This window comes from Kitasatospora sp. NPDC088861 (assembly GCF_044750105.1).
GTDB lineage: Bacteria > Actinomycetota > Actinomycetes > Streptomycetales > Streptomycetaceae > Kitasatospora.
Genome location: NZ_JBIVJF010000034.1, coordinates 1 through 56053 on the forward strand (window position 1 = coordinate 1; position 56053 = coordinate 56053).

The window sequence follows — 56053 nt, forward strand, 5'->3', positions numbered from 1 at the left end:
CTGGTCGGGGGGCGGGGCCGGCGCCGGGGGGGGCGGGGGGGGGGGGGGGCCGGGGGGGGGGGGGGGGGGGGGGGGGGGCGGGGGGGGCGGCGGGGGGGGGGGGGGGGGGGGGGGGGGGGGGGGGGGGGGGGGGGGGGCGGGTGGGGGGCCCCCCCCCCCCCCGCCGTCCGCGGCGTCGCCGAACGGCCCGACCGGCGGAGCGGACGGCCCGTCAGGATCCCCGGCGCACGCGGCTGTCGATCCCCGCGGCCGGGGCGCATACTGTCCTGCGCGGCTCGCACCCGCGCGACAGGGCCCGTTCCGGACCCGGCCCGGGCTGCGCCGCTACGGGGAAGGTCGGACGAACGTGGCAATTGTCGTTCTCGTCGTCGTGCTGGCGCTGTTCTGGCTGATCACCGGCGTGCGGGTGGTGCAGCAGTACGAGCGCGGCGTGGTGTTCCGGCTCGGCCGGGTGCGCGAGCAGGTCCGCCAGCCGGGCCTCACCCTGCTGGTGCCGGTGGTCGACCGGATGCGCAAGGTCAACGTCCAGGTCGTCACCATGCCGGTGCCCGCCCAGGAGGGCATCACCAAGGACAACGTCTCCGTCAGCGTCGACGCCGTGCTGTACTTCCGCGTCGTCGAGCCGGTCAAGGCCACGGTGGACGTCCAGAACTACTCCTTCGCGATGCTTCAGGTCGCCCAGACCTCGCTGCGCTCGATCATCGGCAAGAGCGAGCTGGACGATCTGCTCTCCGGCCGGGAGAACCTGCACCAGGGGCTGGAGGTCATGCTGGAGAGCCCGGCCACCGGGTGGGGCGTGCACATCGACCGGGTGGAGATCAAGGACGTCAGCCTGCCCGACTCGATGAAGCGCTCGATGGCCCGCCAGGCGGAGGCCGACCGCGAGCGCCGGGCCCGGATCATCACCGCGGACGGCGAGTTCCAGGCCGCCGCCAAGCTCGCCGAGGCCGCCGTCACGATGTCCGAGACCCCGGCGGCGATGCAACTGCGGCTGCTGCAGACGGTGGTCGAGGTCGCGGCGGAGAAGAACTCGACGCTGGTGCTTCCGTTCCCGGTGGAGCTGCTGCGCTTCTTCGAGGCCTCCGCCGCCCGGGCCGCCGAGGCGGGCTCCGCGCCGGCGCCCGCCGTCCCGGCCCAGGCGCCGTCCGACGCCGGCTGACGGCCCGCCCGCACGGCCACGGCCGGTCCGGGGCCCACCCCGGACCGGCCGTCGGCCATCAGCCATCGGCCTGACCGTCCGTCACGGACGGACGATCGGCAGCAGCACCTCGTCGACGATCTCCGCCGGGTCGAGCTGCGCCGGCGCGCCGCCGCACATCTTGATCCGGTACAGCATCAGCGCCGGGACGACGTCGGTGACCAGGGGGGTGACGGACCCGGGGCGGACCTCGCCCCGGGTGGCACCGCGGGCGAGCACCTCGGCGATCAGCGCGGCGGTGGGCTCCACCACCCGCTCCAGCACGATCGCCAGGAAGGTGTGGGCCCGGTGCCGGTCCAGCTCGCCCATGATGGCCCGCACGGCGGCCCCGGGTTCGCTCAGCATCGCCGCGCGCAGCCTGGTCACCACCTCCAGCAGGTCCCCTCGCAGGCCGCCGGTGTCGGGCGGCGGGCCGGCCGGGGGCAGGCAGGCGCGCAGCGCGTCCTTGACCAGTTCCTCCTTGGAGGGCCAGCGCCGGTAGAGCGCGGCCTTGCCGGTCTGCGCGGCGGCGGCGACGCCCTCCATGGTGAGCCGGGCGTAGCCGTCGGCGGTGAGCTGCTGGAGGGCGGCCTCGAAGATGGCGTTCTCCAGCGCCTCGCCGCGCCTGCGGAGCGGGGCGCCCGTCGCCGGTCCGCGCGCGACTGCGGGTTCAGCGGGCATGGCTGCGCACCTTCTTCGGTTCCACCTCTCGACACGCCCGTTCACCGGCTGTCCGCAATGAACGGATGTGTTCCCTATATCCAGGGCCACTGTCGATGTTAGTGAACGAACCCGTCCCGTCCCAATCGTTCGCCCCCCGGCCGTCGCGGACCGCGCCGGCGCCGTCTGACCGGCCTGCCATGGCTCCCCCTCCCCTCGCCCGCGTATCGACGGCCGTCCGCCCGACGCGCCGCCCCGCCGGAGCGCGATCGCGTCCGGGCCGGAGGCCCTCGATACGCGGGGCCGCCGTCAGGACACCGTCAGTGACGACGCCCGCGCAGTCAAGGGGGCGTCAGGATCGCCCGCCCCCCGAGGGTCCGCGGCCTAGGCTCGGACTCGTCCCCGCCCGGCTGACGCGGGCCCGGCGCCCCGTCACCGCCCTCCGGAGCATCCACAAGACACGCCCTCAGCCGCCCACACCCGATCGATCCGCCGCGTCGGACGATACGTCAACGAAGGTGAGGTCCCCGTGGCCGTTCTCGGCGCCTTCCACCGCCGCCAGCCCCTCCCCGCCAGCTGGCCCGCATCCGCACCGGCGCGCGGCTCGGTCGCCGCGACCCTGTCCGCGATCGTGCGCAGGCTCGCCGACAGCCCCCTGGACAATTCCGTGCTCCAGGCCGTGGGCGCCCCGACCGCCTCCAGGGGCGCCGGCGCCGCTCGCCGCACGGTGCGGATGCGGGCCAGCTGGCGGGCCGTCACCACCCCCGACGGCACCCGCCGGCTCGAAGCCCGCTGGGGCCCCGGTCGCTGAACACCCCGAGAGCCGGGCCCGCCCGGCGGCCCCGACAGCGCGGAGCCATCACGTGCGCACGCGTGCACGCATCGGGCGCGCGCCGATCTACGATGAGCACATGAGCACAAGCACCGACCTGGCAGCTGCACACGGCTCGCAGGAGCAGGGGCAGGGCAGCGGCGAGCGGCTGGACGTCGCCGCGTCCGTCCTCGCCCTGCTCGCGGACCGCACCCGGCTCGCACTGCTGCACCGGCTCGGCGCGGGCGAGGCCGACGTCACCTCCCTCATCGAGGCGTGCGGGGCCCCGCGCACCTCCGTCAGCCAGCACCTCGCGAAGCTCCGCCTCGCGGGCCTGGTCACCACGCGCAGGGACGGGCGCCGCGTCGTCTACTCGCTGCGCCACGGGCACCTCCGGCGGCTGGTCGACGAGGCGCTGAACGTCGCCGACCACCAGATCGGCTCCCTGCCGCCGCACGACTGACCCGCCGCACGGCCGACCCACCCCCGCAGCCCGGAACGGCAGCGAGAGCCGCACCACCGTAGCCAACACGTGCACACGTATGCACGTGTTGGCTACGATGATGCCGCCTCACCACGCCGCCGACCGGGACGGGGCCGATGCTGTCCACACTGCGCAACCGCACCTACCGCCACCTGTTCGCAGCCCAGGTCATCGCCCTGGTGGGCACGGGCCTGGCCACCGTGGCGCTGAGCCTGCTCGCCTACGACATCGCCGGCGCCGACGCCTCAGCGGTCCTCGGCACCGCGCTGGCCGTCAAGATGGTCGCCTACGTGGCCGTCGCACCGGTGGTCGGAGCCCTCGCCGACCGCGTTCCGCGCCGAACGCTGCTGGTGGTGATGGACCTCACCCGCGCCGCCGTCGCGCTCGCCCTGCCGTTCGTCAGCCAGGCCTGGCAGATCTACGTCCTGATCTTCCTGCTCCAGGCCGCCTCGGCCGCCTTCACACCGGCCTTCCAGGCCACCATCCCCGAGGTGCTGCCGGCCGAACGGGACTACACCCAGGCGCTGTCGATGTCCCGCCTCGCCTACGACCTGGAGTCCCTGTTCAGTCCCGCGCTCGCCGCGGGCCTGCTCGCCCTGGTCCCGTACACCTGGCTGTTCACCGGCACCACCGCGGGCTTCCTCGCGTCCGCCACCCTGGTCGTCTCCGTCGCCCTGCCCAAGCCCGCCCCCGTCGAGCGGACCGGCGGCGTCCACGCCAAGGCCGCCTTCGGCGCCCGCCTGTTCTGGGCCACCCCGCGCCTGCGGGCCCTGCTCGCCCTCGACCTCGCGGTCGCCGCCGCCGGGGCGATCGTCTTCGTCGACACCGTCGTCGCGGTCCGCGAGCACTTCCACCGCCCGGCGGGCGCGGTCTCGCTCGCCCTGGGCACCTACGGTGCCGGCTCCATGCTGACCGCCCTGCTCCTGCCCCGACTCCTGCGACGGCTCTCCGACCGCGCCGTCATGCTCCCGGCCGCCTTCGCGCTCCCCGCCGTCCTGGCCGCCGTCGCCGCCGTCACCGCCGCGGCCCCGGGCGGCTGGTCCTGGGCCGCACTGCTGGCGTCCTGGGCCGCGATCGGCGCCGCCTGTTCCGCCGTCCTCACGCCGGGCGGGCGCCTGATCCGCCGCTCCGCCGCCGACGCGGACCTGCCCGCCGCCTTCGCCGCGCAGTTCTCCCTCTCGCACAGCTGCTGGCTGCTCACCTACCCCCTCGCCGGCTGGCTCGCCGCCGGCGCCGGCCTCCCGGTGACGGCCGTCGTCCTCGGCGCCATCGCCCTGCTCGCCGCCACCGCCGCCACCGCGATCTGGCCCGCCCGCGACCCCGCCAGGCTCGACCACGTCCACGCCGACCTGCCCCCGGGCCACCCCCACCTCACCGACGCCCACCCGGCCACGGACGGCTGGCTCCACGGCCACGACTACGTCATCGACCAGTACCACCGCCACTGGCCGCAGGGCCTCGCCGCGCGGGCCAACTAGGGCGTGCCCGGCGGGGGCGACAACCGCATCACCCGGGAGGGTCAATCCAGCGGGAATAAATGAAGAGCTGTTCATGTATTCCTGTATGGTCGACGCGTCGCCCCGTCCTGCCCGCGTGGAGGAACACCACAGCCATGTCCGCAACCCTCACCGAGCGCCCAGCCGCCGCAGCCCCGCGCGGCGGCGCCGCTCCCAAGCGCCGTACGCGCGTCTTCGCGCTGGCCGAGGCCCGCTGGGCCGCCGCCGCGACCGTCGCCTTCCTGACCGCCCTGCCGCTCCAGCTGACCGGCGCCCCGGCCTGGGCCTGGGGGCCGCTGTACGCGATCGCCTACGTCACCGGCGGCTGGGAGCCCGGCTGGGCCGGCCTCCGGGCGCTGCGCGAGAAGACGCTCGACGTCGACCTGCTGATGATCGTCGCCGCGATCGGCGCGGCCTCGATCGGGCAGGTGATGGACGGCGCGCTGCTGATCGTCATCTTCGCCACCTCGGGCGCGCTGGAGGCGCTGGCCACCGCCCGCACCCAGGACTCGGTACGCGGCCTGCTCGACCTCGCCCCCACCACCGCCACCCGCCTGCTGGACGACGGCGGCGAGGAGACCGTCGCCACCGAGGACCTGGTGGTCGGCGACACCATCCTGATCCGCCCCGGCGAGCGCGTCGGCGCCGACGGCCGCGTCCTGGACGGCGCGAGCGAGATCGACCAGGCCACCATCACCGGCGAGCCGCTGCCGGCCGCCAAGCAGCAGGGCGACGAGGTCTTCGCCGGCACCCTGAACGGCACCGGCGCCCTGCGCGTGAAGGTCGAGCGCGACGCCTCCGACTCGGTGATCGCCCGGATCGTCGCCATGGTCGAGGAGGCCTCGGAGACCAAGGCCCCCACCCAGCTGTTCATCGAGAGGGTCGAGCAGCGCTACTCCCTGGGCATGGTCTTCGCGACCCTCGCCGTCTTCCTGGTCCCGCTGGCCTTCGGGGCCGCCGTGACCGGCTCGCTGCTGCGGGCGATGACCTTCATGATCGTCGCCTCGCCCTGCGCGGTGGTGCTGGCCACCATGCCGCCGCTGCTGTCCGCGATCGCCAACGCCGGCCGCCACGGCGTCCTGGTGAAGTCCGCCGTCGTGATGGAGCGGCTCGGGCAGGTCGACGCGGTGGCGCTGGACAAGACCGGCACCCTCACCGAGGGCACCCCCCGGATCACCGACCTGCTCCCCCTCACCGGCAGCGGCCTGGACGAGGACGAACTGCTGGCCCTGGCGGGCGCCGCCGAGCACCCCAGCGAGCACCCGCTGGCCCGCGCGGTGGTCGACGCCGCCCGCCGACGCGGCCTCGACCTGCCGGTCGCCGAGGGCTTCGCCTCCACCCCCGGCATCGGGGTGACCGCCACCGTCTCCGGTGCCGTCATCGCGGTCGGCGCCCCCGCCCGGCTCCTCGACGGCGCCGCCGACGCGCCCTCCACCGAGACGGAGGCCACCGCCGCAGCCGTCGCCGTCGCCGAGGAGCTGGAGCGCGACGGGCGCACCGCCGTCCTGGTCCAGCGCGACGGCGTCCCGGTCGGCGTGCTCGGCATCGCCGACCGCCTGCGTCCCGACGCCGCCGCCACCGTCACCGCCCTGGCGGCCCTGACCGGCGCCTCGCCGGTGCTGGTGACCGGCGACAACCCGCGCGCCGCCGCCCGCCTCGCCGCCGAGGTCGGCATCACCGACGTCCGCGCCGGGCTGCTCCCCCAGGACAAGGTCGCCGCCGTCCAGGAGCAGGAGCGGGCCGGGCGCAAGGTCCTGGTGATCGGCGACGGCGTCAACGACGCCCCCGCCCTAGCCGCCGCCCACACCGGCATCGCGATGGGCCGGGCGGGCTCCGACCTGGCGCTGGAGACCGCCGACGCGGTCGTCGTCCGCGACGAACTCGCGACCGTCCCCACGGTGATCGCGCTGTCCCGGGCGGCCCGGCGGCTGGTCGTCCAGAACCTGGTGATCGCCTCGGTGTTCATCTCCGGCCTGGTCGTGTGGGACCTGGTCGCCACCCTGCCCCTGCCGCTCGGCGTCCTCGGCCACGAGGGCTCGACCGTCATCGTCGGCCTCAACGGCCTGCGGCTGCTGCGCGAGAGCGCGTGGAAGCGGGCGGGCGCCACCGGGCCGCGGCCGGTTCAGGAGCCGGCGCGGGCCCGGCGCAGCAGGTAGGCGCCGGAGGCGGCGGCGAGCAGGGCCATGCAGGCGGTGAAGACCAGGCCGGCGCGGGCCAGGCCGATCGGCGCGGTGAGCAGGCCGATACCGATCACCGGGATCGAGATGCCGAAGTAGGCGACCACGAAGAGCGCCGACAGGGCGCCGCCGCGGTGCTCGGCGGGAGCCGCGGCGGCGATCTCGCCGACGGCTCCGCGCAGGCCCATGCCCTGGCCGGCGCCGCCCACCAGGGCGCTGAGCACCAGCAGGGGCAGGGCCGTCCAGGCGAGGGAGCCCGCCATCAGGGCCAGCCCGGCGATGAGCACCAGGCAGCCGACCGGGATCGCCCGGGCGGTGCCCAGCCGGGGCACCAGGAGCTGGCCGAGGGTGGAGGCGAAGAAGGCCGTGCAGACGATCAGGCCGACGACGGCCGGGCTGTGGACGTCCAGCCGCTGGGCGAGGAAGGCCGGGCTGACGGAGGTGAAGACGCCCAGCAGGGAGAAGCCCGCGAACGCGGCGAGGCCGGCCGGGACGAACACCCCGCGGACCTCCGGCGGCAGGGACGGCCGGCGCGGCCGGGCGGTGCGCAGCGGGCGGGCGCCGGTGACGGTCTCCGGCAGGAGCCAGGTGACGGTGAAGGAGGCGGCGAGCAGCACCAGGTGCACGGCGAACGGCAGGGTCAGGGGGTGGGGCGTGTACTCGGCGAGCAGTCCCGACAGCACCGGTCCGCAGCCCAGGCCGCCGATGTTGGCGGCGGTCGCGACGAAGCCCGCGCGGGCCTGGTGTCCGGGTGGGGCGAGCTCCAGGACGTACGCGGTGGCGGTGCCGGTGAACAGGCCCGCGGACAGGCCGGACAGCAGGCGGCCCAGGGCCAGCAGCGGGAGGCCGCCTTCGGCCAGGAAGGCGACGGCGCTGCACGCCGCGAGCGCCAGTCCGCAGAGCAGGACGGGCCGGCGTCCGACGGAGTCGGAGACGTTGCCGACGAGCAGCAGGACGCCGATGACGCCGAAGGCGTAGATGGCGAAGACGACCGTCACCATCAGTTCGGAGAAGCCGATCTGCTCCTGGTACAGCCCGTACAGCGGGGTGGGCAGGGTGGTGCCCGCCATGCAGACGGCGAAGCCGGCGGCCGCCCCGAGGTAACCCGCCCGGCCCATCGCGGGTCGCGCGGTCTGATGATCGGTCATTCGCCCACGGTAGGACGGCCGTCGCCGTCGCAGCCACGGCTCGCGGGGCCGACTAGGCCGATCCGCCCAAGAACCGACGCCCGGCCCCGGCCCCGCCCATCCCCGGCGTGGTCGGCCACCGGCTACCGGATCGCGCCGCGGTCCGCGGACAGGCCGTGGGTGGTGCCGCCCCCGGCCCGCACCTGCGTCGGGAGCGCTCCCCAGTAGCGCCGGAACGCGGTGCTGAAGTGCCGGGTGTCCGCATAGCCGCAGGAGCGGGCGACGGCCGCGACGGACAGCGGGCGCAGCGCGGGATCGGCCAGGCGCTGCGCGGCGACGTCCAGCCGTCGGCGGGTCAGGTAGGCGATGATCGTGCACCCCGTCTCCTGCTGGAAGAGCCGTGCTGCGTGGCGCTCGCTCAGGTGGACCTGGGTGGCGACGTCCCGTACCCGTACCGGGCGGTCGAAGTTGTCGTCCAGGTAGCGGGTCATCCGCGCGGCGACCGCCGCCGCGCGCCCACCCGGCACGGGCGTCGGGCGCGGGGCGTCGGGCAGGCCGGCGACGACGCGGGCGCAGGTGAGGACCAGTGCGGGGCCGAGGGCGGCCAGCAGGTCGGGGCTGGCCGGCCCCGGAGCCGCGGCCTCTTCGGCGAGTGTCGCCAACAGCCGGGGAAGCGGGGTTCCGGCGGCCGGGACGACCTGGCGCGGGCCGGCCGCGACGGCGTCGAGCAGGGCGGCGGTCTCCGGGGAGCCGGGCCCGGCGGCCCCGCGCGGACCGCGTTCGGGGACCATCGTCCAGGACCAGAAGACGATGCCGAGCGGGTCCCGGGCATCGGTGGTGATCTCGTGGACCTCGCCGGGGCGGGCCAGGAACAGCTCGCCGGCTCCGACCGGGTGCTCCAGCGCGCCGAGCCGGAACGTCCCGCGCCCGGCGTAGGCGTAGCAGAACTCGAAGTAGGAGTGGCTGTGCCAGTAGTTGCGCCATGGCTCGGGCGGGTAGAACCCCCAGTCCACGAACTCGACCCGTCGTCCGGCGAGGGTGGTGCCCAGCCGCACGGAGTTGAGCAGGGGCAGGGCGGCGCCCGCCCGGGCCAGTTCGGTCATCTCGGCTCGCCCGCCCCGTCCGTCCTGCGCGCGGTGGGGTCGACGCCCCGCAGCATCATGCCCTGACCAAGGGACCAGGTGTGATCGTCCGTGGTGGGCCGGTCCGCAGGGTCCCGGAACTGTACCAGCCAGGTGGTGCGGGCCTGGTCGGAGGTGTTCAGCCCCGAACCGTGCACGGTGAGGTAGCCGAAGAACAGGACGTCGCCGGCCTCCGCCGGGCACGGCCGGGCGTCCTGGAGCGGCCAGGTGTCGGGCGGCAGGTGCCAGCTGCCGTCCTCGACGTGCGGCAGCGGGCCCTTCCGGTGGCTGCCGGGGACGGCCCTGATGCAGCCCTTCTCCTCCGGGGCGTCGTCGAAGTGGAAGACCGCGGCCGCGACGGTGTGCCGGGCGTGCGGGAAGAACGGGTGGTCCTGGTGCAGGGGGAAGGGGGAGCCGGTCTCCGGAGGCTTGATGAACATCTTCGTGTGGTGCAACTGGAGGTTGGGCCCACCGAGCAGTGCGGCCGCGACGTCCGTGAACCTGGGGTCGACCAGCAGCCGGGCGAAGGCCGCCGAGTGGAACTGCGCGTCGTGGGCGTGCTTGAGGGCCGTGCGTCCGGCGGACGCACCCGCGACGGTGCGCGCGCTGGCCCAGGTCGGGTCGGCGTCGGAGTCGAGGCGGGCGGCCAGGGCGTGGCACTCCTCCCGCATCGCCGCCGCCTCCTGTCGGCTGATCAGGTTCTTGACGAGGAGGAAGCCGTTCTCGTGGTAGGCGGCGAGGTCGTCGGGGCTGAGGGGTTCGTTCATGGCCTCGACCGTAGGCGTGGGGGCCGGGCCGGACCGAGGGGCGATACGGACGGCCCGGTGGGTTATCCGGACATCGGCCCGCGCGTTCACGTCCCTCCCGCCGGGCCGCAACCGAGCAGGTGGCGGCGCTCCCGAGGCGGGGAGCGCCCCCGCCCCGATGTCCGGGCACCGTCGCCTCGATGCCCGAGCACCCCCAACTGGCGTGCGGTGCGGCCGAATCCGCACGTGTCCGCCCTCTTGTCAAAGGTTAGGGATGTTTCCTAACTTAATGTCATGTCCGAGACCACACGGCACTCCCGGCGCGACCTCCTGCGAGTGAGCGCGGCGGGCGGTGCCGCCTTCGCCGCGGGCAGCCTCCTGCTGCCCGGCGCCGCCCAGGCCGCCCCCCGCCCGACCGCCCTCGACACCCCGACCCTCCCCGCACCCCGCAGCGACCGGACCGCCGGGTCCGCGCTGCGCCCCTTCGGCCGGCACCTGGCCTTCGGGGCCGATCCCTCCCAACAGGTCGTCGTCTCCTGGCAGGTGCCGGGCGCGGTGACCGCCCCCTTCGTCCGGATCGGCCTCCAGCCCGGCGACTTCGGCTCCCCGATCGCCGCCGAGGTCCGCACCCTGGTCAGCAAGCTGTCCTGGCAGCACCCGGTCGAGGACCAGCCCCTGGTCAAGCCCACCACCGTCACCCAGTACTACCTGCACGCGCAGGTGGACCAGCTGATCCCGGACACCACGTACTACTACGTCGTCGGCCACCAGGGCTACGACCCCGCGGGGCAGCGCGCCCAGCTCGGCGACGTGGCGAGCTTCCGCACCGCGCCCGCCCCCGGCCGCGGCACCGGGTTCACCTTCACGGCCTTCGGCGACCAGGGCGTCGGGTACAACGCGGCCGCCACCGCCAACCTGATCGCCGGCCTCGACCCCGCCTTCCACCTCCACATGGGCGACCTCTCGTACGCCAACAGCGGCGGCAGCGGCAAGACCAGCGACCCCTACGACGCCCGCCTGTGGGACTCCTTCTTCGTGCAGAACGACCCCGTCGCCTCCCGGACCCCGTGGATGATGGCGATCGGCAACCACGAGATGGAGGCCTGGTACGGGGCCGACGGCTACGGGGGCGTCCGCGCCCGGTTCACGATGCCCGACAACGCCTGGGCCCAGTCCACCGGCATCTACTCCTGGCGCTGCCAGAACGTCGGCCTGATCAGCCTCGACGGCAACGACATCTGCTACAACACCGCGGCCAACCTGAACTACACCAAGGGCAAGCAGAAGAAGTGGCTGGAGAGCCGGCTCGCCGCGCTCCGCGCCGACACCACCATCGACTTCGTCGTCGTCTACCTGCACCAGTGCACGTACTCCACCTGCCACGACAACGGAGCCGAACTCGGCGCGCAGCAGGACTGGGCCCCGCTGTTCGACAAGTACCAGGTGGACCTGGTGCTCAGCGGCCACAACCACGTCTACGAGCGGACCGACCCCATCCGCTCCGGCAAGCCCACCCGCAAGGTCGCCTCCGGAGACACCGTCAATCCCCTGAAGGACGGCACCACGTACGTCGTCGCGGGCGGCGGTGGCGGCGGGGTCTACTCCTTCCCCGTCGCCGACACCTACCTCGGGCACGAGACGAAGAACGACTCCCCCGTCCCGATGGTGGTCGCCGATCCGACCGGCCACAACCAGACCGTCAAGGTCACCTGGTCCAGGGTCCGTTACACCGGTTACTGCCTGGTGGCGGTCGACGTGACGCCCGCCGCCGCCGGCAAGCCGGCCCGCATGGCGGTGCGCTCGATCACCGAGGACGGCACCGCTGTGGACCAGTTCACCGTGCAACGCGGCTGAGCCGGCCCGCGCCCGGACGGTCTGCTCCCCGCCGGCCGGGCCGGGCGCGGCGGCGGGCCGGCGGGGTGCGCGTCAGCGGTCCGTGGTGACGGTGAAGCCCTGCGGGGCGCGCAGGTCGACGGCTCCGGTGTGGTCGGTGGACACCTCGATCGGCAGGCCGGCCACCGTCAGGCCGGTGAACGTCAGCGACTCGTAGCCGGCCGGGAGCTGGGCCCGCACCCGGAGCCGCCGGTTGGGGGCGTCGGCCTCCAGGCCGAGCAGTGCCTGCACCACCTGGACGGAGGCGGCGGCGGCCCAGGCCTGCGGGCGGCAGGAGGCCGGGTAGGGGACGGGGCGGGCGACCTCGGCGCGCGGGTGGCCGCCGAAGAGTTCGGGCAGGCGGTGGTCGAAGGCCGCCGCCGCGCGGACCAGGCCCGCGGCCAGCGGCGCGGCGGCGTCGTGCAGCCCGGCGCGGGCGAGGCCGTGGACGGCGATGGCGCTGTCGTGCGGCCAGACCGAACCGGTGTGGTAGCCGAGCGGGTTGAAGCCGGTCGCAGCGGCGTCCAGGGTGCGCAGCCCGAAGCCGCTGTCCATGCCGGGGGCGGTGAGCCGGCCGGCGACCAGGGCGCTCTCCTGCGGGTCGAGCAGGCCGGTGCCGAGCAGGTGTCCCATGTTGGAGGCGATCGAGTCGACCTTGTGCTTGCCGCCGTCGAGGGCGACCACCGGGTACGGGCCGTGCGCGTCCTCGGTCCAGAACCGGTCGCGGAAGCGCAGCCGCAGCTCCTCCGCCCACTGCCGCCAGCGGTCGGTGCCGGGCCGGCCGAAGGCCTCCAGCAGGGCGGCGGAGGCGACGGCGGCCTCGTAGGCGTAGGCCTGGACCTCGCTGAGCGCGATGGGGGCGTCGGCGATCCGGCCGTCGCGGAAGCGGATGCTGTCGGAGGAGTCCTTCCAGCCCTGGTTGGAGAGCCCCTTGCCGGAGCTGTCGACGTACTCCAGGAAGCCGTCGCCGTCCGCGTCGGCGTGGTCGGCCAGCCAGGCGAGGGCGGCCTCGACGTGCGGCAGCAGGGCCTCGACCTGGTCCTCGGGCATGCCCCAGCGCCAGGCGTCGTGCAGCAGGGTGAGCCACAGCGGGGTGGCGTCGGCCGTGCCGAAGTAGCAGGGCGGCAGGTGGGAGCCGTTGTCGAGGTGCTGCTCGTCGCGGCGGACCTCGTGGAGGATCTTGCCGGGCTGCTCCTCGGTGGCCGGGTCGAGGGCGCGGCCCTGGCGGCGGGCCAGGGTACGCAGCGTGCCGGCGGCGAGATCGGTGCCGAGCGGGAGCATCATCCGGGCCGCCCAGAGCGAGTCGCGGCCGAACAGGGTGAGGAACCAGGGGGCCCCGGCGCCGAGGAAGTGGTCGGCGGGCTCCAGCGGGTCGGTGAGCAGGAGGCCGCGCAGGTCGTGGTGGGAGCGGGCGATCCAGTGCGCGAGGTGGTGGTCGCGGCCGGCGATCCCGGGGGTGCGCCACGGGGCGGCGTCGGCGGCCGGGGCGGGGAAGAGGTCGCCGTCGCGGTGCTCGGCGGTGCACTCCAGGACGGCCTGCCAGGTCTGGCCGGGGGCGAGTTCGAGGTCGAAGCCCAGGGTGCCGGTGTCGGCGGCGAGGTGGTCGGGCGCCGGCTCGACGGTGAGGGCGGCGCTGAGCGGGCCCTCGCTCCAGCGCAGGCCGTTCGGGCCGGCGGTGGGCGTGAGGGCCTGGGTGGTGCGGCCGGCCTTGACGGAGTCCATCGCGGCGAAGTCGCTCTCCGCGCGCAGGTCCAGGCGCAGGCGGGCGGTGAGGTCGCCCGCGTTGCGGACGGTGTACCGCTCGACGAGGCGGCCGGGGTGCAGCTCCCGGCGGCGTTCCAGGGTGACGGCCGGGTCGGGGGTGAGTTCGGCGATGCCGCGCAGCACGGTGACGAAGGTGGTGCGCCCGTCCTCGCCGTGCGCGGTGGCGACGGGGGCGTTGGGGATCCCGGCGACACCGGCCTCCAGGCGGGAGAGGATCCGGCGGTCCCCGTGGTAGAAGCCGTCCGCGCCTTCGCCGATCCGCCCGTCCGGGCGCGAGGCACAGAAGCTCGGGGCGGCCACGGAGAGCTGGGCGTCGTGCAGGAACGGCTGCAGGGCGATCGCTGACATGGTCTCTTCATCCTCGTTTTGGGGCTTGACAGTTGCTTCCACTCGGGCGCAACCTTTCTGCCATTGGAGCGTTCCAAGACATTAACCCCCCTGGTGGGGAAGATGGAACCCCGTATTGGAACGCTCCAAGATCTTGTCAATGAAGACAGAACCTAGGATCGCCGTCATGCATGCACACTCATCGCCCCGGCCCAGGACAGGGTCCGCCGCGACCCTGGAAATGGTCGCCGCCCGGGCCGGCGTGGGCCGTCAGACGGTGTCCAACGCGATCAACTCGCCCGAGCTGCTGCGCCCGCAGACCCTGGAGCGGGTCCAGCGCGCGATCGACGAGCTCGGCTACCGCCCGCACCGGGCCGCGCAGGCCCTCAAGACCAGGGCCAGCCGGCTGATCGGCTACGGCATCCGCTCCAGCAGCACCGGCGTCCCGACCCCGGTCCTGGACCAGTTCCTGCACTCGCTCTCCGAGGCCGCCGACCAGGCCGGCTACCGGGTGGTGCTGTTCGCCGTCGCCCCCGGGGACGACGAACTCACCAGCTACCAGCAGCTGCTCGACGAGCACGGCGCGGACGGCTTCGTACTCAGCGGCACCGACCGCGGCGACCGCCGCCAGGGCTGGCTGCACGAACGCGGCGTCCCCTACGTCGCCTTCGGCCGCACCTGGTCCGGCCGGGACGTCGGCGACTGGGTCGACGTCGACGGCTCCGCCGGGACTTCGGCCGCCGTCCGGCACCTGGCCGGGCTCGGCCACCGCAAGATCGGCTTCCTCGGCTGGCCGAAGGGCTCCGGCGTCGGCGACGACCGCGCCCGCGGCTGGCAGAGCGCGATGCGCGAACTGGGCCTGCCCGCCCGGGGCCGCCGGGCCGAGAGCCCGGACGACCAGGCGAGCGCCACCGAGGCCGCCGAACGGCTGCTCGCGACCGGCGCGACCGCGGTCGTGACCGCCAGCGACACCCTGGCGCTCGGCTGGTACCAGGCGCTGCGCCGCGACGGCCGCGCCCCCGGCCCGGACGCGGCCGTCATCGGCTTCGACGACTCGCCGGTCGCCCCCCTGCTGTTCCCGTCGCTGTCCAGCCTCGCCCAACCGCTCGACGCGGTCGGCCGCGAGTGCATGCGACTGCTGCTGGAACGCCTCGGCGACCGCCACCGGCCGACCGAACACGTGCTCCTGGAACCGGAGCTGGTCCTGCGCGAAAGCGTCTGACCGCCACTCCCCCGAACCATCTCCGCCCACTCCCCCCACCCACCCTCGCAAGGAGATCCCGCATGGCCACCTCCCGCACCCTCGCCGCGGCAGCCGTCTGCACGGCCGTCGCCCTCGGCGCCGTCACCGGCTGCTCCTCCTCCGGCGGCTTCGGCGACTCACCGGCCAAGCAGTCCTCCGGCGGCAACCAGAGCCTGACGGTGCTGATCGCCACCTCCGGCGAGTCCGAGACGGCCGCGGTCAAGGCCGCCACGGCCGACTGGGCCAAGAAGACCGGCAACACCGTCACCGTGCAGATCGCCAGCGACATCAACCAGCAGCTCGGCCAGGCCTTCGCCGGCGGCAACCCGCCGGACCTCTTCTACGTCAACTCCGACCAGTTCGCGAACTACGCCAAGGGCGGCTCGCTGTACGCCTACGGCGACCAGATCCCGGACGCCGCGGACTTCTCCGAGCCGCTGCGCAAGGCCTTCAGCTACGACGGCAAGCTCACCTGCCTGCCCAAGGACACCTCCACCCTGGGCCTGGCGATCAACACCACGCTGTGGCAGCAGGCCGGCCTGACCGAGGCCGACTACCCGACCAGCTGGCAGCAGCTCTCCGACGACGCCGCCAAGCTCACCAAGGACGGCGTGACCGGCCTGGTGACCGCCCCCGACTACCAGCGGCTCGGCGCCCTGCTGAAGGAGGCCGGCGGCTGGATCACCAACCCCGAGCAGACCGCGATGACCGCCGACAGCCCGGCCAACAAGCAGGCGCTGGAGTACGTGCAGTCGATGATGAAGGCCGGCTCGGCCAAGTACGTCGCCGAGGTGGACGCCGGCTGGGGCGGCGAGGCGCTCGGCAAGGGCAAGGCCGCGATGACCATCGAGGGCAACTGGCTCAAGGGCGCGATGGCCAAGGACTACCCGAACGTCCAGTACAAGGTGCTCCCGCTGCCCGCCGGCCCGGCCGGCCCCGGCACCCTCGCCTTCAGCAACTGCTGGGGCATCGCCGCCAAGAGCCAGCACCAGGCGGCCGGGGTCGACCTGGTCAAGCACCTCGCCTCCGCCGACCAGCAGCTGGAGTTCGCCCAGGCCTTCGGCGTGATGCCCTCGCGCACCAGCGCGCTGAGCGCCTACGCCCAGAAGTACCCCGAGTCCAAGGCCTGGGTCGACGGCGTCGCCAACGCCCAGGCGCCGGTCACCATCGCCGGGTTCACCAAGGTGCTCACCCAGTTCAACACCGACCTCCAGTCGCTGAAGACGGGCGACCCGGCGGCCATCCTGGCCACCCTCCAGCGCAACGGCGAGCAGGCCATCAAGAATGCCAAGTAACAGCTCCACCGGCACGACACGCCGGCGCAGCCTGCGCGAGGGAGCATGGGGCTGGCTGTTCGCCGGCCCCATGGTCCTGGTCCTCGGCCTCTTCATGGTCCTGCCGATCGGGATGGCCCTGTGGGTCAGCCTGCTGCACTGGGACGGCCAGTCCAACCCGTTCAGCGGCAGCGCGGACTTCATCGGCCTGGACAACTACCGCCGGCTGTTCGCCGAGGACGGCCTGGACCGCACGCTGTTCGCCACCTCGATGCGCAACACGCTGTACTACGTCCTGCTGACGGTGCCGCTGCAGACGGTGCTGGCGCTGCTGCTCGCCATCCTGGTCAACCAGCGGATGCTGCGCGGCCGGGGCGCCCTGCGCACGGTGTTCTACTTCCCGTCCGTCACCAGCTCGATCGCGATCTCGACGGTCTTCCTGTTCCTCTTCCAGGGCAGCGGCGCCGTCAACCGGATGCTGGGCTGGCTCGGGGTCAAGGGGCCGAACTGGTTCGCCGACCCGCGCGGGGTGATCTGGCTGGTGCTCGGCTGGTTCGGCCTGGACCAGCCCGCTCCGGGCACGGGCGGCCCGCTCGGGCTGTCCTGGTCGGAGTGGTTCGCCGGGCCCTCGGTCGCGATGTGCACGTTGATCCTGATGGCGGTGTGGACCACCTCCGGCACCTTCATGCTGATCTTCCTCGCCGCCCTCCAGGACATCCCGCGCGAACTGGAGGAGGCCGCCGCGCTCGACGGCGTCAACCGCCGCCAGCTGCTGCGCCACGTCACCCTGCCCGCCCTGCGGCCCGTCCTGTTCCTGGTGCTGACCCTCGGCCTGATCTCCACCTGGCAGGTCTTCGACCAGGTGTACGTGATGGGCAAGGGCGCGCCCGGCAACACCACCCTGACGCCCGCCTACCTGTCCTACTCGGCCGGCTTCGACAACGCCGACTTCGGGCAGGGCGCCGCCATCGCGTTCGTCCTGCTCGGCCTGATCCTGCTGCTCACCGCCGTCCAGCGGTGGGTCCTGCGGGAGCGGGACGGCAAGCCCCGCCGCAGCCCGAAGGGAGCCCGCCGTGCCGCACGCTGACCGCAAGCCCGCCGTGGACAAGCCGATCCTCGGCCGCTTCCCCCGGCCGCTGCGGCTCCTCGGGTACACCGTCCTGCTCGGCTTCGCGCTGCTCTACCTGCTGCCGTTCCTGCTGCAACTGGTGAACAGCTTCAAGACCGACCCGGACGCGGCCGCCCACCCGATGTCGGTGCTGCCCGACGGCGGCACCCTGGCCTCCTACCGGCGGCTGTTCGGCCTGGCGGAGGGCGTCGAGAACATCCCGTTCCTGCGCTGGCTGGGCAACAGCGTGGTGGTGACCGTCCTGGTGACGGCCGGCCGGGTGCTGTTCGACTCGATGGCGGGCTACGCGCTGGCCCGGATCAGGTTCCCGGGCCGCCGGCTGCTGTTCGCCTTCGTGCTCGCCGTGATGGCGGTGCCGGGCGTGGTGCTGCTGATCCCGAAGTTCCTGGTGCTGAAGAGCTTCGGCATGTTCGACAGCTACAGCGGCATGATCCTGCCGCTGATGGTCGACGCCGCGGGGATCTTCATCATGAAGCAGTTCTTCGAGTCGGTGCCGCGCGAGATCGAGGAGGCGGCACGGATCGACGGCGCCGGGACGTTCCGGATCTTCTGGTCCGTCGTCCTGCCGATGTCCCGGCCCTCGCTGATCACGCTCACCGTGCTCTCCTTCCAGGGCTCCTGGAACGAGTTCACGCACTTCCTGGTCTCCACCCAGTCCAGCGAGCACGACACCCTCACCACCGGCCTGGCGCACTTCGTCTCCGGCGGCCTCGGCTCCGGGACGCAGTACCCGCTCAAGCTGGCGGCGGCGCTGGTCTCCACCCTCCCGGTGGCGATCCTGTTCTTCTGCTTCCAGCGCCACTTCGTGCGCGGCGCCAACTCGGGCTCGCTCAAGGAGTGAGCCCGGCCCGGCCCGGCCGGTACACCCCCTCTGCCGAACCTTCCTGTGAACCCTTCTTGGAGAACCACGTGCCCGCCCGTATCGAGGACTACGCGCTGATCGGCGACATGCAGACCGCCGCCCTGGTCGGCAGGGACGGCGCCGTCGACTGGCTGTGCCTGCCCCGCTTCGACTCCCCGGCCGTCTTCGCCGGCCTGCTGGGCACGGACGAGCACGGCTTCTGGCGGATCGCCCCCGGTGACGCCCCGCCCGCCCACCGGCGGCGCTACCGGGGCGACTCCCTGATCCTGGAACAGGAATGGGACACCGCCGGGGGCACCGTCCGGGTCGTCGACTTCATGCCGCCGCGCGGCACGGCGGCCCCGCAGCTGATCCGGATCGTCGAGGGCGTGTCCGGCACCGTCCGGATGCGCTCGGCCCTGCGGATGCGCTTCTCGTACGGGCGCGTCGTGCCCTGGGTGCACAAGGTCACGGACGGCACGGGGACCCGCACCGTCGCCGTGGCCGGGCCCGACTCGGTGTGGCTGGACGGCGAGTCCGAGACCTACGGCCGCGACCTGACCACCTACGCCGACTTCACCGTCACCGCAGGCGAGCGGATCGCCTTCGCCCTCACCTGGCAGGCCTCCCACCTCGGCGCGCCCGACCCGCCGGACGCCGAGCAGGCACTCGCCGCCACCGAGGAGTTCTGGCGCGACTGGGCCGCCCAGTGCACCTACCAGGGCCCCTACCGCGAGGCCGTGATCCGCTCCCTGATCACCCTCAAGGGCCTCACCTACGCCCCCACCGGCGGCATCGTCGCCGCCCCCACCACCTCGCTGCCCGAGGACATCGGCGGCGTCCGCAACTGGGACTACCGCTACACCTGGCTGCGCGACGCCACCATCACGCTCTCCTCGCTGCTGCGCACCGGCTACCGCGACGAGGCCAAGGCCTGGCGCGAGTGGCTGCTGCGCGCCGTCGCCGGCGACCCGGAGAACCTCCAGATCATGTACGGCATCGCCGGTGAACGGGAGCTGGTGGAGACCGAACTCGACTGGCTGCCCGGCTACGAGGGCTCCCGCCCCGTCCGGATCGGCAACGGCGCCGCCGGGCAGCTCCAACTCGACGTCTACGGCGAGGTCGTCGAGGCCCTGCACCTCGCCCAGCACACCGGCCTGGCCCGCAACGACCACGCCCACCTGCTGCAACTGCGGCTGATCTCCTGGCTGGAGGAGCACTGGCAGGAGCCGGACGAGGGCATCTGGGAGGTCCGCGGCCCGCGCCGGCACTTCGTCCACTCCAAGGTGATGGCCTGGGTCGCCGTCGACCGGACGGTCCAACTGCTGGAGCAGACCGACTGCGAGGGGCCGCTGGAGCGCTGGCGCGCCCTGCGCGACACCATCCACGAGGACGTCTGCACCCACGGCTACGACCCGGACCGCAACACCTTCACCCAGTCCTACGGCTCCCAGGAACTCGACGCCTCCCTGCTGCTCATCCCCCAGGTCGGCTTCCTGCCGCCGGACGACAAGCGCGTCATCGGCACCGTCGAGGCGATCCAGCGCGAACTGTCCACCGAGGACGGCTTCGTGCTGCGCTACCCCACCAGCGGCGGGGTGGACGGCCTGCCGGGCGACGAAGGCGCCTTCCTGGCCTGCTCGTTCTGGCTGGCCGACGCCCTGGCGATGATCGGCCGGACGGACGAGGCGCACCAGCTGTTCGACAAGCTGCTGTCCATCCGCAACGACCTCGGACTCCTGGCGGAGGAGTGGGACCCGCGGCTCAAGCGCCAGGTCGGCAACTTCCCGCAGGCCTTCAGCCATGTGCCATTGATCGACACCGCGCTGCGCCTCGGCCGAGGCTGAGCCGGTCCGAAATTAATCGGCCACCCCCTTGCCGATGATGTGATCAAATGTGTAAGCACTGTGGCGCTCGACGCCACCGGGGAGGGACTGGTCTGACCATGTGGTCAGGCCCCGTTACACAGGAGACGTACCATCAACACCGCCATTCGCCGGGCCGCGCGCGGAACCGTTCCCGTCGCCGTCACCGCATCCGTGCTCGCCGCCGGCCTGGCCGCCTGCGGCACCGTCGAGCAGCTGTCCGCCGCGCAGAAGGTGTCCAAGGCCTTCACCAAGGTCGGCGAGGGCAAGGCCGCCGGCCTCACGTTCTCCGTGGACGCCACCCCCGAGCAGATCACCGCCTTCGGCGCGGCCACCGGCGACAAGGTCGATCCGAAGAGCGCCGACGCCGTGTCCGGGCTGAACTTCTCCGTCGCGATATCCGCCGACAAGCCGCTGAAGGACCTCGACACCTTCAAGAACGCGCAAAGCAGCGGTGCCGACAAGGACCTGACGCTCGACAAGTCGGTGCGCCTGTCCTACGTGCTCTCCGACCGGAAGGGCACCGCGCTGCTGGAGTACCGCCAGGTCGACGCCAAGGCGTTCCTGCGGGCCGACGCCAAGGGCCTGGTGAAGCTGGTCGGCGAGGACCCGTCGCAGGTCGACGCCATCAGCAGTGGCCTGCCCGCAGAACTGAAGCCGGTCAAGGACGTGCTGGCCGGCAAGTGGGTCTCCTTCGACCTCCAGAAGCTCGCCGACGACGCCAAGAAGTTCGACGGCGCCAAGGCCACCCCGAGCGCACAGCCCTCGCTGGACCCGGAGTCCGCCAAGCAGCTGACCAACTCCCTCAAGGACGTGCTGTCCCGCACCGTCACCTTCGAGGACAAGGGCAAGAAGGACGGCGCCGAGCACATCTGGATGAGCGCCCCGGGCCGCCAGCTGGCCGACGAACTGCTGAAGGCCCTCAAGCCGCTGGCCACCAAGCTCCCCCAGCAGTTCGGGAAGCTCCCCACCTCCGTCCCGAGCACCGTGCGCGAGGACAAGGTCGGCGCCGACCTCTACCTGAAGGACGGCAAGCTCTCCGCCGCCACCTTCGACCTCGCCCAGCTGGAGGCGAAGGCCGGACCGGGCGTCAACTTCCCGGTGAAGCTCGCCTTCAACCAGAACGCCCCGACCGTCGAGGCCCCCGCCGACGCCGTCGCGCTGACCAGCGACGACATCCAGAGCGCGATGCTCAGCCTCCTCACCTCCGGCGCCACCAGCGGGGGCAAGGGCGGCACCGCCCCGACCACCCCGGCGCTCACCCCCGGCAAGCCCCTGACCCCGGCCCAGGCCGAGGAGCTGAAGGGCCTCGGCCTGCCCCTGGAGCAGCAGCAGGTGTTCAGCAAGCTCGGTATGGGCTACGAGGACATGAAGAGCCTCGCCCAGGAGGGCTGATCCCCGCTTCTCCCCCACGGCGCCCGGCCGGCCGCGACAGCGGCGGGCCGGGCGCCGCTGTTCGACGTCACAGCCGGTGCCCCGGCCGCCCGGATCACCGGCGCGCGAGATGGACGGTGAGGTCGGCCGCGACCTCGACCGTCTCGGGCAGCACTCGCGCGATCGCGTCGAAGGCCTGCCGCCGCCTCGGCGGCGGCAGTTGGAGGTACGCCGAGATGGTCGACAGGTGGCCGAGGTAGTACGGGGCGCTCACGAGCAGGCGCCGCCGGATGACGGACTGCCGGACGTCACGGAACAGCCGGGACCGCTCCAACTCCGTTCCTGGCCACTGTAGTTCCTCCTCGGGGGCGGTCCCGTCCGGGGACGGGACGTCGTCGCTCTCCAGGAACGGCGCCCGGGCCGCCCGCACGGCCTCCTCGACGGCCGGGTCGGCCGGCTGGAACGGACCGCCGAAGTTGGCGAACACGCCGTCCGGCTCCAGCAGTTCGGCCACCCGCGACCACCGGCCCTCCGGGCGCGTCCAGTGCAGGGCCGCCGCCGCGTAGACCAGCCCGTACGTCCCGCCCGGCCGCAGGTCCTCGAACGCGGCACGGACGGTCCGCACGTTGGGGGGCGCCGTCCTGCGCAGTTCGGCGAGCATGGCCGCGTCGGGCTCCGTCGCCGTGACGTCGACCCCGTGCCCGGCGAACAGCCGGGTCGCCTTTCCGGTGCCCGCACCGATCTCCAGGGCGGTCCGCACCGGCCGGCCCGCGTACGCCGTCACCGTGTCGAAGAGTTCGTCGGGATACCCCGGCCGGAAACGTTCGTAGGCTTCGGCGACCGCGCCGAAGCTCAGTGCACGAGCAGACATGCCGAGCATCCTGACACGACCGCGGCGGGCCGTGCCCCGGGTTTTCCGCCGCCGCACCACGCCCGGCGGAGTGGTGCGGGTCCGGAATCAGCCGGTTGTCGGTAATGAACGATTGTGTTCCCTTTACCCCGGGGATACTGCCGGTGTCATTCGACGGACCCGCCCCCTCACCGTCATTCGCTCCCGAGTCATTGGGGGACCTGCCATGGTCACCTCGCGCGCCCTGGCCCCGGCGCCGCCCGCACCCGCGCGACGCGGCCAGCACCCGGGGACAGCCCTCACCGTCATCGCGGCCACCCAGCTCATGGTGGTCCTCGACGTCACGATCGTGAACATCGCCCTGCCGCACATCCAGCAGGCGCTGAGGTTCAACACCACCGACCTGTCCTGGGTCGTCAACGCCTACACCCTCGCCTTCGGCGGGCTCCTGCTGCTGGGCGGGCGGATGGGCGACATCCTCGGACGCCGGCGCGTGTTCGTCGCCGGGGTCCTGATCTTCAGTCTCGCCTCACTGCTCGGCGGCGTCGCACAGTCCTCCGGCTGGCTGCTGGCCGCGCGCGCACTCCAGGGCCTGGGCGCGGCGATCGCCTCGCCGACCGCGCTCGCCCTGATCGCGACCAACTTCCCGGAGGGCCCGGCCCGCAACCGCGCCTTCGGCGTGTACTCGGCCGTCGCCGGGGCGGGTGGCGCCGTCGGCCTGCTCGCCGGCGGGATCCTGACCTCCTGGCTGTCCTGGCGGTGGGTGCTGTTCGTCAACGTGCCGATCGGCATCGCGATCGCGCTGCTGGCGCCGCTCTACATCAACGAGTCCGAACGGCACCCCGGACGCTTCGACCTGACCGGCGCGTTCGCCGCCACCGCGGGCATGGTCTCGCTGGTCTTCGGCTTCATCCGGGCCTCCGACCACGGCTGGACCGACCCCGTGACGCTCACCTCGTTCGGCCTCGCCGCGCTGCTGCTGGCGGCCTTCCTGTTCCACGAACGGCGGGCGCCGCAGCCGATCACCCCGCTGCACCTGTTCCGCGACCGCAACCGCTCCGGCGCCTACGGGCTGCTGCTCTGCGTGGCCGCGACCATGTTCAGCATCTTCTTCTTCATGACCCTGTTCGTGCAGGACGTCCTCGGGTTCAGCCCGCTGCGGGCCGGCCTCGCCTTCCTGCCGATCAGCGCCGCGAGCGTCGCCGCCGCCCAGTTCGCCGCCCGCACCCAGCTGCGGTACGGGCGCCGACCGTTCCTGGTGGTGGGCTCGCTGCTGGTGGCGGGCGGGACGTTCTGGTCCACCCGGCTCGACGCCCACAGCGGCTACCTGACCGGGGTCCTCGGCCCGACCCTGCTGTTCGGCCTCGGGATGGGCTCGATCTTCGTCCCGGCCACGCTGACGGTGGTCTCCCGGGTCGCCCCGCACGAGACCGGCGCGGCCACCGGCATGCTCAACACCACCCAGCAGGTGGGCGGCTCGCTGGGGCTGTCGATCCTGGTCACGGTCTACGGCGCGGCCGGCCGCAACGAGGCCGGCCGACAGGTCGGCACGTTCCTGCGGCAGGCCACCCCGCAGCAGGCGGCCCAGTTCCGGGCCACCGGAAAGCTGCCGGCGCCGTACTCCTCCGAGGTGCTGGCGCACGGCATCTCCAGGGCGTTCGACATGGGCCTGGCCTTCGCCGTGCTCGCGGCGCTGATCGCCCTGTTCGTCATCAGGACCGACCGGGAGGCGCCACCCGTCAGCCCTTCGGGGGACGGCACTTGACAGGGCCTCCGGACATCGCCGACAGTCCATCTTGCAATGGTTTTCATCTTCGATAACCAGACTCCGCGAAAGAGGACACCCATGTCGCTCGACGTCTCCCCCGCCCTCCTCGCCCAGGCCGAGCACGGCCGGGTCAACCAGGCCGACTTCCTCGACACCGTCCGCGCCTCCCTCCCCTACGCCTACCAGGTCGTCGCCGGGCTCAGCACCGAACTCAGCGCCACCGAGGACGAGTTCACCACCGACAACACCACGCCCACCGACGAGGAGCGCGCCCAGCTGCTGCGCGCGCTCGCCAGCAACGCCATCCGCGGCAGCCTGGAGGACCACTTCGGCGTCAAGCTCGCCTTCGTCAACTGCCACCGCGTCGGCGCCTTCCGCCCCGGCACCGAGGACGGCGACGCCTACCGCGAGTTCACCTCGCTGCACAACCAGATCCGCAACCAGAGCCCGGAGCTGCGCAGCTGCTGACCCTCCCGGACGCGCGGCGGGCCCCGTCGGGGGAGGGGGCCCGCCGCGCCCCGTACCGGGTCGATGTGGAGACGGGATTGCGCCGTGTTGCGCGCCGATGTCCGATCCCGCGCCGATCTTGTGGGGACGCGAGCCGCCTGCGTACGTTCGACGGGCACCACCCGCCCGGCCCTCCCGGGGCCGCCTCACACCACCCGGAGCCACCCACCATGCCGCCGACCCCACGACCGCTGCGGAAACTCGGCTTCCTGACCATCGGACTGTTCGACGAAGCCGACCCGCGCCGGGGCCACGAGTCCACCCTCGACCTCATCACCCTCGGCGAGCAGCTCGGCTTCGACAGCGCCTGGCTGCGCCACCGCCACCTCCAGTACGGGATCTCCTCCCCCGTCGCCGTGCTCGCCGCCGCCTCCCAGCGCACCAGCCGCATCCACCTCGGCACCGCCGTCACCCCGCTCGGCTGGGAGAACCCGCTGCGCCTCGCCGAGGACCTCGCCACCGTCGACATCCTGTCCGGTGGCCGCCTCAACCCCGGCTTCAGCGTCGGCCCGCCCACCCACTACGACCGGGTCCGCGGCACGCTCTACCCCGACACCGGCGAGCACGAGGACTTCGGGACCGGCCGCGCCGAGCGCCTCCTCGGCCTCGTCCGCGGCGAACCCGCCTCCGACTTCGCCGGCACCGAGGGCATCGAGGTGTACTCCCGCCGGGTCCAGCCGCACTCCCCCGGCCTCGCCTCCCGGCTCTGGTACGGCGCCGGCAGCCTGCGCTCCGCCCGCTGGGCCGGCGAGCACGGGCTCAACCTGCTCACCAGCAGCATCGTCAAGGCCGGGGAGCCCGGGGAGTCCGAGGACTTCGCCGAGATCCAGCGCACCCAGATCCGCGCCTTCCGCGCCCAGCACCCCGACGGCGAGCGCGCCCGCGTCTCCCAGGGCCTCGTCGTCATCCCCACCGACGGCGCCACCCCCGAACAGCGCGCCAAGTACCAGGCGTACGCCCTCGCCCGCACCCCGCGCACCCTCGCCCCGCAGGGCCCGGCCCGGATGGTGTTCGCGCCCGACCTGGTCGGCCCGTCCGAGGAGATCGCCGAGCGGCTGCACGCCCACGCCGGCTACCAGGAGGTCGACGAGGTCGCCTTCGCCCTGCCCTTCACCTTCGACCACCAGGACTACGTGCAGATCCTCACCGACCTCGCCACCCGCCTCGGCCCCGCCCTCGGCTGGCAGCCCTCGACCGGGCGCGGCTGACCCGGCGGCCTCGCGCGCAGCGGGGCACGGAGACTCAGGGCACGGCGACTCAGGGCCGGGCGGGGCCGCGGGTGGGCAGCGTCTGGCTGTAGACGACGCTCGTGGTCGTGCTGCCGAAGCCGGCCAGCTCGTCCACGAGCGTCTCCAGATGCTCCATGGAGGTCGCGGCGACCTTGAGGGTGTAGCAGTCGTCGCCGGTGGTGCGCAGGCACTCCAGGAGCTCCCGGCGCTCGGCGAGCAGCCGGCGCAGCGGCTCGTGCCGGTTGCCCGGGTACTTCAGCCGGATGACGGCGAGCACGGGATAGCCGACCTTGGCCAGGTCGACCGCGGCGTGGTAGCCGGTGATGACGCCCAGCGCCTCCAGGTTCCGCACCCGTTCCGTGGTGGCGGACGAGCTGAGGTTCACCCGCCGCCCCAGCTCGCTGAGGGAGATCCGGGCCTCCCGTTGCAGCTGTCCGATGATCTGCCAGTCGACGTCGTCGAGATTCACGGCCATTCCGCGATTCTACCGGCAGAACCACGGCACAGGGCAGTGATCACCGGGATGGTTCGGTTCCGTCAGCCATGATCACCGGGATAGCCTCGGTCCATGCAACTTGGCGTCAACGTACCGAACTTCGGGCCCGGGACGGACCCCGGCGTGCTGCGTGAATGGGCGCGGACCGCGGAGGGGCTCGGCTTCGACCTCCTCATGCTGTCCGACCACGTGACCATCACCCCGGACGTGTCCGTGCGGTACCCGGAGCCGTTCTACGAGCCGTTCACCACGCTGTCCTGGCTGGCCGGCCTCACCACGGACCTGCGGCTGGGCACGAGCGTGCTGATCCTGCCCTACCGGCACCCGCTGCTGACGGCCCGGCTGGCCGCCAACCTCAGCCGGCTCAGCGGCGGCCGGTTCGTCCTCGGGGTGGGCGTCGGCTGGGCGCGGCAGGAGTTCGACGCGCTCGGCGTGCCGTTCGCCGCGCGCGGCCGGCTGACCGACGAGTACCTGGGCGTGCTGCGGGACGCCTGGCGTCCGGAGACTCCGGGGACGGGGACGGGGACCGGGAGCCACGCCGCCCCGACGCCCGTCTGGGTCGGCGGCCACAGCGGGGCGGCGATCCGACGCGCGGTCAGGTTCGGCGACGCCTGGCACCCGCTGCGGCTGCCCCTGCCCCTGATGCGCTCGATCCTGGCGGAGCACTCGCTGCCGGGGTTCTCCCCCCGCATCGCCCTGCGGATCACCGAGGCGCCGGTCGACGATCCCGAGCGGCCCGCCGGGGTCGGCACCGTCGAGCAGGTCCTCGACGACCTCGACCAGCTGCGGCTGCTCGGCGCGGACACCGTCGTCCTCGACCCCTACCACGGCGATCCGGAGGAGACCCGTCGGCCCCGCGCGGCCTGGCGGGCGCTCACCACCGTGGCCACCCAATGGAAGGCCCGCCCGTGATCACCCTGGCCGACGAAACCCTCCTGCGGCGCGCCGTCGCCCTCGCGGCCCGGGCGGTCGCCCTGGGCGACGCACCGTACGGCTCCCTGCTGGCCGGCCCGGACGGCGCGATCCTCGCCGAGGCACACAACACGGTGCGGCGCGACGACGACATCACGGCCCACCCGGAGCTGAAGCTCGCCCGCTGGGCGGCCCGCGAACTCGACCCGGACCTGGCCGCGCGCACCACCCTCTACACCAGCTGCCAGCCCTGCGGCATGTGCGCCGGCGGCATCGTCCGCTCCGGCCTCGGCCGGGTGGTCTTCGCGCTCTCCACCGAGCAACTCGTCGAGCTCAACCCGCAGGCGGGCGCCTGGCCGACGGTGGCCCAGGACGGCCCGGCCCTGTTCGACGAGGCGCGCGCACCCCTCGACGCCTACTACCGGCCAGGCCGCTGACGTCGACGCGCCGGGCGGGCACTGGTCAGATGACTAAGCGCTTGCTTAGACTCGGGCGTCCAGTGCAGGCCCGCGCGCCCCCAGGAGACGTCATGACCGCGACCAACCGTCAGATCCGCCTCGCCCGCCGTCCGGTCGGGGAGGTGCGGGCGGAGGACTGGGCACACGGGTCGGAGCCGGTGCCGGCGGCCGGGCCCGGGCAGTTCGTGGGGCGGACGCGGTACGTGTCGCTGGACCCGGCGATGCGCGGGTGGCTGGACGACCGGCCGTCCTACCTGCCGCCGGTCGGGCTGGGCGAGGTGATGCGGGCCGGGTCCGTGGTCGAGGTCGTCGAGTCCGACCACCCGAAGTTCCGCGTCGGCGACCACGTGGTCGGCAGCTTCGGCGTCCAGGAGTACGTGGTCTCGGACGGCAAGGGCGCGCTGAAGGTCGACCCCGCGCTCGCGCCGCTGTCGACGTACCTCGGCGCGCTCGGCATGCCCGGGATGACCGCCTACTTCGGGCTGCTGGACGTCGGGGCGCTCAAGGAGGGCGAGACCGTGGTGGTCTCCGGCGCCGCCGGGGCCGTCGGCAGCCTGGTCGGGCAGATCGCCAGGATCAAGGGCTGCCGGGTGGTCGGCATCGCGGGCGGCCCCGAGAAGTGCGCGCTGCTCACCGGGGAACTGGGCTTCGACGCGGCGATCGACTACCACTCCGAGGACGTCCGCAAGGCGCTGCGCGACCACGCGCCCGACGGCATCGACGTGTACTTCGACAACGTCGGCGGGGACGTCCTGGACGCCGCGCTCACCCGGCTCGCGATGCACGCCCGGGTGGTGCTCTGCGGAGCGATCAGCCAGTACAACAACGAGACCGCCGTGCAGGGCCCGTCCAACTACCTGTCACTGCTGGTGCGGCGGGCCCGGATGGAGGGCTTCGTGGTGTTCGACTACGCGCCCCGCTACCCGGAGGCGGCCCGGGAGCTCGCGGGCTGGATCGGGGACGGCCGGATCAAGGTCAAGGAGCACGTGGTGGAGGGGACGGTGGACGACTTCCCGGCGGTCCTCGGAATGCTCTTCCGCGGGGAGAACACCGGCAAGCTGGTGCTGCGGCTGAGCTGAACTCCGGCCTGAGCCGGGCCCGGTGCGGCGGCGACGGGCGTCCGCCGCCGCCGCACCGGGGGCGTTCAGAGCAGACGCTTGATCTCGCCGCGCGCCCGGTAGAAGCCGCCCGAGGCGGACTCCCGCACCTCGGCGACCAGGTACCGCGCCCCGGCGACCCGGATGTCCTTCGGGAACTGCACCCGTCGGCCCGGGTCGAAGCCCGCCGACACCACCCGCACCCGCAGCCGGGCCCCGTCCTGCACGCACTCGACCTCGATCCCGCCGCCGGGCAGGCCGCCGGTGCCGACGACCACCGTCTCCAGGGCCGTGCCCGGCCGCACCGCCTCCCAGCCCGCGTCGAGCACCTCGGCGGTGGCCGGCAGCGTCCCGGCCTCGGCCGCCCGGACGGCCTGCTCGCTCGCGTCCAGGCAGGCGAGCGAGCCGTCGGTGGTCACCAGGTAGAGCCGGCCGTCCCGGTACTGCATGCTGTACGCGGAGCCGCAGCCGGTGGCGAGCTTCCACAGCCGGGTGCCGTCGGCGGCGAAGCAGTACACCGAGGAGTGGTTGTCCCCGGCGAAGACGTACTCGCCGTCCGGGGAGGCCGCGCAGGAGAACACGGCGGCGTCGCAACGGTAGGCGGCGACCTCGGAGCCGTCCGACTTGCGCAGCCGGTGCACCCAGCCGCGCCCGGTGCCGGCGAACACCTCGTCGGCCTCCTGCCAGCCGAACAGCACCTCGCCCTTCGTCGCGGTGTGCCACACCTGGTCGCCGCCGCGCGCCGCGTAGCGGGCGACGCCGCGCGAGTGGCCGTGGTAGACGCCGTCCGCGTCGCAGCGCACCATCCAGCCGGAGCGGCCCTCGGCCTTGCGGCGCCACTGGAACTCGTCCTCGTGGTCGACGGTGGTCAGCCCGCCGCGTTCGTCGGCGACGCCCAGGACGCCGTCGTGGATGTCGAGCCAGAAGATGTCCACGTCCTCGGCTATCTCGTACGCCACCCGGGGGACCTTGCCGCCCAGGTCGTACACCTTGCCGTCGTCGCAGCCCGCGTAGATCCACCAGTCGTCGGCGACGATGCACTTGACGCCGTCCGGCAGGCCGAACCGGGCGGTGACCTCGCCGTCGTGGGTGAGGGTGTAGACGTCGCCGCGCTCGTTGCCGACCCAGGCGTGCTCCTCGCCGACGAAGACGCCGAAGGCCGGCGAGCCGGAGCGGAACCGCCACAGCAGCGGCGCCTGGTTCGCCGTCGAACGGGTGCTGACGAGCTGCCGCCTGGTCACCGCCCGGTGCTGGCGCACGCCCTGGACGGCCGGCGCGTAGCCCTTGCGGACCTTCTCGCCGATCTTCTTGGCCGCCGACGCGGCGGCCTTCTCGGCGCTCGGGAAGCTGGTGGACTTGGCCTGCCCCTCCTCGCCGATCCGCCCGTAGCGGACCGTCACCGTACTGCCGGCGAGCCGCACCTCGTAGAACTTGTGCGCGCTCCCCTCCTCCTCGGACAGTTCGAGGTAGGTGACCTGCTCTTCCACGGCGACGGACACGACGAAGTCCCCTTTCGGGTTCTCGGGCAACGGAGACGGGAGGCGGGGCGGGGCCTGTTCGCGGCCCCGCTCGCCGACAACCCCCAACCTAAGGCCCGGCACTGACAACGCGTCCCGCCGGGCTGCCCGGAACCCCGCCTCCCACTTGTCGCCTCACGAACCATTCTTCCGCCGTACATCTGGCCGTCGCCCGCCGCGCACGGTAGGGATCGGGTGGCGTTGCTAGAACCGCAGCGCCCGAACTTTCTTGTCCGTGCTCAGACCGCCGGGCCCACCAGCCCGAGCGGCCGTCAGGAGGAAGCTCATGCGGAGTACCCAGCGAGTCCGGCGCAGAGCGATGGCGGGGGCGTCCGCCGCAGCCGTGGTGGGGGCGCTGCTGGCGCTGCCCGGCGGCGTCGCCCAGGCGGCGTCACCCGACGTGGTGATCAGCCAGGTGTACGGCGGGGGTGGCAACTCCGGCGCCCCGTACGCCAACGACTTCATCGAGCTGTACAACCGCGGCACCGCGCCGGTGTCCGTGACCGGCTGGACGGTGCAGTACGCCTCGGCGGGCGGCACGTCCTGGGGGCGGACCACGCTGTCCGGCACGATCGCGCCGGGGCGTTTCCTCCTGGTGCAGGAGGCCGCCGGGGCCGGGACGGGAGCCGCGCTGCCGACGCCGGACGCGACCGGGACCCTCAACCTGGCCGCGACCTCCGGCAAGGTCGCGCTGGTCACCAACGGCACGGCGCTGACCTGCGGTTCGGGCTGCGCGACGCAGCCCGGGGTGAAGGACCTGGTCGGCTACGGGTCGGGCGCCAGCTCCGCCGAGGGCTCGCCGACCGGCAACCTGTCCAACGCCACCGCCGCCCTGCGCGTCGGCGGCGGCGCCACCGACACCGACAACAACGCGGCGGACTTCACCATCGGCGCCCCGACGCCGCGCAACTCCGCGTCCACCGGCGGCGGCACCACCACCGGCGCCCGAATACACGACATCCAGGGCGCGGCCCGCACCTCCCCGCTCGCCGGCAGCGCCGTGAGCGCGGTGCCCGGCGTGGTCACCGCCGTCGGGCCCAACGGCTTCTGGTACCAGGACCCGCAGCCCGACAACGACCCCGGCACCAGCGAGGGCGTCTACGTCTACACCGCCGGCGCGCCCACCGTCGCGGTCGGCGACTCCGTCACCGTGAGCGCCACCGTCAGCCAGTACCGCCCCGGCGGCAGCGGCGGCACCACCAACCTGTCGATCACCGAACTCACCGCGCCCAGCGTCACGGTGCTCGCCCACAACGCGCCGCTGCCCGCGCCCACCCTGGTCGGCCCCGGCGGGCGGGTGCCCCCGGCAGCGGTGATCTCCAGCGTCACCGGCGGGGACGTCGAGACCGCCGGGAACTACCAACCCGCCACCGACGGCATCGACTTCTGGGCCTCGCTGGAGGGCATGCGGGTCGAGATCGACAACGCGGCCGTGGTCGGTCCCAGCAACAAGTACGGCGAACTCCCCGTCGTGCCCCAGGGCAGCACCACCCGCACCAACCGGGGCGGCATCCTGCTCCAGGCGGGCGACGGCAACCCGGAGCGGGTGACCCTGGCGAACGCGCTCGCGCCCACCCCCGCCGCCAACGTCGGCGACACCCTGACCGGCGCGACCGTCGGCGTGCTCGACTACTCCTTCGGCACCTTCAAGCTCCAGGTCACCACGACCCCGGCGGTCACCTCCGGCAACCTCGCCCCCGAGGTCACCGCCGCCCCGACGGCCGGCCAGCTCGCCGCCGCCACCTTCAACGTGGAGAACCTCTCCCCCGCCGACCCGCAGAGCAAGTTCGACGGCCTCGCGGCGGGCATCGTCACCAACCTACGCTCGCCCGACCTCGTCGCCCTGGAGGAGATCCAGGACAACAGCGGCCCCACCGACGACGGCACCACCGCCCCCGACCAGACCCTCGCCAAGCTCACCGCCGCCATCTCGGCGGCCGGCGGCCCGGCCTACTCCTACCGCCAGATCGACCCGGTGGACGGCCAGGACGGCGGCCAGCCCGGCGGCAACATCCGCCAGGTGTTCCTGTTCCGCACCGACCGCGGCCTGAGCTTCACCGACCGCCCCGGCGCCGGCTCCACCACCGCCGACTCGGTGGTCAACAACGGCGGCACGCCCCAACTCGCCTACTCCCCCGGCCGGATCGACCCGACCAACACCGCGTTCAACTCCAGCCGCAAGCCGCTCGCCGGCGAGTTCCGCTGGAACGGCAAGCCGGTCTTCGTGATCGCCAACCACTTCAACTCCAAGGGCGGCGACCAGCCCCTGTTCGGCCGCTACCAGCCGCCCGCGCACCCGTCCGAGACCCAGCGCCACAACCAGGCGACGGCGGTGAAGAACTTCACCGACCAGATCCTGGCGGTGGACCCGAACGCGGCGGTCATCGTGCTCGGCGACCTCAACGACTTCGAGTTCTCGCAGACCGCCGACATCCTCACCGCCGGCGGCTCGCTGACCGACCTGCCGCGCACCCTGCCGCTGCCCGAGCGCTACACCTACGTGTACGAGGGCAACTCCCAGGTGCTGGACCACATCCTCATCTCCGGCGCGCTGGCGGCGAAGCCGTACAGCTACGACATCGTGCACATCAACAGCGAGTTCAGCACCCAGCTGAGCGACCACGACCCGCAGGTCGTGCGGATCCCGCTGCCCTGACGCACGACACCGGCGCGGTGCCGGCCTCCCGCCGGACGGGGAGGCCGGCACCGCGTTCGCCGTTCAGCCTCCGGCCACGGCGGCCAGCAGGGCGCGCAGGGCCTCGTCGTCACGGATGCCGGCGCCCGCGGAGCAGCCCCCGACGATCCGGCGGTCGCGCCCGGCGAGGTCCGCGAGGCGGCGGCGCTGACCGTCGTCCAGGGCAGTGGTGCCCAGGGCCGCCAGGGCCTCGCCCGCGCCCCGGAGGTCCGACCCGGTCTCGGCCGCACACAGGGCGGCCTCGGCCAGACGGCCGCGGTCGAGGGCGGCGCCGTCGGCCACCGCGAGGAGGGCCAGCACGGCGGCCGGGGCCTTCACCCGGTCGGCGAGCAGCCCGTCGAGCCTGGCGGTGAGCGGGCGGGCGGCCGGCCCGAGGAGGGCGGCGACGCGGGCCGCGCGGACGGCCGTCCGATCGAACCACGCCCCGTCATCGGCGCGCCGCAGGACGCCGTCCAGGATCGGGAGGACCTCGGCCGCGTCCCCGGTGATCCGCCACAGCGCGTCGGCCACCGCCAGGTCGGCCTCCAGCACCGGGGAAGTGTCGGGCACCGGAGAGGTGTCGGGCACCGGGGAAGTGTCGGGCGCGCCTCCGGCGCTGAGCGCGGCGCGCAGGGCGGGGGCCAGCGAGAGGGCCTCGGCGCCCAGGCCTGCGGCGGCCCGGGCGGCCTCGGCGACCGCGTACGGGCCGGCCGCGAGCCGGTCGGCGAGTGCCCCGAGCAGTGTCTCGGGATCACCGGTGAGGTCGTACAGCGCCCGGGCCGCCGCGACGGAACCGGGCACCTCCCGCAGCGCGGCGGCAGCGCGGTCACGCTCCGCCGCCGGGCCGTCCACCGCGACGGCCGCGACGGCGTCCGCCGCTTCCGGGCGGTGCGGCAGCGCCGCGCACAGCTCGGGCAGAGCCGGGGCGGCCGCGTGGCCCCACTGGCGCACCAGGCGGAACAGCTGGTGGTGCTCGTTCCCGCCGAGCTGCTCGGCCGTCAGCCGGACGCGGACGGCAGCGAGCAGCTCGGGGTCGAAGGGGAACGGCGCGTCGGCAGGGGCCCGTTGCCCGGCGGCGGCCTCCAGCGCGCGCGGGCGCCGGCCCAGCGCACGGGCGAGCAGCGGGGCCGCCGTCCGGGGCGCGATCAGGACGAGCGCGGCCAGGGCCTGGTCGGCGGGCCCGTCCTCGGCCTGCGCGGCCCGGGCGGCCAGCCCGGGGGCGGCCTCGGCGGCGGCCGGGCCGAGGTTGCCGAGCAGGTGCACCACGTCGGGGTCGGCGACGAGCCGGGTGAGCGCCGGGAGCAGCCGCCGGGGCGCGCTGCGGGACAGCTGGCAGGCGTGGTCGGCCGCCCAGACGGCCTCGGCCCGCACCTCCGGGCGCTCGTCGCGCAGGGCCCGGTCGAGCAGGGCGTAGGCGGCGTCGCGGTCGGCGGGCGTCTCGCGCAGCAGCAGTTCCTCGGTGATCGCGCGCAACGGCTCCCGGCGGTCCAGGTCGTACCGGTCGGCGGCGACCGGGTCGGCGGGCAGCAGGGCGAGGACGGCGGCGTGGTGGGCGCCGGTCCACGGCTCGCCCGCGTCCAACCCGGCGAGGACGGCGGCCAGGCGCAGCGGCGCCGGCGTGTCCTCGCCCAGCAGCGGCCCGGCCTCGGCGGCGGCTGCGGACCGGTCCAACCGGCCGAGAGCAGTGAGCAGTTCACCGCGGACGACGGGGTCGGTCTCGCTCGCCCAGCGGCGACGCAGCGCGGGCAGGGCGGGCTCGACGGCCCTGGTCTGGCCGACGGCCCAGGCGGCGGCCTGCCGGACGCCGGCGCTCCCGTCCGCCAGCAGCGGCAGCAGCAGCGGGAGTTGGCCGACGACGGCGGCCCGGACGGGAGCGGGCGGGCCCTCCCCGCCGCCCTCCCGCTCCCCGTCCCGCGCTCCGCCCCACTCGCCCTCGCTCTCGGCCAACCCGCCGAGCAGGCCCAGGACTTCGACCGTCCCGCAGCCGGCCGCCGCGATCCGGGCCAGATAGGGGACGGCGTCCGCGCTGGCCGTGTACACCGAGCCCTGGTGGAGGATGCACGAGTAGAGCTCGGCGAGCGCCTCGTCGGCCTGCTCGCCGCCGGCGACGAGCGCGCGCAGCAGGCCGGGCAGGTCTTCGGCGGGTCCGTAGGCGTGCGAGACGGACGCCCAGGGGTGGGCGTCGAGTCCGTCGAGGGCGTGGGCGAGGTCCATGGGCGGATCATCGCAGCCGCCACCGACAGTGCTCAGGTGTCCCGCACTGCTCAGGTGTCCCGGCGAGAGGGTCAGGCGTCCCGGCGGGTCAGGCTGAGGGCGGCCAGGGTGAGGGCGACGGCGAGGTAGCCGGCGAGGGTGGCCAGGCAGCCGGCCGCGCCGAGCCGGTTGGTGCCGCCCGCGGAGGCGACGGTGCTGCCCAGGCCCTCGAAGACGCTCTGCAGGCCGAACCGGGTGGCGCCGTCACCGAGCGGCGCCAGCAGCATCGGCGAGAGGAAGAACAGGCCGAACAGCACGGCGACGGCGCCCGCGGTGTGGCGCACCAGGAAGCCGAGCGCCAGGCCGAGCAGGGCGAAGACGGACAGGAACACGCCGCAGCCGACGACCGCGCGTGCCACGCCCGGGTCGCCGAGCGACACCGCCAGGTGCTTCCCGGCCAGGGCCCGTCGGCCGAGCAGGAAGGTCAGGAACGCCAGCAACTGCCCGAGCATCGCCGACGCCCCGCCGACCACCAGCGCCTTGGCCGCGAGCACCTGGCCCCGCCGGGGCACGGCGGCCAGGGTGCCGCGGATCTGGCCGGTGGTGTACTCGCTGGAGGCGGCCAGGGTACCTAGCGTGCCGATCGCCAGGACGGCGACGTAGAAGCCGCCGGAGAAGCCGTAGCGGACGGGGTCGAAGCGCTCGCGCTGGTCGGCCGTCCAGACGTCCCAGTTGTCGGCGGCGCTGCCGTAGTCGATCAGGCCGATGAACAGGGCGGCGGCGAGCGCGACGACGGCGGTGAGCGGGGTCGCGCGGACGCTGCGCAGCTTGACCCACTCGCCGGCCAGCGCGCCGCGGGTGGTGGCGGTCATGTGGTCCTCTTTCCGAACGTCGTGGCGGGGGCGGTCATGTGGTCCTCTTTCCGGACGTAGTGGTGGTGGCGCGGTAGTCGACGGCCTCGCCGGTGGCGTCCAGGAACGCCTGCTCCAACGAGGCCTGCCGGACGGTGAGTTCGTGGACGCCGAGGCCGTGCGCGGCGGCCAGCTCGCCGATCGCCGCCGATTCCAGGCCGCCGACGGCCAGTGCCCCGCCGGACTCCTCGGTGACCGGGGCTGCCCCGGCGGCGCGCAGCAGCCGGGCCAGTTCGGCCGGCCGGGCGCAGCGGACCAGGACGTCGGTGCGCGCGTTCTCGGCGAGGAAGTCGGCGGTGGGGCGGTCCGCGACGAGCCGGCCGCGCCCGATGATCACCAGGTGGTCGGCGGTGGCGGCCGTCTCGCTCATCAGGTGCGAGGAGAGCAGGACGGTCCGGCCCTCGGCGGCCAGGTCGCGCAGCAGGGTGCGGATCCAGTGCACGCCCTCCGGGTCGAGCCCGTTGACCGGTTCGTCGAGCAGCAGGACGGGCGGGTCGCCGAGCAGGGCGGCGGCGATGCCGAGGCGTTGCTTCATTCCGAGGGAGAACCGCCCGGCCTTGCGGCGGGCCGCCTGTTCCAGGCCGGTGCGGGCCAGCACCTCGCGGACCCGGGCCGGCCCGATGCCGTTGGTGACGGCGATGCCGAGCAGGTGGTGGTAGGCGGAGCGGGCAGGGTGGACGGCGCCAGCGTCGAGCAGCGCCCCGACTTCCCGCAGCGGGTGGCGCAGGGCCGCGTACGGCCGGCCGTTGACGGTCGCTCGCCCGCTGGTCGGGGCGTCCAGGCCGAGGATCATCCGCAGCGTGGTGGACTTGCCCGAGCCGTTCGGCCCGAGGAAGCCGGTGACCTGTCCCGGCCGGACCGTGAAGGTCAGCCCGTCCACGGCGACGGCGCCGCCGTAGCGCTTGGTGAGGTCGCGTACCTCGATCATCGTGGTGCCTTTCCGGGTCTCCTGGTCGGCCGAGGGGGCCGACGCGGGCTCCACGCTCCCGCCCGGGCCCGGGGCGGGGCGTCCCGCCGTGGGCGGAAATCACGGCGTTCGGCGGGGCCGGCCTCTGCCCGTGGTCGTAGGTCCACAGGGCGATGCCGGGCGCGGGGGCCGCCGCTAGCCTGGGGAAATGCCCCGTGCTCCGCATCCACCGGTGACCAGGAGGCTGCGCCCGGGCCACTGGGTCGCGGTCGACCTGACGGTCTCGCTGGCCCTGACCGTGCTCACCTGGTCCCGGGTGCTGGACGCCTACCGGGTGTTCGACCCGCACCACCGCGGCTACCCGAAGCCGACGTCGGCGGAGCTGGTGACGGTGCTGGTGTGCGTGGTGGCGGTGGGCGTGGCCGCCGGGCTGCGCCGGCTCGCGCCGGTGGCCGCGGCCGGGGTGGTGTTCGCCGCCTGGGTGGTGGTGGTCGCGGTGGCCGGGCAGCTGACGATCGCCAACCTGGCCGGGTTCCTGGTGGTGGTCGCGGCGGCGATGGTCGTCTACCTGGTCGCGGCCGCCGGGCCGATGCGGCTGGGTCTCACCGTCCTGGCGTTCGGCCTGGTCGGGGCCGGGCTGAGCCGGTTCGGGTCGCGGGAGCTGTGGAACAACCTCGTGCTGTCCGCGCTGGGGGTCGTCACCGCGTGGGCGCTCGGCTGCGCGGTGGCCCGCTACCGGGCGTACGGCGCCGAGTTGCGCCGGCACCAGGTCGACCTGGCCACGGCGGAGCTGGCCGAGGAGCGGATCCGGCTGGCCCGGGAGCTGCACGACGTGATCGCGCACAGCATGAGCGTGGTCAACGTCCAGGCCGGGTACGGTCGTTTCGTGATCGGGCGGGATCCGGCGCAGGCCGAGCAGGCGCTGGCCGCGATCCAGGCGGTGAGCCGGGACGCGATGGTCGAGATGCGCGGCCTGCTGACCGTCCTGCGCGGCGCCGACGGGGCCGGGCTCGCGCCCGCGCCCCGGCTGGCCGATCTGGACCGGCTGGTGGCGAGCAGCGCCGAGGCCGGGGTGCGGGTGGAGCTGCGGGTCGGCGGCGTGGTCCGGGAGCTGTCCGACGGGGTCGAGCTGTCCGCGTTCCGGATCGTCCAGGAGGCGCTGACCAACGTGGTGAAGCACGCGCACGCGGCCGAGGCGCGGGTCGCCGTGGAGTTCGAGGAGGAGGCGCTGGTGCTGGAGGTGAGCGACGCCGGGCGCGGCGGGCCGGTCGGGGTCGGCGGGCACGGACTGGCGGGGATGGCCGAGCGGGTCGGGCTGTACGAGGGCCGGTTGGAGGTCGGGCCGCTGCCGGGCGGCGGGTTCCGGGTGCGTGCCGTGCTGCCGCTGGCCGACCCGGGCGGGCGGGAGACCTCATGACGGGAGACGTCGTGACCGGGGCGCCCGTCGGCCCGCCGATCCGGGTCGTGGTGGCCGACGACCAGACCCTGGTGCGGGCGGGTCTGGCCGGGATCGTGGCCGCCGCCGAGCCGGCGAGCGCCGCGCCCGGCGGCGGCGAGCGGGATCGAGTCCTGCGCGCCGTCACCGGGCGGGAGTTGGAGGTGCTGACGCTGATCGGTCGCGGGTTGACCAACGCCGAGATCGCCGAGCAGCTGTCCGTCAGCACCGGGACGGTCAAGACGCACGTCGGCCACCTGCTGGCCAAGCTCGCCGCCCGGGACCGCGTGCACCTGGTGATCACCGCCTACCGCGCAGCCCTCGTCGAATCCTGACGGCCGCCCGCCCCAGGAGCCCTGGGGCGGACCGTGGACGGGACCGCGCCTCAGACCGCGCCTCAGACCGGCCTCAGACCGGCCGGAGGGTCAGCGCGAACTGGGGCAGCGCGAGGAGCAGCACGGCGGTACCGGCCTCGATCCAGCGGTACTTCGCCCGGATGATCGCGCTGGTCCCGGCCAGCGAGGACAACAGCGCCCCCACCGGATCACGGCCCCCGAGCTCGAAGACACGGCGCAGCCGGTCCACCCCGGCACCCGGCGCGATGTGCCCGAAGTAGGCCGGGCTGGCCGGGGCCTGCCGCTCGCCCTTCCGGTACCGGGGAACGAGGGCGGCCACGAAGCAGGCGACGGCCAACAGCGCGCTCGCCACCGCGCTCCACCACAGGAACGGCACCGCCCAGGCCCGGGGCCCGGATCCGCCGCCGCTCCCGCCCCCGCCCCCGCCCCCGCCCAGCGGGATGAACACCCCGAGGACCGCGCCGGTGAACGCCAGGAACACGGCGGCCTTGGCGTCGGCCCGGGTGAGCTCCATGCTGTTGGCGGCCACCAGGCGCTCGATCGCCGCCACCGCCGACGGGCTCGGGGCGGCGTCCGAGGCGGCGGTAGAGGCGGCGGTCGGTGCGGTCGGCGCCCGGCCGCCGGGTATGCCGGCGGCGGTCACACCGGGCTCCCGTTCGCCACGCCGCCCGCCCAGCCGTTGGCCTGCGAGCGGATCTTGACGAACTCCGGCCCGGTGCCCTGCGGCCCGGGGCCCGGCACCCGCCGTCCGAGCGCGATGAGGCGGTCGCGCAGCATCCGGGACAGCTCCTGCCTCTCCTGCTCGCTCAACTTGCCGAGCATGAGAGCCAGTTGGTCCTGCCAGGTGGTCTCACCCCGGAGCAGTTCGGCATGGCCGACCGCCCAGTCCAGGACCTCCCGGACCTGGTCCGGGTGTCTGGCCAGCCAGAGCGCCGCGAGCGACACCGGGCCCTCCTGAACGGCCCGGCGGCAGAACGCGTACTCGTCCTCGCTCTTGTCCATCCAGTTGTAGGGCACGTCGGCCCCGTCCGGCTCCCCGAGCCGCAGTTCGGCGTCGTGCTCCCGGGCGGACACGTCCGTGACGCGGTAGCCGAGGCCGCAGTGCGGCAGGAGGTGGGGCGTCGCGAGGTAGTGCATCAGCTCGGCCTCGGCCAGCCCGTGCCCGGCGGTGGCGAACTGCTCCTTGAGCTGGCGCAGACGCTGTTCGAGATCCTTGCGGACCGGCAGCCAGCCCCGCACGGTCCGCGCCCGCACGACGTTCACGGCGTCGTGCACCCACCACAGGACGTGGACGTCCACCGACTTCGTGCCGTACGGGGTCGACAGGCCGACCGCCCGGGTCCCGGACCGTTCGTCCAGCTCGACCAGGTACGCCTCGTCGAATCCGCGCAGGCCCGTCCGGACGGCCACCGGGCCCTCCAGGTCCGGGTCCTCGTCGGCGCGGGCGCGGCGGCGGCGCCCCACCTGGTGGTAGAGCCCGTCCCGGTCCAGCAGGACGAGCGCGCGGTCGCGCCGCCCGGACCAGCGGTGGCGCAGGATCTCCCGCCACGGCGCCTGGGTCGCGCGGGCGTAGACGGGCGGGTCGCTGTCGGCGGTCATCGGGCTCCTCCATCGGCAGGGGCGGGCCGGTGCGGCTGCGGTTCGCCCCGGCGCCAGGCGTCCAGGGCGTGCTGGACGATGTGCCGTCCGGCCAGGTCGGGGTTGTCGTCGCCGTCGATCTCGACGAACAGGCGCATTTCGCCGAGGCTCATCTCCTGGGCGAGCGCGGTCAGCAGCGTTTCCACGGCGGCGCGCAGCGGTTCGTTCCAGACCGCCGAGGCACACCAGGAGAGCAGTGCGCTGCGCGTCTCGCCGAAGAGGTCGTCGTCGTTGAGCGAGAGCCGGATGAAGGTGATCACGGTGTCGGTGAACTCGCCGACGGTGATCAACTGGGCCTGGAACCAGGCGCGGTCCCACAGCAGTCGGGGGAAGGTCCGGAGCGCGAGTTCGGCCCCGCGCCCCGGGCGGTCCGTCCAGTCCATCAATTCGCGCAGGACGACCGGCTGGTTACCTGAGGCGAAGAGCTCCCACAACGCCGCGTCGACGGCTGTGGCGACCGCCCTCTCGTCTCCCTCCCGCCCCCGGTAGCACCCCCGCAGCAGCGACAGCGCGAGCTCCGGGCGGGACGTCCCGAATTCCTCGCCGCAGGCGTAGGCGACCGTGGACCGCGCCTGCCAGCCGACCTCGTGGCTCCAGCTCCTCAAGCGGTACTTGACCTCTCCGGCCAGTACCGGGTCCTGCGCCGCGATGCCCAGCGCGAACGCGGCGGTGCGGCGGCTGCGTTGACGGTCGGACCGGGCCAGCTTGACGATGTCGCGCAGGGCGCGCCGGCCGCCGCCCCAGCCGGCGGCCAGTCCCATCACCCGGCCCAGGGGCGCGGCCAGTTCGGGGTCCGTACCCGGGACGGCGTCCATCCACTCGGTCAGCAGCCCGGACAGCTCGCCGTACTGCCGCCAGACGTGCCGCAGCACCGTCTCGGCCTGGCGGTGCCGGGTGAAGCGCACCGGTTCCACCGTGTAGGTGTAGCGGGAGGTCGCCCGGATCTCGCCGGGCGCGCACTCGGCGCGGACGGTCGCCAGGAGTTCGTCCAGTGACCGCCGGAAGACGAACCGCGGGTTCGGGCGGGGGGCCTCCCGGCTCACCCCACCGGTCTGGCCGTCGTCACCGCCCGTCGGCAGGACGGCGTCGAGACGGCCGTCGGCCAGCTTGAGCAGGCGGTCGGCCTCGTCCCGGACGATCCGGTGGTCGAGTCCTTCGAAGACGCTGGTCGCCAGCAGAAAGGCGAGTCCGTCCGGGTCGTCGCGCAGCTTCTTCAGCAGGTCGGGGACCTCCTTCTCGGCGAGGAAGCTGAGCCGCCTGCGGAGATCGGCGAGGTCGGGGCCCTCGTCGCCGGCCCTGGCCACCTCGGCGACCAGTTCGGCAACCTGGGCGGGGACCAGTTCCGACGCCAGGAGGTCGTCCAGCCCCGGCCGCAGCCGCTCCAGTAGGCGTCGGCGCCGGTCGGGGTCGGGGACGGCAGCCTCCAGGCGGGCCTCGAAGACCGCTCCGGGCGGCGGGGGCACGCAGCGCACCGGGGTGAGGTCCAGGTCGCGGGCGAGGCTGCGGAGCAGGTCCGGGTCGTGCGGCAGCATGACCACCATGCGCGCCTTCGCGTCCGCCAGCAGGCGGCGGAGGTTGGCGACCACCGCCGGGCCGAGCTGGAGGGTGGGCAGCAGGCCGTGCACCAGGTACCCGCGGGCCTCGGCGTCGCGGGGGCGCCAGGTGGACAGGTCCTCGTCGCTGTCGAGCGCGCGCAGCTTCGTGCTGTGCCCGCTGTGCTGGAACAGCAGGTTGAGGGCCGCGGTGCGGCGCCCGGTGCCGGGCTCACCCGCCAGGAACAGCAGGCCGGTGTCCAACTGCCGCAGTGCCGACGGGAACCACTCGGGCCGGGCGAAGCCGGCCCGCGCGTCCAGGATCTCCAGTGCGGAGATCGGGCCTTCGTGCGCCTCCACGTGCGGGCCGCCCGGGGAGGACGTCGCGCCGGCGTTCTCGACGCGCTGGTCCCCGTGCACCGCGCCGGTGTTGATGTTGCCGTTCGGGGCGTAGATGACATAGCGCCGGCCGGGGAAGTCCCGGTCGAGGTCGGCCAAGTCGTCGGCGTCGTCCGGGTCCGGATATCCGGACGCGGTCCCGTCCCGGTCGGGCGTCGGGTCGCCGGGGCGGTCGCCGGACGGGCCGCCGCCGGACGCGCCGTCGGCGGAGGCCCGGTCCTCGGCGCTCACCGGCGGCGCTCCTTCTTGTCACCGTGGAAGGTGTCGCCCTGGTTGCCGTGGACCGTACCGGCTTTGTGGCCCGCCACGTAGTCGCCCCCGAAGGAGTCGCCGCGCACGAAGTCGCGCCCGGCGTAGTCGCCGCGCACCTTGGTGACCTGCTGGTCGCCTTCCACGTTGGTCACCTGCTGGCCGCCCTCCACGTTGGTGACGTGCTGGCCGCCGTGCACCGTGCCGCCGCCGTTGACGTTTCCGCGGTCGGCCCGGTAGCTCACCGGCCCGCTCCCCGCGCGGCCACCGTCCGCCTGCCCGGCCGCCGGCTCCGCCGCCGCGGCCTGCGCCCGCTCGTGCTCCCCGACCACGGCGTCGCCCAGGACGCGGCGGTCGTAGAGGTTGCCCGAGGGCGCGGGTACGTACAGCCAGGCCCGCTGGTCGAACCGCTTGCCCTCGACGGTGGCCGGCACCTCGATGAAGTGGTCGGGGTGGCGGCCGGTGAATCCGCCCGCCACCGCGTCGTCGTAGCAGCGGTCGGACAGGATGGCGGCGACCTGGGTGATGCTCTCGTTGGAGGCGGCCAGCATGGCCTTCACCGGGCGGGAGTCGAGCAGGCGGTGGGTGTCGTTGCGGGGCGTGCCGTTGCCGTCGAACTCGCCGCCGGAGTCGGGCAGCGGCCCGATGTGGAGGCTGACCCGCAGCCGGATCCGTACCGTCCCGACCGAGTTCACGTTGAACTCGGTGAGCACCTCCTGGAGGGTGTGCAGCCACGGGTGGATCAGGAACGGCATCCATGCCGGGTCGAAGCCGAAGACGTAGCCGTCGCCGGTGGAGGCGGGGAACCGGCGACCGTGCCAGACCTCGGCGAGCCCGGCGCGCTCGAAGGACCACTGGAGGACCTGCGGGACGGCCTGGCTGATCATGCCGTGCTCGATGGCCGGGTAGCCGGTGAAGTCCTTGGCGTCGACGGCCACGATGCCCCGGTACGGCGGCAGCTGGCGGCTCCGGCTGTAGGGCAGGGCGCTGGCCTCGGGCATCGGCTGGTCGGACTGCGACATCTGTGCTCCTTGTGGTTCCGGTGCGGACCGTGTGCCCCAAGCTTCGCGAGCGCGCGCCGTGCGGTGTGCTCGCTCAGTGCGGAAACCTGGTGACGCCCGTCACACGAACTGACGTGGCATCAGTCGCGCGGCGGACCCTCCGAACGGACCGGCGCCGCGTCAGTCACGCGCCCCGTGGGCCACCCGCCGGAGCGCGGACAGGTCGCCGATGACGATGGACTTCCGCCCGGCGTGGACCTGGTGGGAGCCGAGTTCGGCCAGGCCCGCGGTGACGGTGTTCCGGGACACCCCGAGGTGCTGGGCCAGTTCGTCGCGGGTCAGGGCGAGTTCCGTGCGCTGCCCCGGCGGCCCCGCCGGGTCCGCGGAGACGTCGGCCAGGGTGGCCAGGGCGCCCGCCAGCCGGGCCACGATGTCGCCGCCGCCGCGGGCGAGGTCCGACTCCCGCAGCCTGCCGATGGCGTAGCGCACCATCACCGGGAACAGGTCCCGGTCCGTGACGAACCGCAGGAACGCGGCCTTGGCGAGGACCGAGACCGTACAGTCCGAGATCGCCTGGACGCTCGCCGAACGGGCCCCGTCGTCCAGCACGGCCACCTCGCCGAGCAGTTCACCGGGGCCGCGGAACGCCAGCAGTCTGACGTCTCCGGTGCGCTCCCGTCGGGTCACCTTCGCCACCCCGCTCAGCAGGGCGAGCACGTGCGTTCCCGGCTCCGCCTGGCGCAGCAGGGTGGCGCCGATCGGATGCCGGCGCTCGAAGGCCTCCGCCAGCATGCTCTTCCAGGTCGCTTCACCCATGAGTCGGCGCAGGGTCTGACCCAGGGGGTCCGCCGTTCGGCCGTGATCGTTCATGCGCTGACCTTAGGAGGCGCCACGGCGGGTGCGCAGACGGATGCGGTCTCCCGCCGGAATTTCCCTTGGGCGCCCCGGTGGTGGCGGTCCCCGGGAGGGGGGTGGTCCGGTCGGGGCCAGCGCAGGAGGCGCCGCTGTAGCACGAACTCGTCTTTCGGGGTGGTGAATTGGCGAAGAAACCCTTCACATGAGCGAATCCGGGGCGGGTTGGCGGTGCGGGCGGGGCGGGGCGAGAAGCCTGGTGGCGGGACGGCGGCCGGCCGGGGCTGAGACTGGTGTGCGAGATGTCCGGCATGTCCGGCACGGCAGGACAAGTCGGCTGTGCAGCTGGATTCTTGAACTTCCGTCAGGATTGTCCTGAACTTGGCTATGCTGCATCACCATGCCTCCGGCGCCGGCCGTCGCCCGTCCCCGTACTGTTCCGATCGTTTGAGGATGCCGAGAATGCTTCGAGCTGGATCATCACCCGCCAGACGGCCGTCCGCGCCCCTGCTCGGGTGGCTGCTGCCCACCGCCGTGATGGCGGCGGCCGTGGCGGCCGCCGCGGCGGTGGTGTCCGCCGGGGTCCGTGCGGAGGTGCTCTGGTGCGGGGCGACGGGCACGGTGCTGGTGGCCGTGGTGGCCGCCGAGTCGGCCCGCCGGGGGCGTGCGCTGGCCGCGTTGCGGGAGCAGCACGCCCGGCAGGTGGGCGAGTTGCAGCGGCGGCTGGCCGGCCAGGAGGCCGAGGCCGTGCGGCTCGCGAAGGAGGAGCTGCCGAGGCTGGTGGCCCGGGCCCGGTACGGCGCGTCGATGGACAGCCTGGCCCGGTCGTACCAGGTGCGCGATCCGCTGGCCGCACCGAAGTTCCGGGGCGCGCTGGAGTCGGTGGTGCGCGGGATCATCGTCGCCGTCGACGACGAGGTGAACCGGCGCGACTCCGCCGAGCGGGCCTTCGTCAACATCGCCCGCCGGGTGCAGGCGATCATCCACCGGCAGGCCAAGGACCTGCGCGAGATGGAGGACCGGCACGGCAACGACCCGGCGGTCTTCGACGACCTGCTGCGCCTGGACCACGGCAACGCGCTGACCGGCCGCCTCGCCGACAGCATCGCCGTCCTGTCCGGCGCCCGCCCCGGCCGTCAGTGGACCAGGCCGGTGGCGCTCTACAGCGTGCTGCGCGGCGGCATGTCGCGCATCCTGGAGTACCAGCGGGTGGACCTGCACCCGGTGGCCCAGGTGTCGGTGATCGGACCGGCCGTCGAGCCGCTGATCCACGCCGTCTCCGAACTGCTCGACAACGCCACCCGCTACTCGCCGCCGCACACCCACGTGCACCTGAGCGCCGCCGAGGTGCAGAGCGGCATAGCGATCGAGATCGAGGACGGCGGCCTCGGTCTGACCGACGAGGCCCGGATCCGCGCCGAGCGCAGCCTGCGCGAGGCCCAGGTCTCGAAGGACCTGGACGACCTCACCGAGTCGCCCCGGCTGGGCTTCGCGGTGGTCGGCCGTCTGTGCCAGGCGTACGGCTTCCAGATCTCGCTGCGCCGCTCCGCCTACGGCGGCGTCCGGGTCGTGCTGGTGGTGCCGCAGGAGTTGGTCACCACCGCGCCCCCGACCGGGCGGGCGCACGGGATCGGGGCGTTCTCCGGCCCCCGGCCGCTCCCGGCGAACCCGTCCAAGTCGGCGGCCCCGTGGGGGGCGCGGGCGGCGGCGACCGGCGTGACGGGACCGTCCATCGGGGCGTCCGGCCCGTGGGCGCCGAGCGGGCCGGGCCCGGGGGACGACGAGGTGGTGGTGACCGAGCGCACCGCGAACGGCCTGCCGCAACGGCGGCGCCGCCCGCCCACCCCCCGGGCGGGCTACCCCGGATCGGCCCGGACCGCCGGACAGTACGGCAACCCGGCCTCGGGGCCCGCCGCGGGCCCCGCCCCGGGGACGGGAGGGCGTCACGCCAAGGAGCCGGTACAGCCCGGCCTCTGGCTGGAGGCGTTCACCGAGGGGATCAACGGCCATGGGCCGGCCGCGAGTTCGGCTGGTCAGACCAATGAAGAGACGGCAGGGAAAGGCGAGCAGTGATTCCGCACCGCAGCAACATGGACTGGATCCTCAAGGACCTCGCAGACAGCGTGCCGTACATCCGCCACATCGTCGTGCTCTCCGGCGACGGCCTCCGGATCGCCCAGCACGGCACCGATCCGGACACCGCCGACCGGCTCGCCGCCGCCTGCGCCGGGCTGCAGAGCCTGGCCGCGGCGGTGGGGCAGGAGTTCCCGCACGGCGACGGCTCGATGCGGCTGGTGGTGATCGAGGTGGACGGCGGCTTCTTCTACCTGATGGCGGCCGCCTCCCGCGCGTACCTCGCGGTGCTCGCCGACGAGGGAGTCGACGCCGGGCTGGTGGGCCAGCAGATGCGCGACCTGGTCGCCCGGATCGGCGAGCACCTGGCCACTCCCCCGCGCAACCCCGAGGTGGTCGCGTGAACCGGCCGGAGCGGCGGGCGCAGCGGCGGCCGGTGCGCCGTCCCGGTCCCGACCACGACCGGGACCACGACCGCGACCGCCTGACCCGGCATCGCGGAGCGGGCACATGAACGAGCACAGCGAGGCGGGCACATGACGACGGCCGACCAGGACGGGTGGGACGGTCCCGACCCCGCCCGCCTGTACGTGATCACCCGAGGCCGAAGCGGCCCGGCCGGACCGGGCGTCTTCGACCTGGTCACCCTGATCGTCTCCCGCGCGGAGCCGACGCCCACCATGCAGCCCGAGCACGCGGCCATCCTGCGGCTGTGCCGCTCGCCGCTCTCGGTGGCGGAGGTCTCCGCCTACCTCGAACTGCCCACCAGCGTCGTCACCGTGCTGCTGGCGGACCTGCTCGACGACGGGCGGATCGAGGCCCGCGCCGCCGTCCCCAAGGCGGAACTTCCCGACCGTGCCCTGTTGGAGGCGGTGATCCATGGACTTCAAAGGCTCTGACACGGTGGTCGGGCCGGCCGCCTCGGACCTGCTGCCGGACTCCGTCGCGATGGCGGTCAAGGTGGTGATCGTGGGCGGATTCGGCGTCGGCAAGACGACGCTGGTCGGCTCGGTCAGCGAGATCCGCCCGCTGACCACCGAGGAGACCATGACCCAGGCCGGGGTCGGCGTGGACGACCCCACCGGGGTCGAACGCAAGACCTCCACCACGGTGGCGATGGACTTCGGCCGGATCAGCATCAGCGACCAGCTCGTGCTGTACGTGTTCGGCACCCCCGGGCAGGAGCGGTTCTGGTTCCTCTGGAACGGCCTGTTCGAGGGCGCCCTGGGCGCGGTGGTGCTGGTGGACACCCGTCGGCTGGAGGTCAGCTTCGAGGTGATCGGGAGGCTGGAGGACCGCGGCGTGCCCTTCGTGGTGGCCGTCAACGGCTTCCCGGAGGCGCCGGCGCACCCGGTCGACGAGCTGCGGGCCGCCCTCGACCTGCCGCCCGAGGTGCCGATCGTGGCCTGCGACGCGCGCAGCCGCGAGTCCAGCCGGGACACCCTGATGACCCTGATGCGGTACCTGTACGAGCTCGCGGTCCCGCCCACCCGCTGACGACCGCCCGCCCGGGGCCGCCCGCGCGCCCCGCCAGCCGACCCCCCCGTCCGCCCCCGTCCGCCCCCGTCCGCCCCCGTCCGCCCCGCCGACCCCACCCGACCCCGGAGAGCCCGTGAGCACCCCGTTCCCCGATGACGCCGCCCCCACCCCGCCGCCCGGCTGCCCGGCCCACGGGCGCGTTCTCGAACCGTTCGGCCCCGGCGGCGTCCGGCGCCTGTACGGGCCGGAGGCCGAGGCCGACCCGGCGGGCCTGTACGAGAAGCTGCGCGCCGAACACGGCGAGGTGGCCCCGGTCCTGCTGCACGGGGACCTCCCGGCCTGGCTGATCCTCGGCCACGGCGCGAACATCACCGCGATGCGCTCGCCGTCCCTGTTCTCCCGAGACTCCCGCCTCTGGTCGGCGTTCCGCGACGGCGACGTCCCGATGGACTCGCCGCTGATGCCGGTGATCGCCTGGCAGCCGCTGTGCGTGTTCGCGGACGGCGAGGAGCACCGGCGGCTGCGCGGCGCCGTGCTGGACGGCCTGAACCGCTTCGACCGGCGCGGCGTGCGCCGCCACGTCCGGCGGTTCACCACCGAGCTGGTCCAGGTGGTCGGGCAGACCGGCCGGGCCGAGCTGGTCACCCAGTTCGCCGAGCACCTGCCGATGCTCGTCATGACCCAGCTGCTCGGCATGCCCGACGAGTACGGACCACAGCTGGTGAACGCCGCCCGGGACCTCATGAAGGGCACCGAGACGGCCATCGCCAGCAACGAGTACGTGGTGGCGAGCCTGCGCCGGACGATGGCCGCCAAGCGCGAGGACCCGGGCGGCGACCTGGTCACCTGGCTGATGGAGCACCCGGCCGGGCTGACCGACGACGAGGTGATGGAGCACCTGCGGGTGGTGCTGCTCGCCGCGAACGAGACCACCGTCAACCTGATCGCGGACACCCTGAAGATGGTGCTCACCGACCCCCGGTTCCGCGCCCACCTGTCCGGCGGTCAGATGACCCTGGGCGAGGCGCTGGACCAGGTGCTGTGGGACTCCCCGCCGATGTCGCTGGTGGCCGGCCGCTGGGCGACCGTCGACACCGAGCTGGGTGGGCAGCAGATCAGGGCCGGTGACCTGCTGCTGCTCGGACTCGCGGCCGGCAACGTCGACCCGGTCGTCCGGCCCGACCTGGCCACCCCGCTGTACGGCAACCGCTCCCACCTCTCCTTCGGCGCCGGCCCGCACGAGTGCCCCGGCCAGGACATCGGGCGCTCCGTCGCCGAGGCCGGGATCGACATCCTGCTGACCCTCCTGCCGGACCTTCGGCTCGCCGTGCCGGAGGAGGAGCTGACCTGGACCTCCGCCTGGATCTCCCGGCACCTGGTGGAGCTGCCGGTGGAGTTCACCCCACGCGAGATCGAGCCGCACCCCGACTCCAAGCCGGTCGACGCCCCGGAGCCGGCGGCCGTCGCCGCACCCGAACCCGCGCCGGCGGAGTCGCCGGCGGTGGAGGAGGCGGAGGCACCGGCCGCCGTACGGATCCCGGCGCAGCGCCGCGGCTGGTGGCGGGCGTTGACCGGCCTGTTCCGGCGCTGACGGCCCGTCCCTAACGACGGTCGCTGCGGGGCCGCTGCAGGGTGAAGGTGTCGACCGGGGTGAGGTCCCCGTGCGGGCCGTCGAAGGTGTAGTACGTCACCCGCATCCTGGTCAGACCGCCGCGCCGGTCGCCGGGGTCGACGTCGAAGGCCGCGAAGCCGTGGGTGTGCTGCCGGTCCTGGACGGCGGCCCACGGGGCGTCCTCGGTCAGCCACACGGACTGCCGGTACGGGGCCGGCGGGCGCGGCGCGTCCTCCAGGGCGACGACCACCCGGCCCTTGGGCTCCCCGAACAGGTCGTCCTGGGTGGTGGCGGCGTTGCCACCGGCGCCGATGACCATGTGGACGGTGCCGCGGCCGGTGTCGACCGTGTGGAGGTCGGTGTCGGACGGCACCGGGGTGCGGGTGTCGTTGGGGAGGGTCCCGCGGACGGGGTGGGAGCGCTCGTAGTAGTGCTCGTGGCCGCTGACCACCAGGTCGACCCCGTAGGCGTCGAACAGCGGGCCCCAGGCCTCGCGGATGCCGAGGTCGCTGCCGGCGCCGTGCTGCGAGCTGGAGATCATCGGGTGGTGCATGCAGACCACGATCCAGTCGATCGCCCGGCTGCTCCGCGCCGACCGCAACTCGCGCTCCAGCCAGCGCTGCTGGGCCCCGCCGGAGTAGCCGCGCAGATAGTGGTCGCCGCTGTCCTGGATGGCCACGTCGTCGTTGGCCAGGCTGATGAAGCGCACCGAGCCGACCGTGAAGGCGTACCACATGCCCCGGGTCTCCGCGTCGTCGGCGGCCGCGGAGTCGGGCAGTTCGAAGTAGGTCTGGTAGCCGAGGGCGCCGATCGGGCCGTTGCCGGCCTCGTTCTCGCCGTTGCCGGCGCAGGGCATCCAGGGGCGCAGCCGGGCCGAGCGGCTGTTGTTGATGAACCAGTCGGCCCAGGTCAGCGTGCGGCTCTGGCCGTGCCGGCCGCTGTAGGAGGCGTAGCAGAGGTCGCCGTTGACCAGGTTGAACAGCGGGCCGACGCGTTCGACGGCGGCGACGATGTCGGCGGAGTGCGGGGTGCCGACCTGGCTGCTGGTGAACACCGGGTACTTGCCGAGCGGTGACGGCATGCCGTCGGGGAAGACCACCTGGCGGCGGAGGTTGGGGGTGGCCTGGTCCCCGAAGCTGGTGAAGGTGAAGGGCGCCCGGCCGCGCGGGGCGGTGGTGAAGGAGCCCGGCTCGGGGCTCGCGCCGTCGTGGCCGGCGGTGTAGAGGTAGGTGGTGGCGGGGCGCAGGCCGGTGAGGCGGGCGTGGTGGACGTACACCTCCTCCTTGCCGAGGGCGTCCCGGTAGGTGCGGGTCTGCGCCTCGACGACACGGCCGAGGCCGCCGTCCGGCGAGCCGAGCCGGACCTGCGGGCGGCGCACGGACTGCGGGGTGATCCAGGAGACCGTCATGTCGGCGGACGGGTCCGTGCCGAACTGCAGGTGCAGCCCGCTCACGCTGGGCGCCCCGGTCCGGTGCGGGGTGGACTGCAGCAGCGGGCTCGCGGCGGGCCCCGCCTCCCGGCCCGCGTCCGGGCTTGCCTCCGGGTCCGCCGCCGCGGCCGGCTGGGCGGCCGCACCGCCCGCGACCAGCGCGGCGCCGGCCGCGGATGTGCCCTTGAGGATGGACCTGCGTGCGATCGTCATGGAGCTCCGCCTGCCGAGTGGGGGTGTCGACCCGGAGCACTGTACAGACATGTGCATGCGGAAACGATCGATATGACGGACGGTCACCACCGGCACGACGGAGGGCATGCGTCGGCCCCGGCAGGGGTCGGGGGCTCCGCCGGGGCCGGGCGCAGGGAGTCGGGCACAGGGAGTCGGGCACAGGGCCCGGGGGTCAAGCGCCGGAGATCAGGGGCACTGCTTCCAGGCGAGGTGGTAGACGGTGTTGATGCTGCCGTCCGTCGAGTCCATGGTCATGAAGCTGGTGGTGCTGTTCGGGTCCGAGCTGCCGGCGCCGACCCGCAGTTCGGTGTTGATGTTGAAGTTGCGCTCCTCGCCGCAGGGGGCGAAGACCAGGGCGGCGACGTCGACGGTGTCGGTCGCCTGCCAGTTGTCGTCCTTGGGGCCGCTGAAGTGGTGGCTCAGCTGGACGGTCGCGGGGTCGCCCTGGAAGTAGTAGCCGGCCTGCTGGGTGCCGGTCGCGCCCTTCTCCAGGTGGGCGAAGCCGCGGTAGTCGGCGGAGGCGATCGCGTAGGTGAAGCCTTGGGGGACGTGCACCCGCAGGTTGAGCTGACAGTTCTTCCGGAAGTCGGTCGGCTTCGAGCCGACCCCCACCTGGGCGAGGTAGCTGCTGTAGGTCACGGTGAAGGCGGTGTTGTCCGGGGAGACGGCCACGGCGGCCGTCCCCGACGGGCAGCCGGAGCCGTTGACGGTCGCGACGTCGATGACGATCCGATCCGGCGGCGTCGGGAGCGCGCCGGAACCGAGGGTCGGCGAGGCGAACAGGGTTGCGGCGATTCCGGTCGTGGCCAGTACACGGAGCAGCATGGGCTTCCCCTTCGATCGTCCACGGAGCCGGGGCCGGCGCGTTGGCGCTCCTAGCGCGGTGACGTTCCGAGCGCGTTGGCGGTCCGAGCGCCTTGGCACTTCGAGCGCGGCCCCGAAATTGACATGACTATGTCACCACACCCGGGGTGTCCGCGTACAGGGGGTGACGCGCCTCCCGGGTGACCTGCGGGCGACGAGCAGCAGCTCACCCTCGCCCGCGAGCCGGCCGTCGAACCGGCTCCCGGACAGCCCGACATCGACCTGATCCTCGGCACCCGCGCCCACATCCCGCAGGCCTACGAGAAGATCGGCGACACCTGGACGGTCTACGGCCTCGGCGACCAGCTCGCCGGGCACATGTTCACCTACGACGGCGCCGAGGATCCGCGCGGCAACCGGAGCTCCCTCGCCCGCTTCACCGTCCCCCCGCCCGCCGGGCCGGGGCTGCGCCGGACGGTGGGCCGGGCCGAGTTCGTCCCGCAGATCACCGACCTCGGGCCGCCCTACCGGGTGCTCGGCCTGCGCGAGGCCGTCCGCCGCGACCCCGGCCGCGCCGACTACGCCCGCGCCCTGGAGCACATCCGCTCGGTGGTGCTCAGCCGGGACGCGGGCGCGGCAAAACTCGCCCTGGCGCCGTAGAGCGGAGAAACCGTTACGGCCTGCGGCCCAGCCCCGCGTAGGCCGCCACCTCGTGGTCGCCGAGCACCGGGCCCTCGCCCAGCTCCGGGTGCCAGCGGTTGATCAGCACCACGCCCGGGTCGTCCAGTTCCAGCCCGGTGAAGAAGCGCTCGACGCCCGCGCGGGGGCGCAGGTGGTTCTCGATGCCGGCCTCCGAGTAGCGGCGGGAGCCGATCGCGACCAGGTCGGGAATCGAGTCGGCGGTGCCGGCGGTCAGCGCGAGGAAGCTGCCGGAGGGCAGGGCGTCGACCAGCTTGCGGACCGGCGGGTGCGCGGCCTCGTCGGAGAGGAAGTGCACGATGTTGATCAGCGTCAGCGCGATCGGCCGGTCGAGGTCCAGGGTGGCGGCCACCGCGGGATCGGCCAGGAACCTCCCCGGCTCGCGCAGGTCGCCCTCGACGTAGGCGGTGCGGCCCTCGGGGGTGCTGGTGAGCAGCGCGCGCGAGTGGGCGAGCACGATCGGGTCGTTGTCGACGTACACCACCCGGCAGGACGGGTCGACGGCCTGAACGACCTCGTGCAGGTTGGGCGTGGTGGGGATGCCGGTGCCGACGTCCAGGAACTGGCGGACGCCGTGCACCTCGACCAGCCGGCGGACCATCCGGTGCATCACCGCGCGGGCCGCGACGGTGGCGGTGCGCGAGCCGGGCCACTCCCCGAGGATGCGGTCGCCGACCTCGCGGTCCACCGGGAAGTTGGTCTTGCCGCCGAGCAGGTAGTCGTAGACCCGGGCCGGGTGCGCGCGGTCGGTGCGCAGGTCCACCTGCGGCGCCTCCTCGAACCGGACCCCGGTCAGCCAGCCGTCCGGACCGCTGTTCTCCATGTCTTACCCTTCCGCACGTTCGTTCCCGTCCCACTCAACCACAGGACATGATCGAACGTCAGCCACTTCGGGACGACACCCGCCCGCCGCGCGCCTTGATGGCCGGAGCCCCCACGGCGGCGGCGAAGGACGGCACCCGCAGGGCGGTGACGAGGCCGAGCGCCGGGCCCAGCGTGCAGAGGGTGACGTAGCCGGGGATCAGGCCGAGGCGGTGGTGGTCGTGCAGCCACTCGGCGAGCAGCGGGAAGGAGCCGCCGAACACGGCGATGGTGGCCGCGTTGACCACGCCCAGGCCGAGGGCGCGGACCTCCGTCGGGAACAGCAGGCCGGTGAAGACGTTGAGCGTCCCGAGCACCGTCGCCACCAGCATCCCCAGCAGCACGGCGACGACCTGGAACGGCAGCCAGCCCTGCCGCAGCCCGATCAGCAGCACCGGGACCAGCAGCACCGGCAGCGCGAACCCGGTCCGGGCCACCGGCAGCAGGCCGAAACGGTCGGCGGCGGCGCCGCTGAGCAGCATGGTGGCCAGCACCACCGCGAGCACCACGGTCATGAAGGAGGTCGCCTCCTCCCGGTCGACCACCCCGTAGGCGGCGGCGTACTGCGGCAGGTAGACCAGGGCGAAGTAGTAACCGACCGTCCCGCCCAGGGTGTTGAGGAAGACGGTGAGCACGGCCCAGCGGTGCTCGCGCAGCACCCGCAGGAACGGCGGGCGGGCGCCCGTCGACTCCGCCCGGGCTCGGCGGAACTCCGCGCTCTCCGGGGCCGCCCGGCGCACCCAGACGGCGGCCAGCCCGAGCAGCGCCGCAACCACGAAGGCCCAGCGCCAACCGCCGTCGGTCACACCGGACTTGCCGAGGGTGTGCAGCAGCAGCGCGAGCACCCCGTAGGAGAGCAGCGAGCCGACGATGATCCCGCCGTAGGAGACCGAGCTGAACGCGAAGCGGTGCCGGGGCGGGGCCGTCTCGGTCACGTACGCGGCGACGCTGGGCGCCTCCCCGCCGAAGGCCAGCCCCTGCACCACCCGCGCGGCGACGGCCAGGACCGCCGCCCAGGCGCCGATCGTCCGCTGGTCCGGCAGCACGGCGATGCCGAGGCTGGCGGCGGCGATCACGGACATGCCGAGGGTCAGGGCGAAGCGCCGCCCCCGGGTGTCGCTGAGCCGCCCGATCAGGTACGAGCCGACCGGCCGGGCGACGAACCCGACCGCGAAGGTCGCGTACGCCCCGAGCAGGCCACTGACCCCGCCCTTGCCGTGCCCGAAGAGGTCCGCCGCGAAGTACGGGGCGAGGACGGCGTAGATGTTCCAGTCGAAGGACTCGACCACCGAGCCCACCGTGGCGGCGGCCAACTCCCGTCGCCGCCGGCCGGCTTGCGGCTCCTCGCGCGGCGGGGTGGTTCCGGTCCGATCTGTCATGGCCTCAGCATGGCACCGATCGAGGTGGCGCGGTATCGGACGCGGCGAGGTCCGCCGCCCCCGGCGGCCCGGCGCTACCGGCCGGGGTGGTGTTACCGGCCGGGGTGGCGGACGAAGCGGTAGGTCTCGCGGTCCAGTTCGGTGACCTCCACGCCGATCGCGGCGGGCACGTCGAGGCGGGCCTCCAGCGCGGCGAGCACCCGGGCCGTCAGCTCGGCACGCTGCGCGGTGCTGCGGCCGGCCAGGATCTTGACCTCCACCAGCACCACCGCGCGCCCGGCCGCCCCGTCGCCGACCAGGTGGCGCCCGGCCGGGCGGAACAGCGTCTTGCAGTCCGCCACGGTGGTGTCGATCACCTCGGCGATCAGCCGGTGGACCTCCTCGGCGAAGCCCGCCTGGTCGAGGGCGAGGCCGGCGGAGTGGTCGACCAGGATCTGCGGCACGGAAACCTCCCAGGAGACGGAGCCCGCGCAGGGCTCCTCGGACAGTTCGGCGACGCTACCGCGCGCGGCCGCGCGGCCCTCGGGCAGGGCGCTCACCGGGGTGCGGCGCGGCGGTGGCGCGGCACTCCCGGGCCCCCGGTTGCGGCGGTGACCCGGGAGCCCGAGAACGTGAACAGCGGGTCAGCAGCCGAAGTTGATCAGGCGGAAGGTCACGTAGTGGTCGCCGGTGTAGTAGTCCTCGCGGGTGCGCTGGCCGGTGACGATCCGGCGGGTGCCGCGGGTCGGCGAGCCGGGCGTCACCACGGTGTACTCGTGGTAGTAGCCGGAGGACTGGCTCGGCAGCACGCGCTCCTTGTTCTGGAACACCACGCCGTCCTGGCTGTACGGGAACGGCCCGCCGGAGGCGATCAGGTTGAGCGTGGTGCGCGCCTGCGACGGCAGGGCGGACAGGCACACCGAGCCGCTCACCGCGGCGTGTGCCTCGGTGGCGACCGCGACGGGCGCGAGGGTCATCAGGGCAACGGCGGTGACGGCGGCGGCGCGGGACTTCCACGCGCGTAGAGTTCGGGTC

49 protein-coding genes are annotated in these 56053 nt (G+C 73.9%); 27 read left to right on the forward strand and 22 right to left on the reverse strand.

What is annotated here, in order from left to right; all coding sequences use genetic code 11:
* Positions 1–346: 346 nt before the first annotated feature.
* A complete protein-coding gene (locus ACIP37_RS33460) occupies positions 347–1159 on the forward strand; it encodes a slipin family protein (RefSeq protein ID WP_363622866.1) in 813 nt (270 codons plus the stop codon).
* Positions 1160–1240: 81 nt separating this feature from the next.
* Here ACIP37_RS33460 and ACIP37_RS33465 read toward each other — a convergent pair whose 3' ends face one another.
* Positions 1241–1858 carry a TetR/AcrR family transcriptional regulator C-terminal ligand-binding domain-containing protein gene (locus ACIP37_RS33465; protein WP_363589205.1) on the reverse strand — a complete coding sequence of 206 codons (618 nt, stop codon included), beginning with the start codon at positions 1856–1858 and terminating at the stop codon, positions 1241–1243.
* Positions 1859–2366: 508 nt separating this feature from the next.
* On the opposite strand from ACIP37_RS33465, the gene ACIP37_RS33470 reads away from it, so the two are divergent.
* From ACIP37_RS33470 to ACIP37_RS33485, 4 genes are all read left to right on the forward strand, one after another.
* Positions 2367–2648, forward strand: coding sequence for a hypothetical protein (locus ACIP37_RS33470; RefSeq protein WP_363589207.1), 282 nt, complete (start codon positions 2367–2369; stop codon positions 2646–2648).
* A gap of 100 nt (positions 2649–2748) precedes the next feature.
* Positions 2749–3111 (forward strand): metalloregulator ArsR/SmtB family transcription factor, encoded by a 363-nt coding sequence (locus ACIP37_RS33475; protein ID WP_363589209.1) that lies wholly within the window; start codon positions 2749–2751, stop codon positions 3109–3111.
* Between the two features lie 137 nt (positions 3112–3248).
* Positions 3249–4610, forward strand: a complete 1362-nt coding sequence (locus ACIP37_RS33480; RefSeq protein WP_363589211.1) for an MFS transporter — start codon at positions 3249–3251, stop codon at positions 4608–4610.
* Positions 4611–4744: 134 nt separating this feature from the next.
* A complete protein-coding gene (locus tag ACIP37_RS33485; RefSeq protein ID WP_400845022.1) occupies positions 4745–6784 on the forward strand; it encodes a heavy metal translocating P-type ATPase in 2040 nt (679 codons plus the stop codon).
* Here ACIP37_RS33485 and ACIP37_RS33490 read toward each other — a convergent pair.
* The 3 genes from ACIP37_RS33490 to ACIP37_RS33500 form a co-directional block, all read right to left on the reverse strand.
* Positions 6751–7953 carry an MFS transporter gene (locus tag ACIP37_RS33490; protein WP_400807973.1) on the reverse strand — a complete coding sequence of 401 codons (1203 nt, stop codon included), beginning with the start codon at positions 7951–7953 and terminating at the stop codon, positions 6751–6753. The two genes, ACIP37_RS33485 and ACIP37_RS33490, sit on opposite strands and share 34 nt — an antisense overlap.
* A gap of 122 nt (positions 7954–8075) precedes the next feature.
* Positions 8076–9035, reverse strand: a complete 960-nt coding sequence (locus ACIP37_RS33495; RefSeq protein ID WP_363589215.1) for an AraC family transcriptional regulator — start codon at positions 9033–9035, stop codon at positions 8076–8078.
* Complete coding sequence (locus ACIP37_RS33500) at positions 9032–9820, reverse strand: phytanoyl-CoA dioxygenase family protein (protein ID WP_363589217.1); 789 nt, start codon at positions 9818–9820, stop codon at positions 9032–9034. The genes ACIP37_RS33495 and ACIP37_RS33500 overlap by 4 nt, the downstream gene beginning before the upstream one ends.
* A gap of 273 nt (positions 9821–10093) precedes the next feature.
* Here ACIP37_RS33500 and ACIP37_RS33505 point away from each other — a divergent pair, with 273 nt between their 5' ends.
* Entirely contained in the window at positions 10094–11653 is a 1560-nt protein-coding gene (locus ACIP37_RS33505) for a metallophosphoesterase family protein (RefSeq protein WP_363589219.1), read from the forward strand.
* A 72-nt stretch (positions 11654–11725) separates the two neighbouring features.
* On the opposite strand, the gene ACIP37_RS33510 is transcribed toward ACIP37_RS33505, so the two are convergent.
* Complete coding sequence (locus ACIP37_RS33510) at positions 11726–13783, reverse strand: glycogen debranching N-terminal domain-containing protein (protein WP_400845025.1); 2058 nt, start codon at positions 13781–13783, stop codon at positions 11726–11728.
* Positions 13784–13949: 166 nt separating this feature from the next.
* Here ACIP37_RS33510 and ACIP37_RS33515 point away from each other — a divergent pair, with 166 nt between their 5' ends.
* The 6 genes from ACIP37_RS33515 (at position 13950) to ACIP37_RS33540 (ending at position 21509) form a co-directional block, all read left to right on the forward strand.
* Positions 13950–14984: a LacI family DNA-binding transcriptional regulator gene (locus ACIP37_RS33515; RefSeq protein ID WP_363589223.1), complete on the forward strand. Its 1035-nt coding sequence runs from the start codon at positions 13950–13952 to the stop codon at positions 14982–14984.
* Positions 14985–15046: 62 nt separating this feature from the next.
* Positions 15047–16300, forward strand: a complete 1254-nt coding sequence (locus tag ACIP37_RS33520; RefSeq protein WP_363589225.1) for an extracellular solute-binding protein — start codon at positions 15047–15049, stop codon at positions 16298–16300.
* Positions 16290–17366 carry a sugar ABC transporter permease gene (locus tag ACIP37_RS33525; RefSeq protein WP_350884138.1) on the forward strand — a complete coding sequence of 359 codons (1077 nt, stop codon included), beginning with the start codon at positions 16290–16292 and terminating at the stop codon, positions 17364–17366. Before ACIP37_RS33520 ends, ACIP37_RS33525 begins: the two co-directional genes overlap by 11 nt.
* Positions 17353–18249, forward strand: coding sequence for a carbohydrate ABC transporter permease (locus ACIP37_RS33530; protein WP_400845029.1), 897 nt, complete (start codon positions 17353–17355; stop codon positions 18247–18249). The genes ACIP37_RS33525 and ACIP37_RS33530 overlap by 14 nt, the downstream gene beginning before the upstream one ends.
* Before the next feature lie 68 nt (positions 18250–18317).
* Positions 18318–20096, forward strand: coding sequence for a glycoside hydrolase family 15 protein (locus ACIP37_RS33535; RefSeq protein WP_400845031.1), 1779 nt, complete (start codon positions 18318–18320; stop codon positions 20094–20096).
* A gap of 192 nt (positions 20097–20288) precedes the next feature.
* Positions 20289–21509 carry a hypothetical protein gene (locus tag ACIP37_RS33540; RefSeq protein WP_363587177.1) on the forward strand — a complete coding sequence of 407 codons (1221 nt, stop codon included), beginning with the start codon at positions 20289–20291 and terminating at the stop codon, positions 21507–21509.
* A 94-nt stretch (positions 21510–21603) separates the two neighbouring features.
* On the opposite strand, the gene ACIP37_RS33545 is transcribed toward ACIP37_RS33540, so the two are convergent.
* Entirely contained in the window at positions 21604–22359 is a 756-nt protein-coding gene (locus tag ACIP37_RS33545) for a class I SAM-dependent methyltransferase (protein WP_363632471.1), read from the reverse strand.
* A 205-nt stretch (positions 22360–22564) separates the two neighbouring features.
* Between ACIP37_RS33545 and ACIP37_RS33550 the strand changes: the two genes are divergently transcribed.
* The 3 genes from ACIP37_RS33550 (at position 22565) to ACIP37_RS33560 (ending at position 25821) form a co-directional block, all read left to right on the forward strand.
* Entirely contained in the window at positions 22565–24103 is a 1539-nt protein-coding gene (locus ACIP37_RS33550; RefSeq protein ID WP_363587175.1) for an MFS transporter, read from the forward strand.
* Between the two features lie 81 nt (positions 24104–24184).
* On the forward strand, positions 24185–24574 hold the full coding sequence (locus ACIP37_RS33555) for an SCO5389 family protein (protein WP_063345914.1): 390 nt from the start codon (positions 24185–24187) through the stop codon (positions 24572–24574).
* Between the two features lie 209 nt (positions 24575–24783).
* Complete coding sequence (locus tag ACIP37_RS33560) at positions 24784–25821, forward strand: LLM class flavin-dependent oxidoreductase (protein ID WP_363587174.1); 1038 nt, start codon at positions 24784–24786, stop codon at positions 25819–25821.
* Positions 25822–25870: 49 nt separating this feature from the next.
* Here the strand turns inward: ACIP37_RS33560 and ACIP37_RS33565 are convergent, their stop codons facing one another.
* Positions 25871–26317 carry an Lrp/AsnC family transcriptional regulator gene (locus ACIP37_RS33565; RefSeq protein WP_400807993.1) on the reverse strand — a complete coding sequence of 149 codons (447 nt, stop codon included), beginning with the start codon at positions 26315–26317 and terminating at the stop codon, positions 25871–25873.
* A gap of 93 nt (positions 26318–26410) precedes the next feature.
* Between ACIP37_RS33565 and ACIP37_RS33570 the strand changes: the two genes are divergently transcribed.
* The 3 genes from ACIP37_RS33570 to ACIP37_RS33580 all read left to right on the forward strand — a co-directional run bounded on the left by ACIP37_RS33570 (position 26411) and on the right by ACIP37_RS33580 (position 28787).
* The gene (locus ACIP37_RS33570; protein WP_400807996.1) at positions 26411–27250 is read left to right on the forward strand and encodes a TIGR03619 family F420-dependent LLM class oxidoreductase; all 840 of its coding nucleotides are present in this window, start codon (positions 26411–26413) and stop codon (positions 27248–27250) included.
* Complete coding sequence (locus tag ACIP37_RS33575; RefSeq protein WP_363587171.1) at positions 27247–27687, forward strand: nucleoside deaminase; 441 nt, start codon at positions 27247–27249, stop codon at positions 27685–27687. The genes ACIP37_RS33570 and ACIP37_RS33575 overlap by 4 nt, the downstream gene beginning before the upstream one ends.
* A 92-nt stretch (positions 27688–27779) precedes the next feature.
* Positions 27780–28787: an NADP-dependent oxidoreductase gene (locus ACIP37_RS33580; protein WP_363587170.1), complete on the forward strand. Its 1008-nt coding sequence runs from the start codon at positions 27780–27782 to the stop codon at positions 28785–28787.
* Between the two features lie 65 nt (positions 28788–28852).
* Here the strand turns inward: ACIP37_RS33580 and ACIP37_RS33585 are convergent, their stop codons facing one another.
* Positions 28853–30304, reverse strand: a complete 1452-nt coding sequence (locus tag ACIP37_RS33585; RefSeq protein ID WP_363587169.1) for a WGR domain-containing protein — start codon at positions 30302–30304, stop codon at positions 28853–28855.
* A gap of 304 nt (positions 30305–30608) precedes the next feature.
* On the opposite strand from ACIP37_RS33585, the gene ACIP37_RS33590 reads away from it, so the two are divergent.
* Positions 30609–32978 carry a lamin tail domain-containing protein gene (locus ACIP37_RS33590; RefSeq protein ID WP_400845038.1) on the forward strand — a complete coding sequence of 790 codons (2370 nt, stop codon included), beginning with the start codon at positions 30609–30611 and terminating at the stop codon, positions 32976–32978.
* A gap of 63 nt (positions 32979–33041) precedes the next feature.
* On the opposite strand, the gene ACIP37_RS33595 is transcribed toward ACIP37_RS33590, so the two are convergent.
* From ACIP37_RS33595 to ACIP37_RS33605, 3 genes are all read right to left on the reverse strand, one after another.
* Positions 33042–35210 carry a HEAT repeat domain-containing protein gene (locus tag ACIP37_RS33595; protein WP_400845041.1) on the reverse strand — a complete coding sequence of 723 codons (2169 nt, stop codon included), beginning with the start codon at positions 35208–35210 and terminating at the stop codon, positions 33042–33044.
* Between the two features lie 71 nt (positions 35211–35281).
* Entirely contained in the window at positions 35282–36061 is a 780-nt protein-coding gene (locus ACIP37_RS33600; RefSeq protein ID WP_400845044.1) for a hypothetical protein, read from the reverse strand.
* Positions 36062–36095: 34 nt separating this feature from the next.
* Entirely contained in the window at positions 36096–37028 is a 933-nt protein-coding gene (locus ACIP37_RS33605; RefSeq protein ID WP_400845046.1) for an ABC transporter ATP-binding protein, read from the reverse strand.
* Positions 37029–37239: 211 nt separating this feature from the next.
* Here ACIP37_RS33605 and ACIP37_RS33610 point away from each other — a divergent pair, with 211 nt between their 5' ends.
* Together ACIP37_RS33610 and ACIP37_RS33615 are read left to right on the forward strand one after the other, a co-directional pair.
* Positions 37240–38424 carry a sensor histidine kinase gene (locus tag ACIP37_RS33610; RefSeq protein WP_400845049.1) on the forward strand — a complete coding sequence of 395 codons (1185 nt, stop codon included), beginning with the start codon at positions 37240–37242 and terminating at the stop codon, positions 38422–38424.
* Positions 38421–38777 (forward strand): helix-turn-helix transcriptional regulator, encoded by a 357-nt coding sequence (locus tag ACIP37_RS33615; RefSeq protein WP_363587163.1) that lies wholly within the window; start codon positions 38421–38423, stop codon positions 38775–38777. Before ACIP37_RS33610 ends, ACIP37_RS33615 begins: the two co-directional genes overlap by 4 nt.
* Before the next feature lie 73 nt (positions 38778–38850).
* On the opposite strand, the gene ACIP37_RS33620 is transcribed toward ACIP37_RS33615, so the two are convergent.
* From ACIP37_RS33620 to ACIP37_RS33640, 5 genes are all read right to left on the reverse strand, one after another.
* On the reverse strand, positions 38851–39441 hold the full coding sequence (locus tag ACIP37_RS33620; RefSeq protein ID WP_400845053.1) for a Pycsar system effector family protein: 591 nt from the start codon (positions 39439–39441) through the stop codon (positions 38851–38853).
* Positions 39438–40397: a hypothetical protein gene (locus ACIP37_RS33625; RefSeq protein WP_400845056.1), complete on the reverse strand. Its 960-nt coding sequence runs from the start codon at positions 40395–40397 to the stop codon at positions 39438–39440. Before ACIP37_RS33625 ends, ACIP37_RS33620 begins: the two co-directional genes overlap by 4 nt.
* A complete protein-coding gene (locus ACIP37_RS33630) occupies positions 40394–42598 on the reverse strand; it encodes a hypothetical protein (protein WP_400845059.1) in 2205 nt (734 codons plus the stop codon). The genes ACIP37_RS33625 and ACIP37_RS33630 overlap by 4 nt, the downstream gene beginning before the upstream one ends.
* A complete protein-coding gene (locus ACIP37_RS33635; protein ID WP_400845062.1) occupies positions 42595–43638 on the reverse strand; it encodes a hypothetical protein in 1044 nt (347 codons plus the stop codon). Before ACIP37_RS33635 ends, ACIP37_RS33630 begins: the two co-directional genes overlap by 4 nt.
* A gap of 159 nt (positions 43639–43797) precedes the next feature.
* Entirely contained in the window at positions 43798–44433 is a 636-nt protein-coding gene (locus ACIP37_RS33640; RefSeq protein WP_400845065.1) for a Crp/Fnr family transcriptional regulator, read from the reverse strand.
* 498 nt (positions 44434–44931) lie between these two features.
* On the opposite strand from ACIP37_RS33640, the gene ACIP37_RS33645 reads away from it, so the two are divergent.
* From ACIP37_RS33645 to ACIP37_RS33665, 5 genes are all read left to right on the forward strand, one after another.
* The gene (locus ACIP37_RS33645; RefSeq protein WP_400845068.1) at positions 44932–46542 is read left to right on the forward strand and encodes a sensor histidine kinase; all 1611 of its coding nucleotides are present in this window, start codon (positions 44932–44934) and stop codon (positions 46540–46542) included.
* 17 nt (positions 46543–46559) lie between these two features.
* A complete protein-coding gene (locus tag ACIP37_RS33650; protein WP_208869028.1) occupies positions 46560–46946 on the forward strand; it encodes a roadblock/LC7 domain-containing protein in 387 nt (128 codons plus the stop codon).
* A gap of 132 nt (positions 46947–47078) precedes the next feature.
* Complete coding sequence (locus tag ACIP37_RS33655; RefSeq protein WP_063345928.1) at positions 47079–47441, forward strand: DUF742 domain-containing protein; 363 nt, start codon at positions 47079–47081, stop codon at positions 47439–47441.
* Complete coding sequence (locus ACIP37_RS33660; protein ID WP_363587156.1) at positions 47422–48039, forward strand: ATP/GTP-binding protein; 618 nt, start codon at positions 47422–47424, stop codon at positions 48037–48039. The genes ACIP37_RS33655 and ACIP37_RS33660 overlap by 20 nt, the downstream gene beginning before the upstream one ends.
* A 115-nt stretch (positions 48040–48154) precedes the next feature.
* Positions 48155–49612 carry a cytochrome P450 gene (locus tag ACIP37_RS33665; RefSeq protein ID WP_400845072.1) on the forward strand — a complete coding sequence of 486 codons (1458 nt, stop codon included), beginning with the start codon at positions 48155–48157 and terminating at the stop codon, positions 49610–49612.
* Positions 49613–49622: 10 nt separating this feature from the next.
* Here the strand turns inward: ACIP37_RS33665 and ACIP37_RS33670 are convergent, their stop codons facing one another.
* Both ACIP37_RS33670 and ACIP37_RS33675 read right to left on the reverse strand, forming a co-directional pair.
* Positions 49623–51275 (reverse strand): purple acid phosphatase family protein, encoded by a 1653-nt coding sequence (locus ACIP37_RS33670; RefSeq protein ID WP_400845075.1) that lies wholly within the window; start codon positions 51273–51275, stop codon positions 49623–49625.
* 207 nt (positions 51276–51482) lie between these two features.
* Positions 51483–52121: a DUF4360 domain-containing protein gene (locus ACIP37_RS33675; RefSeq protein ID WP_400845078.1), complete on the reverse strand. Its 639-nt coding sequence runs from the start codon at positions 52119–52121 to the stop codon at positions 51483–51485.
* Between the two features lie 357 nt (positions 52122–52478).
* Between ACIP37_RS33675 and ACIP37_RS33680 the strand changes: the two genes are divergently transcribed.
* Positions 52479–52760 (forward strand): hypothetical protein, encoded by a 282-nt coding sequence (locus tag ACIP37_RS33680; RefSeq protein ID WP_400845081.1) that lies wholly within the window; start codon positions 52479–52481, stop codon positions 52758–52760.
* A 13-nt stretch (positions 52761–52773) separates the two neighbouring features.
* Here the strand turns inward: ACIP37_RS33680 and ACIP37_RS33685 are convergent, their stop codons facing one another.
* The 4 genes from ACIP37_RS33685 to ACIP37_RS33700 form a co-directional block, all read right to left on the reverse strand.
* The gene (locus tag ACIP37_RS33685) at positions 52774–53622 is read right to left on the reverse strand and encodes an SAM-dependent methyltransferase (RefSeq protein ID WP_363587151.1); all 849 of its coding nucleotides are present in this window, start codon (positions 53620–53622) and stop codon (positions 52774–52776) included.
* A gap of 58 nt (positions 53623–53680) precedes the next feature.
* Positions 53681–55039 carry an MFS transporter gene (locus ACIP37_RS33690; RefSeq protein WP_400845084.1) on the reverse strand — a complete coding sequence of 453 codons (1359 nt, stop codon included), beginning with the start codon at positions 55037–55039 and terminating at the stop codon, positions 53681–53683.
* A gap of 92 nt (positions 55040–55131) precedes the next feature.
* Positions 55132–55578, reverse strand: a complete 447-nt coding sequence (locus ACIP37_RS33695; RefSeq protein ID WP_400845087.1) for a 5-carboxymethyl-2-hydroxymuconate Delta-isomerase — start codon at positions 55576–55578, stop codon at positions 55132–55134.
* A gap of 84 nt (positions 55579–55662) precedes the next feature.
* Entirely contained in the window at positions 55663–55995 is a 333-nt protein-coding gene (locus ACIP37_RS33700; protein WP_363587179.1) for a ribonuclease domain-containing protein, read from the reverse strand.
* Positions 55996–56053: the final 58 nt, after the last annotated feature.

Excerpts from the sequence above, each read along its gene's own strand:
- ACIP37_RS33520 (WP_363589225.1), top strand. The coding sequence starts at position 15,047 with ATGGCCACCTCCCGCACCCTCGCCGCGGCAGCCGTCTGCACGGCCGTC.
- ACIP37_RS33595 (WP_400845041.1), bottom strand. The coding sequence starts at position 35,210 with ATGGACCTCGCCCACGCCCTCGACGGACTCGACGCCCACCCCTGGGCG.
- ACIP37_RS33475 (WP_363589209.1), top strand. The coding sequence starts at position 2,749 with ATGAGCACAAGCACCGACCTGGCAGCTGCACACGGCTCGCAGGAGCAG.
- ACIP37_RS33480 (WP_363589211.1), top strand. The coding sequence starts at position 3,249 with ATGCTGTCCACACTGCGCAACCGCACCTACCGCCACCTGTTCGCAGCC.
- ACIP37_RS33655 (WP_063345928.1), top strand. The coding sequence starts at position 47,079 with ATGACGACGGCCGACCAGGACGGGTGGGACGGTCCCGACCCCGCCCGC.
- ACIP37_RS33515 (WP_363589223.1), top strand. The coding sequence starts at position 13,950 with ATGCATGCACACTCATCGCCCCGGCCCAGGACAGGGTCCGCCGCGACC.
- ACIP37_RS33690 (WP_400845084.1), bottom strand. The coding sequence starts at position 55,039 with ATGACAGATCGGACCGGAACCACCCCGCCGCGCGAGGAGCCGCAAGCC.
- ACIP37_RS33555 (WP_063345914.1), top strand. The coding sequence starts at position 24,185 with ATGTCGCTCGACGTCTCCCCCGCCCTCCTCGCCCAGGCCGAGCACGGC.
- ACIP37_RS33505 (WP_363589219.1), top strand. The coding sequence starts at position 10,094 with ATGTCCGAGACCACACGGCACTCCCGGCGCGACCTCCTGCGAGTGAGC.
- ACIP37_RS33580 (WP_363587170.1), top strand. The coding sequence starts at position 27,780 with ATGACCGCGACCAACCGTCAGATCCGCCTCGCCCGCCGTCCGGTCGGG.
- ACIP37_RS33560 (WP_363587174.1), top strand. The coding sequence starts at position 24,784 with ATGCCGCCGACCCCACGACCGCTGCGGAAACTCGGCTTCCTGACCATC.
- ACIP37_RS33670 (WP_400845075.1), bottom strand. The coding sequence starts at position 51,275 with ATGACGATCGCACGCAGGTCCATCCTCAAGGGCACATCCGCGGCCGGC.
- ACIP37_RS33495 (WP_363589215.1), bottom strand. The coding sequence starts at position 9,035 with ATGACCGAACTGGCCCGGGCGGGCGCCGCCCTGCCCCTGCTCAACTCC.
- ACIP37_RS33500 (WP_363589217.1), bottom strand. The coding sequence starts at position 9,820 with ATGAACGAACCCCTCAGCCCCGACGACCTCGCCGCCTACCACGAGAAC.
- ACIP37_RS33485 (WP_400845022.1), top strand. The coding sequence starts at position 4,745 with ATGTCCGCAACCCTCACCGAGCGCCCAGCCGCCGCAGCCCCGCGCGGC.
- ACIP37_RS33685 (WP_363587151.1), bottom strand. The coding sequence starts at position 53,622 with ATGGAGAACAGCGGTCCGGACGGCTGGCTGACCGGGGTCCGGTTCGAG.
- ACIP37_RS33660 (WP_363587156.1), top strand. The coding sequence starts at position 47,422 with ATGGACTTCAAAGGCTCTGACACGGTGGTCGGGCCGGCCGCCTCGGAC.
- ACIP37_RS33650 (WP_208869028.1), top strand. The coding sequence starts at position 46,560 with ATGGACTGGATCCTCAAGGACCTCGCAGACAGCGTGCCGTACATCCGC.
- ACIP37_RS33645 (WP_400845068.1), top strand. The coding sequence starts at position 44,932 with ATGCTTCGAGCTGGATCATCACCCGCCAGACGGCCGTCCGCGCCCCTG.
- ACIP37_RS33640 (WP_400845065.1), bottom strand. The coding sequence starts at position 44,433 with ATGGGTGAAGCGACCTGGAAGAGCATGCTGGCGGAGGCCTTCGAGCGC.
- ACIP37_RS33510 (WP_400845025.1), bottom strand. The coding sequence starts at position 13,783 with ATGTCAGCGATCGCCCTGCAGCCGTTCCTGCACGACGCCCAGCTCTCC.
- ACIP37_RS33635 (WP_400845062.1), bottom strand. The coding sequence starts at position 43,638 with ATGTCGCAGTCCGACCAGCCGATGCCCGAGGCCAGCGCCCTGCCCTAC.
- ACIP37_RS33465 (WP_363589205.1), bottom strand. The coding sequence starts at position 1,858 with ATGCCCGCTGAACCCGCAGTCGCGCGCGGACCGGCGACGGGCGCCCCG.
- ACIP37_RS33525 (WP_350884138.1), top strand. The coding sequence starts at position 16,290 with ATGCCAAGTAACAGCTCCACCGGCACGACACGCCGGCGCAGCCTGCGC.
- ACIP37_RS33605 (WP_400845046.1), bottom strand. The coding sequence starts at position 37,028 with ATGATCGAGGTACGCGACCTCACCAAGCGCTACGGCGGCGCCGTCGCC.
- ACIP37_RS33545 (WP_363632471.1), bottom strand. The coding sequence starts at position 22,359 with ATGTCTGCTCGTGCACTGAGCTTCGGCGCGGTCGCCGAAGCCTACGAA.
- ACIP37_RS33565 (WP_400807993.1), bottom strand. The coding sequence starts at position 26,317 with ATGGCCGTGAATCTCGACGACGTCGACTGGCAGATCATCGGACAGCTG.
- ACIP37_RS33550 (WP_363587175.1), top strand. The coding sequence starts at position 22,565 with ATGGTCACCTCGCGCGCCCTGGCCCCGGCGCCGCCCGCACCCGCGCGA.
- ACIP37_RS33675 (WP_400845078.1), bottom strand. The coding sequence starts at position 52,121 with ATGCTGCTCCGTGTACTGGCCACGACCGGAATCGCCGCAACCCTGTTC.
- ACIP37_RS33490 (WP_400807973.1), bottom strand. The coding sequence starts at position 7,953 with ATGACCGATCATCAGACCGCGCGACCCGCGATGGGCCGGGCGGGTTAC.
- ACIP37_RS33600 (WP_400845044.1), bottom strand. The coding sequence starts at position 36,061 with ATGACCGCCACCACCCGCGGCGCGCTGGCCGGCGAGTGGGTCAAGCTG.
- ACIP37_RS33590 (WP_400845038.1), top strand. The coding sequence starts at position 30,609 with ATGCGGAGTACCCAGCGAGTCCGGCGCAGAGCGATGGCGGGGGCGTCC.
- ACIP37_RS33615 (WP_363587163.1), top strand. The coding sequence starts at position 38,421 with ATGACGGGAGACGTCGTGACCGGGGCGCCCGTCGGCCCGCCGATCCGG.
- ACIP37_RS33570 (WP_400807996.1), top strand. The coding sequence starts at position 26,411 with ATGCAACTTGGCGTCAACGTACCGAACTTCGGGCCCGGGACGGACCCC.
- ACIP37_RS33625 (WP_400845056.1), bottom strand. The coding sequence starts at position 40,397 with ATGACCGCCGACAGCGACCCGCCCGTCTACGCCCGCGCGACCCAGGCG.
- ACIP37_RS33680 (WP_400845081.1), top strand. The coding sequence starts at position 52,479 with ATGTTCACCTACGACGGCGCCGAGGATCCGCGCGGCAACCGGAGCTCC.
- ACIP37_RS33700 (WP_363587179.1), bottom strand. The coding sequence starts at position 55,995 with ATGACCCTCGCGCCCGTCGCGGTCGCCACCGAGGCACACGCCGCGGTG.